General features: G+C 72.2%; 48 protein-coding genes and 1 pseudogene (2 of these 49 cut by a window edge). 30 read left to right on the top strand and 19 right to left on the bottom strand.

What is annotated here, in order from left to right:
- A protein-coding gene (locus ABZX65_RS08900; protein WP_355336385.1) for a MarR family transcriptional regulator crosses the window boundary here: on the top strand, positions 1-568 show its 3' portion. 59 nt of this gene lie to the left of the window's left edge; the window shows 568 of its 627 coding nt (coding positions 60-627); the start codon falls outside the window, past its left edge; its stop codon occupies positions 566-568.
- Between the two features lie 118 nt (positions 569-686).
- On the top strand, positions 687-2348 hold the full coding sequence (locus tag ABZX65_RS08895; protein WP_355336443.1) for an MFS transporter: 1662 nt from the start codon (positions 687-689) through the stop codon (positions 2346-2348).
- 201 nt (positions 2349-2549) lie between these two features.
- On the opposite strand, the gene ABZX65_RS08890 is transcribed toward ABZX65_RS08895, so the two are convergent.
- From ABZX65_RS08890 to ABZX65_RS08880, 3 genes are all read right to left on the bottom strand, one after another.
- A complete protein-coding gene (locus ABZX65_RS08890; RefSeq protein ID WP_355336384.1) occupies positions 2550-3221 on the bottom strand; it encodes a GNAT family N-acetyltransferase in 672 nt (223 codons plus the stop codon).
- A 173-nt stretch (positions 3222-3394) separates the two neighbouring features.
- The gene (locus ABZX65_RS08885) at positions 3395-4003 is read right to left on the bottom strand and encodes an SPW repeat protein (protein WP_355336383.1); all 609 of its coding nucleotides are present in this window, start codon (positions 4001-4003) and stop codon (positions 3395-3397) included.
- Between the two features lie 386 nt (positions 4004-4389).
- Positions 4390-4833 (bottom strand): MarR family transcriptional regulator, encoded by a 444-nt coding sequence (locus tag ABZX65_RS08880; protein ID WP_355336382.1) that lies wholly within the window; start codon positions 4831-4833, stop codon positions 4390-4392.
- Between the two features lie 241 nt (positions 4834-5074).
- Between ABZX65_RS08880 and ABZX65_RS08875 the strand changes: the two genes are divergently transcribed.
- The 5 genes from ABZX65_RS08875 to ABZX65_RS08855 all read left to right on the top strand — a co-directional run bounded on the left by ABZX65_RS08875 (position 5075) and on the right by ABZX65_RS08855 (position 12643).
- Complete coding sequence (locus tag ABZX65_RS08875) at positions 5075-6373, top strand: MFS transporter (protein WP_355336381.1); 1299 nt, start codon at positions 5075-5077, stop codon at positions 6371-6373.
- Positions 6374-6764: 391 nt separating this feature from the next.
- Positions 6765-7070: a hypothetical protein gene (locus ABZX65_RS08870; RefSeq protein WP_355336380.1), complete on the top strand. Its 306-nt coding sequence runs from the start codon at positions 6765-6767 to the stop codon at positions 7068-7070.
- A gap of 5 nt (positions 7071-7075) precedes the next feature.
- Positions 7076-9940 carry a substrate-binding domain-containing protein gene (locus ABZX65_RS08865; protein ID WP_355336379.1) on the top strand — a complete coding sequence of 955 codons (2865 nt, stop codon included), beginning with the start codon at positions 7076-7078 and terminating at the stop codon, positions 9938-9940.
- Positions 9937-11406, top strand: a complete 1470-nt coding sequence (locus ABZX65_RS08860; RefSeq protein ID WP_355336378.1) for an extracellular solute-binding protein — start codon at positions 9937-9939, stop codon at positions 11404-11406. Before ABZX65_RS08865 ends, ABZX65_RS08860 begins: the two co-directional genes overlap by 4 nt.
- A gap of 76 nt (positions 11407-11482) precedes the next feature.
- Positions 11483-12643, top strand: a complete 1161-nt coding sequence (locus ABZX65_RS08855; protein ID WP_355336377.1) for an alpha/beta hydrolase — start codon at positions 11483-11485, stop codon at positions 12641-12643.
- On the opposite strand, the gene ABZX65_RS08850 is transcribed toward ABZX65_RS08855, so the two are convergent.
- Complete coding sequence (locus ABZX65_RS08850) at positions 12640-13221, bottom strand: hypothetical protein (protein WP_355336376.1); 582 nt, start codon at positions 13219-13221, stop codon at positions 12640-12642. The genes ABZX65_RS08855 and ABZX65_RS08850 overlap by 4 nt on opposite strands.
- Before the next feature lie 145 nt (positions 13222-13366).
- Here ABZX65_RS08850 and ABZX65_RS08845 point away from each other — a divergent pair, with 145 nt between their 5' ends.
- Together ABZX65_RS08845 and ABZX65_RS08840 are read left to right on the top strand one after the other, a co-directional pair.
- On the top strand, positions 13367-14761 hold the full coding sequence (locus ABZX65_RS08845) for a putative T7SS-secreted protein (protein WP_355336375.1): 1395 nt from the start codon (positions 13367-13369) through the stop codon (positions 14759-14761).
- Positions 14758-15516: a hypothetical protein gene (locus ABZX65_RS08840; RefSeq protein WP_355336374.1), complete on the top strand. Its 759-nt coding sequence runs from the start codon at positions 14758-14760 to the stop codon at positions 15514-15516. Before ABZX65_RS08845 ends, ABZX65_RS08840 begins: the two co-directional genes overlap by 4 nt.
- Before the next feature lie 45 nt (positions 15517-15561).
- Here the strand turns inward: ABZX65_RS08840 and ABZX65_RS08835 are convergent, their stop codons facing one another.
- Positions 15562-15867, bottom strand: coding sequence for a hypothetical protein (locus ABZX65_RS08835; RefSeq protein WP_355336373.1), 306 nt, complete (start codon positions 15865-15867; stop codon positions 15562-15564).
- Positions 15868-15952: 85 nt separating this feature from the next.
- Entirely contained in the window at positions 15953-16630 is a 678-nt protein-coding gene (locus ABZX65_RS08830) for a TetR/AcrR family transcriptional regulator (protein ID WP_355336372.1), read from the bottom strand.
- Between the two features lie 159 nt (positions 16631-16789).
- Here ABZX65_RS08830 and ABZX65_RS08825 point away from each other — a divergent pair, with 159 nt between their 5' ends.
- The gene (locus tag ABZX65_RS08825) at positions 16790-17824 is read left to right on the top strand and encodes a medium chain dehydrogenase/reductase family protein (RefSeq protein WP_355336371.1); all 1035 of its coding nucleotides are present in this window, start codon (positions 16790-16792) and stop codon (positions 17822-17824) included.
- 142 nt (positions 17825-17966) lie between these two features.
- Here ABZX65_RS08825 and ABZX65_RS08820 read toward each other — a convergent pair whose 3' ends face one another.
- From ABZX65_RS08820 to ABZX65_RS08805, 4 genes are all read right to left on the bottom strand, one after another.
- Positions 17967-19235 (bottom strand): DUF6596 domain-containing protein, encoded by a 1269-nt coding sequence (locus tag ABZX65_RS08820; protein WP_355336442.1) that lies wholly within the window; start codon positions 19233-19235, stop codon positions 17967-17969.
- Positions 19236-19429: 194 nt separating this feature from the next.
- Positions 19430-19849: a YciI family protein gene (locus ABZX65_RS08815; RefSeq protein WP_188285869.1), complete on the bottom strand. Its 420-nt coding sequence runs from the start codon at positions 19847-19849 to the stop codon at positions 19430-19432.
- A 137-nt stretch (positions 19850-19986) separates the two neighbouring features.
- Positions 19987-21414, bottom strand: coding sequence for an MFS transporter (locus ABZX65_RS08810; RefSeq protein WP_355336370.1), 1428 nt, complete (start codon positions 21412-21414; stop codon positions 19987-19989).
- Between the two features lie 85 nt (positions 21415-21499).
- Complete coding sequence (locus ABZX65_RS08805) at positions 21500-21988, bottom strand: MarR family transcriptional regulator (RefSeq protein WP_355336369.1); 489 nt, start codon at positions 21986-21988, stop codon at positions 21500-21502.
- A 160-nt stretch (positions 21989-22148) separates the two neighbouring features.
- On the opposite strand from ABZX65_RS08805, the gene ABZX65_RS08800 reads away from it, so the two are divergent.
- Positions 22149-23600 (top strand): amidase, encoded by a 1452-nt coding sequence (locus tag ABZX65_RS08800; protein ID WP_355336368.1) that lies wholly within the window; start codon positions 22149-22151, stop codon positions 23598-23600.
- Positions 23601-23608: 8 nt separating this feature from the next.
- Here ABZX65_RS08800 and ABZX65_RS08795 read toward each other — a convergent pair whose 3' ends face one another.
- Together ABZX65_RS08795 and ABZX65_RS08790 are read right to left on the bottom strand one after the other, a co-directional pair.
- Complete coding sequence (locus ABZX65_RS08795) at positions 23609-24883, bottom strand: lanthionine synthetase LanC family protein (RefSeq protein ID WP_355336367.1); 1275 nt, start codon at positions 24881-24883, stop codon at positions 23609-23611.
- A gap of 24 nt (positions 24884-24907) precedes the next feature.
- Positions 24908-25372, bottom strand: a complete 465-nt coding sequence (locus tag ABZX65_RS08790) for an ATP-binding protein (RefSeq protein ID WP_355336365.1) — start codon at positions 25370-25372, stop codon at positions 24908-24910.
- 172 nt (positions 25373-25544) lie between these two features.
- Between ABZX65_RS08790 and ABZX65_RS08785 the strand changes: the two genes are divergently transcribed.
- From ABZX65_RS08785 to ABZX65_RS08775, 3 genes are read left to right on the top strand one after another with little or no spacing between them, the layout of a single operon-like run.
- Positions 25545-26411 carry a helix-turn-helix transcriptional regulator gene (locus ABZX65_RS08785; protein WP_355336441.1) on the top strand — a complete coding sequence of 289 codons (867 nt, stop codon included), beginning with the start codon at positions 25545-25547 and terminating at the stop codon, positions 26409-26411.
- Positions 26408-26653: a DUF397 domain-containing protein gene (locus ABZX65_RS08780; RefSeq protein WP_355336363.1), complete on the top strand. Its 246-nt coding sequence runs from the start codon at positions 26408-26410 to the stop codon at positions 26651-26653. Before ABZX65_RS08785 ends, ABZX65_RS08780 begins: the two co-directional genes overlap by 4 nt.
- Before the next feature lie 23 nt (positions 26654-26676).
- On the top strand, positions 26677-27576 hold the full coding sequence (locus ABZX65_RS08775; protein WP_355336361.1) for a TIGR03619 family F420-dependent LLM class oxidoreductase: 900 nt from the start codon (positions 26677-26679) through the stop codon (positions 27574-27576).
- Between the two features lie 107 nt (positions 27577-27683).
- Here ABZX65_RS08775 and ABZX65_RS08770 read toward each other — a convergent pair whose 3' ends face one another.
- Positions 27684-28037: a beta/gamma crystallin domain-containing protein gene (locus ABZX65_RS08770; RefSeq protein WP_355336359.1), complete on the bottom strand. Its 354-nt coding sequence runs from the start codon at positions 28035-28037 to the stop codon at positions 27684-27686.
- Between the two features lie 175 nt (positions 28038-28212).
- A complete protein-coding gene (locus tag ABZX65_RS08765; RefSeq protein WP_355336357.1) occupies positions 28213-31458 on the bottom strand; it encodes an AAA family ATPase in 3246 nt (1081 codons plus the stop codon).
- A 621-nt stretch (positions 31459-32079) separates the two neighbouring features.
- Between ABZX65_RS08765 and ABZX65_RS08760 the strand changes: the two genes are divergently transcribed.
- The 3 genes from ABZX65_RS08760 (at position 32080) to ABZX65_RS08750 (ending at position 36347) form a co-directional block, all read left to right on the top strand.
- The gene (locus tag ABZX65_RS08760) at positions 32080-33360 is read left to right on the top strand and encodes a hypothetical protein (RefSeq protein WP_355336355.1); all 1281 of its coding nucleotides are present in this window, start codon (positions 32080-32082) and stop codon (positions 33358-33360) included.
- A gap of 87 nt (positions 33361-33447) precedes the next feature.
- On the top strand, positions 33448-35817 hold the full coding sequence (locus ABZX65_RS08755) for a tetratricopeptide repeat protein (RefSeq protein ID WP_355336353.1): 2370 nt from the start codon (positions 33448-33450) through the stop codon (positions 35815-35817).
- A gap of 74 nt (positions 35818-35891) precedes the next feature.
- The gene (locus ABZX65_RS08750) at positions 35892-36347 is read left to right on the top strand and encodes a flavin reductase family protein (protein ID WP_355336440.1); all 456 of its coding nucleotides are present in this window, start codon (positions 35892-35894) and stop codon (positions 36345-36347) included.
- A 203-nt stretch (positions 36348-36550) separates the two neighbouring features.
- On the opposite strand, the gene ABZX65_RS08745 is transcribed toward ABZX65_RS08750, so the two are convergent.
- The 3 genes from ABZX65_RS08745 to ABZX65_RS08735 all read right to left on the bottom strand — a co-directional run bounded on the left by ABZX65_RS08745 (position 36551) and on the right by ABZX65_RS08735 (position 41177).
- Complete coding sequence (locus tag ABZX65_RS08745) at positions 36551-38371, bottom strand: ABC transporter permease/substrate binding protein (RefSeq protein ID WP_355336351.1); 1821 nt, start codon at positions 38369-38371, stop codon at positions 36551-36553.
- The gene (locus ABZX65_RS08740) at positions 38364-39659 is read right to left on the bottom strand and encodes a glycine betaine/L-proline ABC transporter ATP-binding protein (RefSeq protein WP_355336349.1); all 1296 of its coding nucleotides are present in this window, start codon (positions 39657-39659) and stop codon (positions 38364-38366) included. The genes ABZX65_RS08745 and ABZX65_RS08740 overlap by 8 nt, the downstream gene beginning before the upstream one ends.
- Before the next feature lie 198 nt (positions 39660-39857).
- Positions 39858-41177 (bottom strand): MFS transporter, encoded by a 1320-nt coding sequence (locus ABZX65_RS08735; RefSeq protein WP_355336347.1) that lies wholly within the window; start codon positions 41175-41177, stop codon positions 39858-39860.
- Positions 41178-41249: 72 nt separating this feature from the next.
- Between ABZX65_RS08735 and ABZX65_RS08730 the strand changes: the two genes are divergently transcribed.
- The 13 genes and pseudogenes from ABZX65_RS08730 to ABZX65_RS08670 form a co-directional block, all read left to right on the top strand.
- The gene (locus tag ABZX65_RS08730) at positions 41250-42056 is read left to right on the top strand and encodes a DeoR/GlpR family DNA-binding transcription regulator (protein ID WP_355336345.1); all 807 of its coding nucleotides are present in this window, start codon (positions 41250-41252) and stop codon (positions 42054-42056) included.
- A 389-nt stretch (positions 42057-42445) separates the two neighbouring features.
- Entirely contained in the window at positions 42446-43870 is a 1425-nt protein-coding gene (locus ABZX65_RS08725; RefSeq protein WP_355336439.1) for a family 2B encapsulin nanocompartment shell protein, read from the top strand.
- 71 nt (positions 43871-43941) lie between these two features.
- Positions 43942-44997, top strand: a complete 1056-nt coding sequence (locus ABZX65_RS08720; protein ID WP_355336438.1) for a family 2 encapsulin nanocompartment cargo protein terpene cyclase — start codon at positions 43942-43944, stop codon at positions 44995-44997.
- 63 nt (positions 44998-45060) lie between these two features.
- Positions 45061-45936 carry a geranyl diphosphate 2-C-methyltransferase gene (locus tag ABZX65_RS08715; RefSeq protein ID WP_355336343.1) on the top strand — a complete coding sequence of 292 codons (876 nt, stop codon included), beginning with the start codon at positions 45061-45063 and terminating at the stop codon, positions 45934-45936.
- A 116-nt stretch (positions 45937-46052) separates the two neighbouring features.
- Positions 46053-46280 (top strand): hypothetical protein, encoded by a 228-nt coding sequence (locus ABZX65_RS08710; protein WP_355336341.1) that lies wholly within the window; start codon positions 46053-46055, stop codon positions 46278-46280.
- A gap of 559 nt (positions 46281-46839) precedes the next feature.
- Positions 46840-48183, top strand: coding sequence for a hypothetical protein (locus tag ABZX65_RS08705; RefSeq protein ID WP_355336339.1), 1344 nt, complete (start codon positions 46840-46842; stop codon positions 48181-48183).
- A 319-nt stretch (positions 48184-48502) separates the two neighbouring features.
- Positions 48503-49420, top strand: a complete 918-nt coding sequence (locus ABZX65_RS08700) for a DUF4397 domain-containing protein (protein WP_355336337.1) — start codon at positions 48503-48505, stop codon at positions 49418-49420.
- Between the two features lie 8 nt (positions 49421-49428).
- On the top strand, positions 49429-50082 hold the full coding sequence (locus ABZX65_RS08695; protein ID WP_355336335.1) for a class F sortase: 654 nt from the start codon (positions 49429-49431) through the stop codon (positions 50080-50082).
- 692 nt (positions 50083-50774) lie between these two features.
- On the top strand, positions 50775-51068 hold the full coding sequence (locus tag ABZX65_RS08690) for a lactococcin 972 family bacteriocin (RefSeq protein WP_355336333.1): 294 nt from the start codon (positions 50775-50777) through the stop codon (positions 51066-51068).
- A 303-nt stretch (positions 51069-51371) separates the two neighbouring features.
- Positions 51372-53474, top strand: coding sequence for a hypothetical protein (locus ABZX65_RS08685; protein ID WP_355336331.1), 2103 nt, complete (start codon positions 51372-51374; stop codon positions 53472-53474).
- Positions 53475-53523: 49 nt separating this feature from the next.
- The gene (locus ABZX65_RS08680; protein ID WP_355336329.1) at positions 53524-54363 is read left to right on the top strand and encodes an ABC transporter ATP-binding protein; all 840 of its coding nucleotides are present in this window, start codon (positions 53524-53526) and stop codon (positions 54361-54363) included.
- A gap of 212 nt (positions 54364-54575) precedes the next feature.
- Positions 54576-56177 (top strand): glycosyltransferase family 39 protein, encoded by a 1602-nt coding sequence (locus ABZX65_RS08675; protein WP_355336327.1) that lies wholly within the window; start codon positions 54576-54578, stop codon positions 56175-56177.
- 27 nt (positions 56178-56204) lie between these two features.
- A pseudogene (locus tag ABZX65_RS08670) lies at positions 56205-56270 on the top strand (hypothetical protein); the annotation flags it as partial.
- 122 nt (positions 56271-56392) lie between these two features.
- On the opposite strand, the gene ABZX65_RS08665 reads toward ABZX65_RS08670, so the two are convergent.
- Both ABZX65_RS08665 and ABZX65_RS08660 read right to left on the bottom strand, forming a co-directional pair.
- On the bottom strand, positions 56393-57136 hold the full coding sequence (locus ABZX65_RS08665) for an N-acetylmannosamine-6-phosphate 2-epimerase (RefSeq protein WP_355336325.1): 744 nt from the start codon (positions 57134-57136) through the stop codon (positions 56393-56395).
- Positions 57133-57671, bottom strand: partial view of an ROK family protein gene (locus ABZX65_RS08660; protein ID WP_355336323.1) — the 3' portion only. The gene runs 388 nt beyond the window's last position; the window shows 539 of its 927 coding nt (coding positions 389-927); its start codon lies off the right edge, out of view — the gene reads right to left on this strand; its stop codon occupies positions 57133-57135. Before ABZX65_RS08660 ends, ABZX65_RS08665 begins: the two co-directional genes overlap by 4 nt.

Genomic DNA, 57671 nt, shown 5'->3' with positions numbered 1-57671 from the left:
CCCGGCCGGTACGGCGGCGAGCCCGGCCGGTACGGCGGCGAGCGCGAGCCCCGGCCCCCGCGCGGCGGGCGGCGCGTCCGCATCGGCGAACAGCCCGGCCGGTCCCGACGGTCCGGGAAGTCCGGCCGGTCCGGGTCGTCCGGCCGAGGCCGGACGCATCGCGGTGGACCTGCGCGTGGCGCTGAGCCCGCTGGTGCGGCGGCTGCGGCAGGTGAAGCCGGACGGGGAGCTGACCTTCTCGCAGATCTCGGCCATGGTCCGGCTGGACCGGGAGGGCCCGGCCACCGCGACGGAGCTGGCCGCGGGCGAGGGCATCAGGCCGCAGTCGATGTGCACGATCATCGGCGTGCTCCAGGAGCGCGGCCTGGTCGTCCGCGACCCCGACCCGTCCGACGGCCGCCGCATCGTCGTCTCCCTCAGCCAGGCCGGTCTCGACGGCCTGCACGGCGCCCGCGCCGAGCGCGCCCGCCGTCTGGCCCGCGCGATCGACGAGGAGCTGACCCCCGAGGAGCAGCGGCTGCTGGCCGACGCGATTCCCCTGCTGGAGAGGATCACCCGCCGTGTCTGACCCCGCGGAGCCCGACCCCTCGGACATACCCGCCCGCGCCGCCCCGCCCGGTCCCGGCCCCGCGGGCCCCCGCCCCGACCGCTACAAGTGGATCGCGCTGTCGAACACCAGCCTCGGGATGTTCATGGCAACCGTGGACTCCTCGATCGTGATCATCTCGATGCCCGCGATCTTCCGCGGCATCCACCTGGACCCGTTCGCGGCCGGGAACATCAGCTACCTGCCGTGGATGATCATGGGGTATCTGCTGGTCACCGCGGTCCTGGTGGTCACCCTCGGGCGGCTCGGCGACATCGTCGGCCGGGTGCGGATCTACAACCTCGGCTTCGTCGTCTTCACCCTCGCCTCGGTCGCGCTCTCCTTCGACCCCGCGCACGGCGGCGCGGGCGCGATGTGGCTGATCTGCTGGCGGATCGTCCAGGCCGTGGGCGGCTCCATGCTGATGGCGAACTCCGCCGCGATCATCACCGACGCCTTCCCCGCCGAGCAGCGCGGCATGGCGCTGGGCATCAACCAGATCTCGGCGCTGTCCGGCCAGTTCGTCGGCCTGGTGCTGGGCGGGCTGCTGTCGGCGTGGGACTGGCGGGCGGTGTTCTGGGTCAATCTGCCGTTCGGCATCCTCGGCACCGTGTGGGCCTACCGCTCGCTGCGCGAGACCTCCACGCGCAGGCAGTCCCGTATCGACTGGTGGGGCAATCTCACCTTCGCCGTCGGCCTCGGTCTGCTGCTGGTCTCCATCACCTACGGCATCCAGCCCTACGGCGGCCACACCATGGGCTGGCTGAGCCCGAAGGTGCTGACCGGGCTGATCTCCGGCGTCGTGCTGCTCATCGTCTTCGTGGTCGTCGAGACGCGCGTGGCGCAGCCGATGTTCCGGCTCGCGCTGTTCCGCAGCCGCGCCTTCGCCGCGGGGAACGCGGCCTCGCTGCTGGCGGCGGTCGCCCGCGGCGGCCTCCAGTTCATGCTGATCATCTGGCTCCAGGGCATCTGGCTGCCGCTGCACGGCTACGCGTTCGACGACGCGCCGCTGTGGGCCGGGATCTTCCTGCTGCCGCTGACCGCCGGGTTCCTGATCGCGGGGCCGCTGTGCGGGTGGCTGTCCGACCGGTACGGCGTACGGGCGTTCACCACCGGCGGTCTGCTGGTCTTCTCGCTCAGCTTCGTCGGCCTGCTCCTGCTGCCGATCACGTTCTCGTACTGGGCGTTCGCGCTGCTGATCATGTGCAACGGGATCGGCTCGGGGATGTTCTCCGCGCCGAACACCTCGGCGATCATGAGCAGCGTGCCCGCCACCGACCGCGGCGCGGCGTCCGGGATGCGCTCGACGTTCCAGAACTCCGGGATGTCGCTGTCGATCGGGGTGTTCTTCTCGCTGCTGATCGTGGGCCTGGCCGACCGGCTGCCGTCGGCGCTGGACAGCGGGCTGCGGGCGCAGGGCGTGCCCCCGGACGTGGCCCACCACGCGGCGTCGCTGCCGCCGGTCTCGACGGTCTTCTCGGCCTTCCTCGGGGTCAACCCGGTGCAGACGCTGCTCGGGCCGACCGGTGTGCTGGACACCCTGCCCGCGCACAACAGGGCGGTGCTGACCGGGAAGGAGTTCTTCCCGCACCTGATCTCGGCGCCCTTCCACCACGGGCTGGTGATCGTCTTCGCGACGGCGGCCGGGATGGGCCTGCTGGCCGCCACCGCGTCGCTGCTGCGCGGTGGACCCGCGACGCGGGCGGTGACGGCCGAGGCCACGCCGCCCCAGGTCAGGGCCGGTTCAAGACGATCGAGTTGACCGGGGTGAGGTTGTAAGACCAGTGGTCGTTCAGCTCCAGGGTGATCCGGCAGTCGCCGCCGTTGTACTGCCAGCAGAGCTGCGAGCGCGGCGGCGCCCCGCGTGATCCTGCGCATGGTGATGTCCCTCCGTCCGCGGCCGGACCCCCGCCGGCCGTCGTGTCGGCGGCCGGGTCGCGCCGGCCGCCGTCACCGCCTGACGCTAGGAGACGCCGGGCCCGGTCCGCTCCTGACGAATGACAGGGACCGGCGCGATGGTGCCGTCGAGGCGGACCTGGAGGGCGGGGTGCGGCGGGGTCGCGAAGCCGAGGCCGGTGTAGAGACCGGCGCCGTCCGCGGTCGCGTTGAGGTTGATCACCCGCGCCTGGGTCTCGTCGGCGAACCAGTCGAGCACCGCCTCCATGCAGGCCCGCGCGTAACCGCGGCGCAGGCGGCGCGGGTCGGTGCAGACGTTGGAGATGTGGCCGTGCAGACCGCTGAGGTTGGTCGGGCCCGGCGCGTGCCGGTCGCAGGCGCCCACCGCGTTGCTCACCACGCCCAGTTCGGGGTCGTCCACGACGAAGGCGGCGAACTCGCCCGTGGCGGCGAGGCGTTCGGTGAACCACGTACGGGCCCGCGCCCGCCACGGCGCGTCGTCCCCGCCGACCCGCGTGCCCATCGCGTCGAGCATCACCGCTCTGAGGCGTACGAGGGCGTCCGCGTCGGCGGCCGTCGCGCGGCGCACGATCACGTCGGGGGCCGGGTCCGGGGCGGCCGGGTCCGAGGCGGCCGGGTCCGGGGCGGCCGGGCCTGAGACAGCCGGGTCCGAGACAGCCGGGTCCGAGCCCAAATCCCGCTCGGGGGCGGGGAGTTCACCGTCGGTGCCGATCTTCATACGGCGCATTGTCACTCATACGGACAGCGCACGGCATCTCAGTTCCCCGAGCCCTTCACAACAGCGCTCAGGAGTGGTAGGTGGGGCGGATGGTACGTGAAGGTGGTACGGGCGGCCTCGCGGTCGTCCGTACCACCGGGTTCCGGAGTCGGTGCTCCGGACTCAGTACCGGATCAGCGCTCGGGATCGATCCTTCGCTCGGGGTCGATCCTCCGCTCGGCGCCCAGCCCACGGTCGGAACGCGCACCGCGGTCCGTGCTCATCGCGCGGTCCGAGCTGAAGCCGCGCTCCGCGCGGTCCGAGCCCATCCGGCCGCCGCCGGCCGGGAGCCCGCGGCTCCTGGACCGGTTACGGCCGAGCATGCCCATGCCCATCGTGGCGAGTCCGACCAGGCAGATCACCGCTCCGGTGATCACGTTGCTGAGGATGGTCTTGTGCACGTGGGGGCTACCGGACACCACCCAGGGTGCGACGATCGTGAACGCGCCGATCACCACGGCGGCCCAGCCCAGTCCGTGCGTACGTTCCAGGACGGAGCCGAAGCCCAGGGCCAGGACGGCCAGGGCGATGCCGAGGATCAGGTTGGTCACGGTGAGAGCGTGGAAGCCGGTGAATCCGGCCACCCACGGCGAGATCGCCAGGTAAAGCCCGGCCAGCAGGGCCAGACCTTCAACGAGACCGGCCCATGGCTTCGCCGCCGCTTCCTCGTACCGGCCCCGAAGGGCCATCAGGTCCGGGTGGGTATCGATTCCCGTCGTCGGGTTGGTCGATTCGGTGGCCATTCCAGCCACCTCCTTTGCTGAGTGCAGTCGCTTCTACCACCGGATGTCCTTCGGGTCTCCGCCCCGAAGCTGCCGCATCCTCACACAGCGTAAATCGCCTGATACCACTCAGGCCACTCGGATGGCGTACATATCTCCTCATATCGCCCTGCCGCCCCCCGCCGGACCCTTGCGACGACCGCCCAAGGGCGTTCCTCGCCGATTTCCTCACCGAATCACGGGGCAGGGGTGCGGGCGGGGGTGCGGGCCGGGGGCGGCACGGCCTCGGACCCGGCGGATCACGGGTGGGGGGTGCGGGCGAGGGGTGGCCGGGGCGCACGGCCTCGGCCCGGCCCGGCTCGGCTGATGGCTCGTCGCCCCGGCCGTACGCGTCAGGCGGTCGGGGCTCAGCGGGCGCCGAGCGCCTCCACCGTACGGACCAGCGGCGCGAGTTCGGGCTCGCGGGCGGCCTCGTCGAGGGCTTCGCGCAGGGCGCGGTCGTTGGTGGGGCGGGCCTCGGCGAGCAGGGCGAGCCCGGTCTCCGTGACGTCGGTGTAGATGCCGCGGCGGTCGGTGTCGCAGAGGTAGCGGACCAGCAGGCCGCGGTCCTCCAGGCGGCTGACCAGCCGGGTCGTGGCGCTCTGGCTGAGCACGACCGCGTCGGCGACCTTCTTCATCTGGAGGTGGCCGCCGGGGCCGCTGTGCTGCTTGCTGAGCACGTCGAGCAGCGAGAACTCGCGCACGCTCAGCTCGTGCCCCGCCTGGAGCGCGCGCTCGATGTGCGCCTCGATCCTGCCGTGCAGCAGGGACAGCGCGCACCAGCCCTGGGCCAGCGCCACGGTCTCGGTCATCCTCGGCTCCTCCACCGGCCTCGCGGCGGCTCGCACCACCCTCGTCCCCGACCGGCCGGTTCGCGCCGGTCGGTCCCGCGGTCGTCGTCGGCCGCGCCTTCAGGATAGCCCGCTTCCGCAATAGGCGGCGTTTGCACTTACCCCGCGTCTGCAATTATTGTGGGCGCTGGTTAACCGCGCACCGGTCCCGTACCCGTCCGTACCGCCGGTTCCGTCCCCTCTCCTCCGGAAGGTGTTTCCCATGCCGCTCGCGCTGCTCGCCCTGGCCCTCGGGGCCTTCGGCATCGGCACGACCGAATTCGTGATCATCGGGCTGCTGCCCGACATCGCCGGGGACTTCGGGGTGTCCATCCCGACCGCGGGCTTCCTGGTGACCGGCTACGCGCTCGGCGTCGTCGTCGGCGCGCCGCTGATGACCGTGCTCGGCACCAAGATCTCCCGCAAGCGGATGCTGATGCTCCTGATGGGGCTCTTCATCGCCGGGAACCTCGTCTCCGCGGTCGCGCCCACCTTCGCCCTCATGCTGGCGGGCCGCATCGTGGCCTCCCTCGCGCACGGCGCCTTCTTCGGCATCGGCTCGGTCGTCGCGGCCGGTCTGGTCGCCGCGGAGAAGAAGGCCGGGGCCATCGCGATGATGTTCACCGGCCTGACCGTGGCCAACGTGGTCGGCGTACCGCTGGGCACCTTCGTCGGGCAGTCCGCCGGGTGGCGCGTCACCTTCTTCGTCGTCGCCGGTTTCGGCGTCCTCGGCCTCGCGGGCATCGCGAAGCTCGTCCCCGAGATCCCCCGGCCCGAGGGCGTACGCCTCGGGCACGAGCTGGCCGCCTTCCGCAACGTCCAGGTGCTGCTCGCCATGGCCATGACCGTGCTCGGCTTCGGCGGCGTCTTCGCCGCGATCACGTATCTCGCGCCGATGATGACGAACGTGACCGGTTACGCGGACTCGTCCGTCACCTGGCTGCTGGTGCTCTTCGGGCTCGGCATGGTCGGCGGGAATCTGCTCGGCGGCCGGTACGCCGACCGGCGGCTCATGCCGATGCTCTACGCCACGCTCGGCGGGCTCTCGCTCGTCCTCGCGCTCTTCACCGTCACCGCGCACAACAAGGTGGCCGCCGCCGTGACCGTCTTCCTGATCGGCGCGCTCGGCTTCGCGACCGTCCCGCCGCTCCAGAAGCGGGTGCTCGACCAGGCGTCCGGCGCCCCGACGCTCGCCTCGGCCGTCAACATCGGCGCCTTCAACCTCGGCAACGCGCTGGCCGCGTGGCTCGGCGGGCTCCTTCTCTCGGCCGGGCTCGGCTACACCGCCCCGAACTGGCTCGGCGCGGCCCTCGCCGCGGCGGCGCTGGCGCTGGCCGTGACCTCGGCCGCCCTCGGCCGCGGCTCCGCTCCCTCCGGCCGACGGCCGGGAAGCGTCACGGCCGCGCGCGCCCCGAAGGAGCGCGGGGAACCGCGCGAGCAGCCCACCACCGGGCCGGTGGCCCGACGACAGCCGGACTACCCCGCTGGGGCCGGTGGTGACCTGCGCGAACACCGTGGCTGAGCGCGCGGTTCCCCGCGCCCCCGAAAGGGCCGGCTCGCCGTCGCGCCCAGGGCACCGGCCCCGCGGGGGCCGGCGGGCGACCCGTGGAGGCCGGCGGATCGCCCGTGGGGGCCGGCGGATCACCCGTGGGGGCGCGTCGGCGCAAGGTAGTGACGGAGTGTCAGCGTCCGTGCAAGAGTAGTGAGTTATGACTCATGGGGACGGGGAGCCGGGCCGCAGGATCCGGATTCGGGTCACTGGCGACGACGCGCAGGATCTGGAAGCGCTGTACCGCTGGCTGAGCCTGGAGGACTGGTTCGCGTAGGCCGAGGCCGCGCATCAGCTCACGGCGGAGGTCCGCGAGTACGACGGCGGGCGGCACGACCCGGAGGAGCGGCGGGACGGCCCGCCGATGAGCGGCGGCCTCGTCGAACTGGTGCTGGTGATCGCGGGCGCGGCCATCACCCCGGTCTTCGAGGACCTCTACAACCGCGCGAAGGTCGCCGCCCACGCGTGGGCGGCCAACAGCAGCAGCGACGACCACCCCATGGTGACCGACGTCCAGGCGGACGGCGCGGGCGACGGGGTCGACGGCGGCGACGGGGCCGGGGACGGAGCCGGGGCCGGGGCCGGGGCAGCCAACGGGGGCAACGGGGCGGACGACACGGACGACGCCGACGAGGAGCCGGAGGACGACGAAGGCGGAAGGAACACCTAGCCATCGTGTCCTCGCATGCTTACGACCCACGCGGCAAGGCCAATCGCGCACTGCTCTTCGGGGTGTACCGGTACGACCACTTGGACGACCTGCCGGGCGTGCGGCACAACCTCGGCCAGTTGGTCGAAACCCTGATGGCCGGAGGGGTGTTCGGGGCCAACGAGGTCCGGCAGGTGCTCCCCAGGACCCAGCTCGAATTCCTCTCGCACCTGGAGAACGAGGCCAAGGCCGCCGAGGGCCTGTTCCTGCTCTACTTCGCCGGACACGGCGGAGTGGACCGGAACGGCGACAACTTCCACCTGCTGGTCGGCGAGTCCCGCAGGATCGGCCGCGACGACTACGCGGAGGCGGTGTCCTGGAGCAGCCATGTGCTGCCCAGGCTCAGGGACATCGCCGAACGCCGGCTGGTCGACCGGATCGTGGTGATCCTGGACTGCTGCTACGCGGGCAACGCGCTGCTCGAATTCAAGCCGGGCACGCTGCACCGCGGCAGGGACCGTATCTCGGTGCTGACCGCCGTCCAGATCAACCGCCGGATACCGGGGGGCAACGGGCACGAGCCGACGCCGTACACCAAACAGCTCATCCGGCTGCTGCACGACGGGCTGCCGAGGACCGATGAGGACGTCGGGCCGGAAGAGGCCGCGCGGATCGAGCTGATCCCGCTGTCGGCCGCGCTGTACGAGGCGATGCGGCACAAGTTCACGGAAGGCGGCGACGACCCGTGGGTGCCGCGTCACCACGCCGCCGAGTCCCGGCAGGACGTGCTGCTCGGGCTCTCGCCGCGGCTGCTGGAGGAGATCGACCGGCGGAACGCCGCGGGCCGGGCGGCCTGGTGGCGGGCGGCGCTCGCGGCGGCCGGGATCGGCGCGGGCGAGGGGCGTACGGGGCGGGGCCGTCGCGGAGAGCGCGGAAGCCGCGGAGAACGGGGCCGTCGCGGAGAGCGCGGAAGCCGTGGAGAACGGGGTGGTCGCGGGGAGCGGGGAAGCCGTGGGGAGCGCGGCCGTCCTGGGGAGCGCGAGCAGCGCAAGGGCCGTCCCCGTAAGGAGAGTTCGGGCACAGCCGGTCCCGGCAAGGGCCACAACCTCAAGGTCCTGATCCCGCTGTTCACCGCCTTCGCGGTGCTCCTCGCCGGAGGCGGCTACGGCGTCTACACCTGGGTCGGCGGGAGTACGGCCTGCGCGCCGCCGGTCGAACTGCGGCTGCTCACCGACCCGGACGCGGCGCCGACCGTGAAGAAGGCCGTGGCCGCGTATCTGACCTCGGGCGCCAACCATACGGGGAGCGGCTGCCGCCGCTCCGGGATCAGCCTGGTCGACCCCAAGTCCGCCGACGCGGTGACCGGTTTCCAGCACGCGGCCGACTGGCGTACGCCGCGCTCGACCGGTGAACTGCGCCCGCAGCGCGACATCGGCGCGCAGCCGGACATCTGGATACCGGGCTCCGACGTCACCCTGGCCCGCGCCAAGTCCCTTGTCGGCAAAGGCGACGACGTGGAGCTCGGCTCGCTCGGCCCGGTCGCGTACACCCCGGTCGTGCTGGCCATCCCGACGACCCTGGCCAGTACCCCGGCCTCGGTCACGGGCACCCCGCTCGGTCAGCTCCTCGACCAGCTCAAGCGCAACAACCCCAAGTCGGTGCCGGTGCTCCGCGCCGATCCCGAGTCCACGGATTCGGCGCAGCTCGCGACGGTCGGGGTGTACGGGCAGAACGGCGTCGCGCCCGTGAGCGACGCGGTCGTGGGGCAGTTCGAGCGGCAGGCGGCCCAACTGCGGCCCGCGCAGCCCGACTCGTACGCGCTGATGTGCGCGCTGGCCGGGGCGGACCCCGAACTGAAGGACAACGCGGCGGTGTTGGTGCCCGAGCAGGTGATGACGCAGTTCAACACGCACGCGGACGCCAAGGCGCGGGTGGGCTGCGACAACAACAGGCTCCATCCCCGCGCGCCGCAGTATCCGGCCGATGTCGCGCCGCTCGACCTGCCGTTCGTGCACGTCACGTGGAAGGGCGCGGAGCGCGACGCGACGGCCAGGAAGGACGCCGTCGACCGTTTCCACACCTGGCTGACCGGCGCGGCCGGGCAGAAGGTCTTCACCGACGACGGCTACCGGACGGCCGGGGGCGCGACCGGCACCACCAGCGGTTCCGCGAGCGGCACGGCGACGGACACGGGCTCCGGGGCCGTCGTTCCCGGCAGTACGGTCATGCCCGGCACCTACCCGCCCGACGCCCAGTGGCTGGCGAGGTACGCCGCCGCCGTGGGCAGTGCGCTGGACCGCTACCGGCACGCGCTCGGCCCCGGCCGGGTGCTGTATCTGCTGGACAAGTCCAGCTCGATGGACACCTACTGGAGCAATTCCGCGGGCGCCCTCGACCTGCTGTCGCAGTCGCTCGACACCTTCGGGCCGGACGACGCGTACGGCGTGTGGACGGTGGTCGACAAACCGCCGACGCAGCAACTGGTGCCGCTGGGCAGGCATTCCGACCTGGCCGGTATCCGCCGCGAGGTCAAGGCGACGAAGCTGGTGGACGAGGAGTCCTACCCGGGACCCGCGCTGGACGCCGCGCTCACCGAGATGACGGAGCGCCAGAAGGCCACGGGCGGGGCGCAGTTGATCGTCTACATCACCGACGACGAGGACGACGAGCACTTCAAGGGCCGGGATCTCCCCGACCTGCTGGCGCGGATCGCCGCCCGTCCCGTACCGGTGGAGTGGGTGTCCCTGGCGCCGGGCGGCGGCTGCGCTGCCGGTTCGGTCGGCGCGCAGATCGCCAGGACCAGCGGCGGGCGCTGTCTGAACGCGTCGAGCAGCCAGGTCTCGGAGCTGCGCGACGACGTCGCCCGCGCGGGAACGGGGAACGCCCGGTGAGGCGGCGTCGCGCGGCGACCGCCGCCGCCCTGTGCCTGCTCGCGCTCGCCGCCGCCGCGTGCACCGGCGGGGGCGGCGGGGGCCGTGCCGCGCAGCCCACGACGACCGGCGGCGGCGAGATCATCGTGGCCAGCGGTCTGGACGTGACCGGCAGCGACGGGGTGCGCCAGCAGCTCATCGAGCAGTGGAACGGGACGCCGGAGGGCAGGCGGCACCCGGCGCGGCTCGTCGAGCTGCCCGGCGAGGCCGACCAGCAGCGCAGCCAGTTGCTCGGCGCGCTCCAGTCCGGCAGTTCCGCGTACGACGTGGTGAATCTGGACGTCACCTGGGTGCCGGAGTTCGCGCAGGCCGGGCTGATCAGCCCGCTCGACCACCAGATGAATCTCGACGACGGGGACGTCATCCCGTCCGTCGCGGGCACCGCACGGTGGGACGGCCACACCTACGCGGCGCCCTTCAACAGCGATGTGGGGCTGCTCTATTACCGCGCCGACACCATCAAGGCCATCGGCATCGATCCGGCGAGCTTCCCGAAGGCCGACACCACCTGGCAGGAGCTCCAGACGCTCATCAGCGATGTCGACGCCGACAAGGACCACCAGCCCAAGGGCTACATGGCGGGGTGGACGAGCCAACTCGGCGCGTACGAGGGGCTGACGGTCAACGCCATCGAGGCGTTCGCCTCGGTGGGGGTCCAACTCGCGGACGCCGAAGGTCATTACACGGCCGACCCGGCGAAACTGCGGGCAGCTTTGAGCGAGTTGAAGTCCCGCGCGGGCCATGACGAGACGCTGCCCGAGGCGCTTACCTCCGACGAGTCGACATCGCTCGGCGACTTCGCGGCCGGGCACACCGTCTTCCTGCGGCATTGGCCGTACGCGTACGGCGCGCTGTCGCGGACCTTCGGCCCGTCGCAGATGCAGGTGGCGCGGCTGCCGGGGAAGGCCGTGCTCGGCGGGCAGAATCTGGCCGTGGCGGCGGGGTCGCCGCGCGCGAAGTACGCGCTGGACCTGGTCAAGTACCTGACGGACGCGCAGTCGGAGCGGTGCCTGCTGGACGCCGGATTCGCGGCGACGCGGGAGTCGGCGTACAAGGACGCGAAGGTGCGGTGCACGCTCGCGCCGGGCACGAAGGGGTCCGGGGGTTCCGGGGGTTCCGGGGGTTCCGGCGGTTCCGGCGGCTCTCCGAGTCCGGGGGCCTCGGCGTCGTCGGAGTCGCTCGACATGCCGCGCGACGCCGACGGCCGCCCCGCGTACGCCGCTTCCACGCTGCTGCCCGCGCTGACCCAGGCGGTGCAGCGCCCCCGCACCCCGTACTACGGCGCTCTCACGCAGCTTCTCCAGGCGCAGTTGCACGACTGGATCTCCGACACCGGTCCGTTCAGCGGGGGCGGCTCGTCCATCGACCCGGGGCCGCTCGCCGATTCCCTCGACCGGTCGCTGGCGAAGATCCTGAAGGGCAAGTAGGGCGCTGGGGGTCGTCTTTGACACGCCTGGGGCCGGTGAGGCAACTCGGGCGGTGCTCCAGCGTGTTGACCGGAGTATGAGATCTCCTCTTCGATCCACCGTCCGCACGGCGGCGGCCTCGCTGCTGCTGGCCGCCGGGCTCCTGGCGGCGGGCACGCAGACACCGGCCGTCGCCGCCGTACCGCATGCGACCGCCGAGACCGCCGCCACGACCGCAGCCACGACCGCCGCCACGACCGCCGCCGGCGTCGGGACCGCCGAATACGACCTCGGGGACACGGCGTTCACCGATCCGGAGTCCGGCACGGTCAGCGAGGTGCGGGCCGTGGTGCACTACCCGCGTCATCTGACCGGGCGGCTGCCGCTGGTCGTCATGTCGCACGGCTCCTGGTACGCCTGCGACGACGCGGACGCGCAGACCTGGCCGTGCCCGGCGGGCTCGCACCCGTACCCGAGCTACCGGGGCTACGACTACCTCGGCCGGGCGCTGGCCGAGCGCGGCTTCGTCGTGGTCTCGCTCAGCGCCGACGCCATCAACATGACGTCCTTCGACTACGGCGACCGCGCCCGCCTGATCAATGAACACCTGCGGCTGTGGCGGGACTTGGCCAACGGCGGCGGCGCCCTGAAGGGCCGCTTCACCGACCCGGCGACCGGCCGCGAGGTCGCGCCCGCGTTCACCGGCCACGTCGACATGACGCGCGTCGGCACCCTGGGGCACTCGCGCGGCGGCAAGGGCGCCATGTGGCAGGCGTCCGACAAGCACCGCGCCGAGTGGCCGACGGGCGTACGGGTGAAGGCCGTTCTCGCGCTGGCGCCGGTCAAGTTCGACTACCCGGAGGGCGAGAACAGCGACACCCTCGATACGAAGGTGCCGTTCGCGGTCGTCACCAGTACCTGTGACGGAGCCGTCCACGAGCAGGGCCAGGAGTATCTGGACGACATCGCGGGCCTGAACACCGTGACGGACTTCTCCGTCTCTCTCCAGCACGCCAACCACAACTACTACAACCGGTCCTGGACCCCGCCGGCCTCGCTCGGCGAGGACGACAGCACCTGCCCCGCGCAGGAGTTGACCCCCGCCCACCAGCAGGACGCCCTCACCGCGTACGCCGTCGCCTTCTACCGCTACGAGCTGTACGCCGACCCCACGGGCCTCCCCGTCCTCACCGGCCGCCACCCCCTCCCCCACACCCCCGCCACCACCCGCATAGCCCTCCCCGCCCCCACCCCCTAGGCCCGGTCAGCGGCCCGCAACACGGCGCCGTACTTCACCAACCGCCGCCGGGACAGCAGCACCCCCAGCCCCCACAACCCGACGAAGAACGCCCAGACACCGCCGCAGACGAGCAACGGCCCCGCCGTGAACCCGAACTGGGACAGCGGGATCAGCAACGCCAGCGGCAGCACCACTACTTGGATCAGGCCGCGCCTGCGATGACCTCGCGCGTAGTCCACCTGAATACGCGCGTGCAGCAGCTCGACCTCTTCTCGCACCTCCGGCGACGGCCGCAGCCGCCGCCGTCCCGGCCGCATTCCCGGCAACTGGCCGCCGCGCAGTCCCTCGGGATACCGCGCGGCGGCCAGGGTCGCCCGTTCCGCCGCGTCCGCCTCCCGCCGGAACCCGAAATACGGATTCGGACTCCCCTTCGGCGACGTCGCCGCCATCCCCTCGTACCGGTAGCCGTACTGCTCGGCGACAAAGGCGAACGCCGCGAATCTCCGCCACGACCCCACCAGATTCCGCGCCTCATGCCGCGCCGCCCCCCGCGCCCCGTCCCGCATCAGCGCCTTGAGCTGAGCCTCCACGAACATCACGACCTCCGGCCTCCGTGGTCTGGCATGACCTTCTGTCCGGTCCCCGCCGCCGGGCCCGCATCCGGGACTCGGCGGAACCATCCATACCGCAAGGATCTTCTTATAGCTTGGTCAAGAAAAAGTCATCTCTGAACGAAGCGGCATGAGTTCGTCATGCGGATGGGGGGCGAGCGTGGGCTCGTTGAAGTATCCGAACCTTGGCTTCGATCCGGCTCCGGGGGATCTGGAAACCGTCCGTCTGATGGTCTCCGCGGTGGGGCAAGTGGCCCACAATAGCGGCAGCGCCCAGAGCCAACTGAGCAAGATCGGCACCTCGGACGGTGTATGGGTGGGGAAGTCCGCCGATGCCTTCACGGAGTCCGTGGAAAAGATTCCGCCATATCTCAAGAAGGCCCTTGACGCGGTGAATTCGGCGCACCGGGCCCTGGCGGGCTGGGAGACCAGTCTGGACGGCTTCCAGTCGCGGGCCCGCGGGCTGGAGGAAGAGGCGGCTGCCGCGGCGCGGAAGGTCGACTCGACCAAGAGTTCCTTGACCGGTCTTCCCGCGGACACCTCCACGATGTCCGACACGGAGAAGGAAGCGCACGAGCGGGACAAGAAGGGCAAGCAGCAGGCGTACGACACGGCGCACGGCGAACTGGAGTCGGTCCGGGGGCGCGCCCGTACTCTGCACGTCGAGTACACCACCGCGGCCGACTCGACGGCGCGCGCGCTGAAGGACGCCACCGACGACGCCCCGCCGAAGCCGGGTTGGTTCGACAATCTGGTCGACAGCGTCACCGACTTCCTCGCCGACGCGTGGAACGTCCTGTCCGATCCGAACTTCTGGAAACTGGTCGGCGACATACTCGCCGACGTCGCGATGGTCATCGGCGTGATCTGCCTGGTCGCCCTCGCTCTCGGCACCGGAGTGGGGGCGCTCGGCCTGATCGGCTTCATCGTCGGCGTGGGCGCGCTCGCCGCGCACAGCGCCGCGATGATCGGCGGCGCCGAAGGTGTGACCTGGCAGACTCTGGCCTGGGACGCCGCGGGTGTGATCGCGGGCGGTATCGGTCTGGCGGGCGGCAGCATGATGAAGGCCGGGCGCGCGATGGTACAGGCGGGGCGTGAACTGCGGGTCGCGGAAGGCATCGTGGCGACGCTCGGCAAGATCCGGCCCGGCGCTCTGGGCAACATCGCCAAGATACCCAGCGGTGTCGCCAACACCCTGCGCGGTTTCAGCATGGCAGGGCAGGGCTGGACGTATGTGGCCACGGGCAAGGTGTTCGACTTCGTGGGCACCGTCACCGGCGCGGGCTTCGCGCTCGGGTCCAACGCGAACGACGGCCGGTGGACCGACGGCGACTGGAACATCTCCGACATCCCCGTAGTCGGGCCGATCGCCGGATTCGTCAACTACAAGGCGCCCGACAACAGTCCCACGGTCATGGCGCCCGGCCCGCTCGGCCCGACGTTCGACGTCCCCACGACCTTGACGTCAGCGGGCAACAGCTTCGCCAAGGGGCTGGAGCAGGGGCAGTACGGGACAGCGGCGTGAGCGGCCCGACTGCCCAAGGCACGGCAAAGGGCGCGGGGCGGGAGATCCCGTACGCGTTCGGATACCAGGTACCCGACGAGTTCATCCGGCTGCCGGAACCCACTGAGTCCGAAGGCTGGCACGAGGCGCTGGCCACGTTGATGCCCGACGCCGACGAGGAGCAACTGGCCTCTGCGGGAGCGCAGATGCGTGCCAGTCTGCCGGGTCTGGCCGCGGGCAGCGGGGACACCGTCGTCCTTACCGCGATGTGCCTGGGTACGGAGGACGTGGAGGGCGACGAACGCCTGTCGATGGGCCTGCTGGCCGTGACGGTACGGCCCAGCACGCACCGGGACCGGTTGCTCGCCGCCGAGGCGATCTTCCAGGCGGAGCAGCGCAAGCTCTTCGCACGCGAGGGCCGGCTTCAAGAGCTGAACTTCCCTCTGGGCAAGGGTGTGCAGGGCAGGCAGGACATCCTGATCGCCGCGAAGCTGCCCGCGGGGCCCGGCGTGATGTCGACCTCGCTGCGGCTGCTGACGCTCCCCGCGGGCATGGCCGCCGCGGCCGGAGTCGAGGATCCTACCGGCGCCGCGGCGACAATACGGCCGACGCTGCCCGTGGCGGCGCTGCAACTGATCGTCCCGGCGCCCCGCGACTACTGCGTCTACGTGACGATCTCGACGCCGTCGCTCTTCCTGCTGGACTCCTACAGCGGGCGGCTCGCACACATCGGGCGGACGTTCACCTTCAATCCGTCCCAGGAGCACGACGGTTGAGGCCGAGGCGCGGGGAGTGAGCCCGCGGGGCGAGCGGCGGACGGATTACTCGCCGCCGCCCTCGCCCGCCTTCTTGAGTTCGTCGAGGAGCTTCTGATCGATCTTGGCGAACTCCTCGGCGGCCTGATTCGCGAACTCCGAGACGCCCTGGGTGAGTTTGGAGAGCTGGCCGAATCCGTAGTCCCAGGAGTCGGCAAAGTCGTCACACGCCGATTCCAGGCCGGAGTGGCCGATCTCCTTGGTGTTGGCGTGCTTCATCTCCTTCGAAGCGCTCTTCATCTGGTCGCCGCTGGTCTCCAGCTTGCGTGCCATGTCCTTGACCTCGTCGCCCGCGAACCGCAGAAAAGACATCCGGCCCCCCGTCCGTATCGCGTCTTCGTGTCGCGCCTCTGCCGATTCCCAGAATAGGTCCAACTGCCCTGGCGCGGCGGTGAGCTCAGGGTTTGAGGAGGGCGTGGAGTTCGGCTTCGTAGAGCTGGGCGGGGTCGAGGGACATGCCGGTGAAGTGGCCGGCGGCTTCGAGGGAGAGGACGCCGTGGAGGCGGGTCCAGCAGGTGAGGGCGCGGTGGAGGGCGGTGGTGGGGGCGGGGTGGGGGTCGGCCCATGCGCGGTGGGTGGCGAGGTGGGTGTCGAAGGGGGTGACCGGGGCGGTGGCGTCGGGGTCGAGGGCGACGCAGGCGTCCAGGAGGACGGCCATGATCTCGGACGCGATGCCGGTGATGTCGTCGGGGGCGTGGTAGCCGGGGACGGGCGTGCCGTAGAGGAGGAAGTAGCGGTGCGGGTCCTCCAGGGCCCAGCCGCGCAGGGCGTGGGCGAGGGCGACCAGCTCGGGCCGGGAGTCGTAGGCCGAGGCTGCGGCGTGGACGCTGAGGAAGGTGTCGGCGAGGCTGCGGTAGCCGTCCCTGACCAGCTCGGTGATGAGTTCGTCGCGCCCGGCGAAGTAGCGGTAGAGCGCGGGGCCGCTCATGCCCATCTGTTTGGCGATGGCGTTGAGGGAGAGCGCTGAGGCGCCCGCCGTCGCGATCTGCTCCCACGCGTGCTTCTTGACCTCCTCGCGGACCTGGGCCCGGTACCGCTCGCGCGGGGTGCTGGTGGTCGTACCCGGTTCAGCCACTGGCCTTGCCTCCTTCCCGTACGTCGTGCCCGAGCGTCGTGCCCGCGTTCCCGTTAGTTAGAGGCTATCACGAACGCTATTGACACTCCCGATCGTGAGGTGTTAGAACTTCTAACGAACGCAAACGTCAGTAACGAGCAGCTCGCAGCGGAGGCCGCCATGAACACCACCGAAGAACTCACCGAGGTCGTCCTGCCCGGCAAGGTCGAGCCGGAGGGCCTCCAGGTCAGGCACGGCGCCGTCCCCACGCCGGGCCCCGGCCAGGTCGTGGTGCGGATGGAGGCCACCGGCGTCTCCTTCGCCGAGCAGCAGATGCGCAGGGGCCGCTACTACGACCAGCCCCCGTTCCCCTTCGTGCCGGGTTACGACCTGGTCGGCACCGTGCAGGCGGCGGGCGAGGGCGTCGGCACGGACCTGGTCGGCACGCGGGTCGCCGCGCTCACCAAGACCGGCGGCTGGGCCAGCCACGTGGTGGTCGACGCCGCCGACACCGTCCCGGTGCCCGAGGGGGTCGGCGCGGCCGAGGCCGAGGCGATGGTGGTCAACGGCGCCACCGCCTGGCAGATGCTGCACCGCAAGGCGCGCGTCCGCGCAGGACAGACCGTCCTCGTGCTCGGCGCGAACGGCGGCGTCGGCTCCGTCCTGGTCGAACTGGCGCGGGTCGCGGGCGTCAAGGTGATCGGCACGGCGTCCGTACGGCACCACGACGCGCTCAGGGAGCGCGGCGTCACACCGGTCGACTACCGCGCGGGTGACGTCGCCGCCCAGGTCCGCGCCCTCGCGCCCGGCGGGGTGGACGCCGTCTTCGACCACGTCGGCGGCCGGGGCGTCGTCGACTCGTGGCGGCTGCTCGCGCCCGGCGGCACGCTCGTCTCCTACGGCACCGCGTCCACGCTCAACGACGAGGGCTCCAAGCAGTGGCCCGTGCTCAAGATCATCGCCCGCGTCTGGGTCTGGAACACGCTGCCCAACGGCCGCCGCGCCTACTTCTACAACCTCTGGGCCGGAAAGGCCCTGGCCAAGGACCGCTTCCGGGCCCGGCTGCGCGCCGACCTCACCGAGGTCTTCGCCGCGCTCCAGCGCGGCGACGTCACCGCCCGGGTCGCGGCCCAACTGCCGCTGGCACGCGTGGCGGAGGCGGTCCGGCTGGCCGAGTCGGGGACGGTCGCCGGGAAGGTCGTCCTCACGGCGTGACGCGCCCGCCGCCCCGGTCGAGCACGGGCCCGGCCGGTCCGGCACCGGCACCCACCCCGACCCCGCCACCGCCACCGACGCACCGCTGACGCCACCGACGCACCGCCACCGCCACCGACGCACCGTTGACGCCCGGACGGGGTCACGGCATCGGCAGGGCATCGGCCTTGCGGAGCAGCAAGGCGCGTTCGCGGGTGTTGGGGCAGTGGCGGGCGGCGAGGTGGAGTGCGGCGCGGGCTTCGGCGGTGCGGCCGAGGCGGGCGAGGAGTTCACCGCGCACGGTGGGGAGGAGATGGGAGTGGGAGAGGTGACCGGCGGCGGCGAGTTCGTCGACGAGGTCGAGGGCGGGCTGCGGCCCGTGGGCCATCGCGACGGCGACCGCGCGGTTGAGGTCCACGACCGGCGAGGGGGCGATACGGCCGAGGGCTTCGTAGAGCACGACGATCCGTTCCCAGTCGGTCGCGGCGACGGAGGGCGCGGAGGCGTGGCAGGCCGCGATGGCCGCCTGGAGGCCGTACGGGCCGAGGCCGCGCCCGACGGTGGAGGCGCGTTCGAGAGCCGCCCGGCCACGGCGGATCGCCGAGCGGTCCCACAGGCGCCGGTTCTGGTCTTCCAGGAGTACGGCCTCGCCGTCGGGGCCGGTGCGGGCGGGGAAGCGGGCGGCGGTCAGTTCGCAGAGGGCGAGCAGACCGTGCACCTCGGGCTCGCGCGGCAGCAGGGCGGCCAGTACGCGGGTGAGCCGGATCGCCTCGTAGGCCAGGTCGGGGCGGAGGAGGTCGTCGCCGGACGTCGCGGTCGACCCCTCGGTGAAGATGACGTAGAGCACGCTGAGGACGCCGCCGAGCCGTTCCCGCCGTTCCTCGGCCGGGGGCAGGGCGAACGGGACCTCGGCGGCGGCGATCGTACGTTTCGCACGGGTGATCCGCGCCTGGACGGTCGGCACCGGCACCAGGAAGGCGCGCGCGATCTCCTCGCTGGCCAGGCCGCCCACCGCGCGCAGGGTCAGGGCCACGCGGGCCTCGGGCGAGAGGACCGGATGGCAGGAGATGAACATCAGGGCCAGGATGTCGTCGTCGATACGGTCCGGGTCCCAGGGCAGGTCGGCGTCGGCCGCCGAGCCCACACCCGTATCCGGGCCCGCGGCCCTTCCCGTGGCCGCGCCCGTACCCGCGTCCTCGGCCGCCTCCCCCGCGAGCAGCGCGTACCGCTGGTCCAGCGCCGAGCGGCGGCGGAAGGCGTCGATCGCCCGCCGCCGCCCGGTCGCGAGCAGCCAGCCCACCGGGTTCGCCGGTGTGCCGTCGCGTGACCAGCCGACCAGCGCCTCGGCCAGGGCCTCCTGCGCCACGTCCTCGGCCAGCTCGAAGTCCCCGGTGTAACGGGCCAGGGCCGCGACGACGCGGGCCGACTCGATCCGCCAGACGGCCTCGACGGCGCGGCGCGCGGCCTCCGTACTGCGGAGAGCCGGTCCGTCGGGAGCCGACCCGCTGGGGGCCGACCCGCCGGGAGCCGGTCCGCCGGGAGCCGACCCGCCCGGAACCGACCCGCCCGGAACCGACCCGTCCCGAGCCACCCCGTCAGGAACCGGTCCGCTCAGATCCGACCCGCTCAGATCTGGCCCGTCCGCTCGCGCCACGCCCGCTCCTTGGTGATCCACTCGTTGTCCTGCGGGAACTCCTCGATGCTCGGCACCCGGCGCACCTCGCACTTCGAACCGGCGACGGCGGGCAGCCGCTTCGCCCACTCGACCGCTTCCTCCTTCGAGGCCACGTCGATCAGGTAGAAGCCGCCGAACAGCTCCTTCGTCTCGCCGTACGGGCCGTCGGTGACCACCGGCGCCTCACCGCTGAAGTCGACCACGACCCCCTGGCCCGGGTCGTCGAGCCCCTCCGCCGCCACCAGGACCCCGGCCCGGATCAGCTCTTCGTTGAACCGGCCGACCGTCTCCAGCATCTCGTCGAACGGGGTCTCCATCATCTTCGCGACGGACTCGTCCGTACCACGCATGATCAGCATGTACTTCGCCATGACGGCTGTCTCCACTCTGTTCTGTTCCGTGCGTTCAGCGCTGACGCGCTCCGGGGGCCGTTTTCCGACCCTCTCACCCCCAAGGTCGAACGGCGCGGGAGCGGATCGACACGGCGGCCGGATCGAATTCGGAGAATTCACGGGACCTGGCCGGAGGCCACCGCCAGGTCGGCGTCCGGGACCGGCCCGGCGTCGGTGTCCGCACCGCCGTGGGACGGCGTGCGGTACGCCCGGAGCGGCGCGTTCGTCGCGGCCACGGCCAGCACCGCCAGGACGGCGGACACCCCGCCGAGGACCAGGGAGAACGGGGCGGAGGTGGCCGAGGCCAGCAGACCGCCCCGGAAATTGCCGAGTTCGGGCCCCGCGACACCGATCACGTGCTCCACGGAGGAGACCCGCCCCCGGTACGCGTCCGGCGTCTCCCACTGGACCAGGGCGCTGCGCGTGACGACGGACACGGTGTCGGCGGCCCCCGCCGCGGCCAGGCAGCCGAGCGCCAGCCACAAAGGCCCCGCCAGCCCGAACCCGGCCAGCGCCAGGCCCCAGACCACGGCGGCGGAGAGCTGTACGAGGCCGCCGCGCCGCCAGCGGGTCACCGTGCCGGAGAGCAGACCGGCCGTGATGCCCCCGACCGCGACGGCCGAGAGGAACAGGCCGAGGGTCCGCGGGTTGCCGCCGAAGCGGATCTCGTTGACGAGGGGGAAGAGCGCCACGGGCATGGCGAGGAGCGTCGCGGCCAGGTCGGTGGCCATCGAGCCCCAGAGGGTGGGTCGGCGCAGGACGATCCGCCACCCGCCGCGCTCGGCACGCCGCCGCCCGCCCCGCGAAGGCCCCGGCCCACCGCCCTTCGCGCGCCCAAGCCCACCGCCCTTCGCGGGCCCAAGCCCAAACACGCCGCCCTTCGCGCGCCGACGCCAGCCACCGCCCCTCTCGGACGCCGTCCCCTCACCCCCCTCCGGCCGCATCGCCGGCAGGCGAATCACCGCGAGCATCGAGACCGCCATGGCCACGGCCTGAATCCCGTACGCGGCGGGGAAATCCCAACGGGCGATGATCAGTCCGGCCGCGGCAGGCCCGGCCAGCATCGCGGCCTGGAAGGAGACGTTGGTGAGGGCGAGACCGGCCGCCACCTGGTCGCCGGGCAGCAGCCGGACGGGAAAGGTGCGCCGGGCGGGAGCGCCGAGCGCGCTGAAGACGGTGGCCAGAGCGACGAGGGCGAGCAGGAGCAGGACGTTCCTGTTGTGGGCCAGGGCCTGGGCGCACAGGGCGGCGGCGACCAGGAGTTGGCCCGTGGTGGTGGCGCGTACGAGCGCGCGGCGGTCGACGGTGTCGGCCAACGCGCCGCCGAGCAGCCCGAAGAGCAGCATCGGCAGGCCGGTGGCGAGCCCGATCGCGCCGGTGCCGACCGGGCTGCCGGTGAGGTCCCAGACCTGGGCGAGGACGGCCACATTGGCTATCTGGCCGCCGAGTTGGGAGACGGACGTCCCGATCCACAGGTCGCGGAAGGGCTGACTGCCGCGCAGCGGACGGGTGTCGAGGAACCGGACGCGTATCCGTCCGCTCACGTCGTCCCGCTCACTTCGACCCGCTCACTTCGACCCGCTCACTTCGACCCGCTCACTCACGTTCGGTCCGCTCACTTCGACCCGCTCACTTCGGCGGCTCGACAAGGCGGTTGAGGATGCGCTGGCGCATCGACCGGTGTTCCAGCGCGCGCCGCACCTCCTCGACGACGGCGGTCATGGCGTACGGCACCTCGGCGTCCAGTTCGGCGACGGTCTCGTGGGTGGCGCGCCACTCCGCCTCCAGGAACGGTACGAGCGACCGGCCGCGTTCGGTCAGGTCGATCCGCCGGGTGCGGGCGTCGGGGCCGGGCTCCGAGGTGACCAGGTCCTCCTTGCGCATGGCGGCGACGGTCTGGCTGATCGCGGAGTGCGAGCGGTTCAGGGACTTCGCCAGCTCGCGGATGGTCAGCGGCCCGGTGTGCGCGAGCCGGATCAGCGGATACGCGAACCGGGGCCGTACGCCCGTGATGCCGCGCTCGACGTAGAGCTGCTCGATCTCGGCGTCCATGGCCGCCAGCAGCTCGTGCAGGGTGTGCCAGGGGTCGGGGAGCGCGGTGGGATCAGAAGTTGTCACAGTGCTAATATAACAGCGCTGCGACAATTGCGGAGGCTACGGCTCCGGGCGCGCCGGGGCCAGCCGCGAAGTGGCCCCCGGACCCCGGAGATCGGGGCGGCTTTCCCTTGCCCGAATCGACATTTCGTGGCTCCAGCCGACCGCCCGTACGGTCCCTGGCATGGACAGAAGCTTTCAGACGGCGGAAGAACTCAGTACCGCCCTGCGCGCCGGTGACGTGACCTCGGCGGAACTGACCGACGAGGCGATAGCCCGTATCGAGCGGGACGACGAGACGGTCAACGCGATCTGCGTGCCGGACTTCGACCGCGCTCGGGCCGCCGCGCGGGAGGCCGACGCGGCGCGGGCCCGCGGCGAGGACCGGCCGCTGCTCGGCATTCCCGTGACGGTCAAGGAGTCGTACGACGTGGCCGGGCTCCCCACGACCTGGGGCATGCCGCAGCACCGGAACCACCTTCCGGCCAAGGACGCGGTGCAGGTGTCGCGGCTCAGGGCCGCGGGCGCGGTGGTGCTCGGCAAGACCAATGTGCCGGTCGGGCTCCAGGACATCCAGAGCTTCAACGAGATCTACGGCACCACCAACAACCCGTGGGACCACGGCCGCACGTCGGGTGGCTCCTCCGGCGGATCGGCCGCGGCCCTCGCGTCCGGCTTCGGCGCGCTGTCCATCGGCTCGGACATCGCCGGTTCGCTGCGCACCCCCGCGCATTTCTGCGGGATCTACGCGCACAAGCCGACGCTCGGGCTGGCGGCGAACCGCGGCATGGCCCAGCCGCCCGCACCGGCGCTGCCGGTCGACCTCGACCTCGCCGTCGTCGGCCCGATGGCGCGCTCCGCGCGCGACCTCACGCTCCTGCTCGACGTCATGGCAGGACCCGACCCGCTGACGTCCGGTGTGGCGTACGAGGTGAGGCTGCCGCCCGCGCGCCACGAGCGGCTCGGCGACTTCCGGGTCCTGGTCCTCGACCAGCACCCGCACATTCCGACCGGGGCCGCGGTACGGGCGGCCGTGGGCCGGGTGGCCGACGCCCTGGCCGACGGCGGCGCCCGCGTCGAACGGCACAGCCCGCTGCTGCCCGATCTGGCCGAAGCCGCGGTGGTCTACACGCAGCTCCTGATGTCGAGTTCCACCGCGCACTTCCCGGTCGAGGCCCAGGAGCAACTACGGGCCCTCGCCGCCGACTTGAGCCCGGACGACCAGAGTCTGGAGGCGACGCGGCTGCGCGCCATGGTGTTGAGCCACCGCGACTGGCTCGGCGCGAACGGCCGCCGCGAGCTCCACCGGCACGGCTGGCGGCGGTTCTTCGCCGAGTTCGACGCCGTGGTCTGCCCGATCACGCCCACCCCCGCCTTCCCGCACGACCACGGCCCCGATCCGAGGCGACGCCGGATCGACATCGACGGCACCGGGTACCCGTACTTCGACCAGCTCGTCTGGGCCGGTCTGCCCACCATGCCCGGCCTGCCCGCCACCGCGATTCCGGCGGGCCGGTCCCCCGAGGGCCTGCCGGTGGGCGTCCAGCTCGTCGGCCCGATGTTCGAGGACCGCACCCCGCTGCGCCTGGCCGAACTGCTCGAACCACTGACCGGCGGCTTCCACCCCCCGACATAACCCCCGCCTCAGCGGGCCGGGGTGGTGGGGTGGTGGTCGGGCCAGGGGAGGGCGTAGGCGGAGGTGGCGGCGGGGCGGGGGCGGGTGAGGCGGGTGAAGCGGAGGAGTTCGCGGACGATGCCGGCGGTGCCCATGGCCCAGCCGGGGTGGGGTTCGAGGGTGCTGGGGGTGGCGCGGTGCTCGATGTTGGACCAGCGGGCGCCGTCGCGGTCGCGGGTGGCGCGGGAGGAGAGGTCGGCGGCGAGGAGTCGGGCGAAGTCCGGGGGGTCGCCCTGTTCCGCCAGCCGGTCGCAGGCGAGGGCGAGGACGCCCGCGGTGCCGCAGCAGCGGCCGTTGTTGTCCCAGAAGCGGGGCCGCAGGCGGCGGGGCAGGCCGGAGTGGGTCACGGTGTGCCAGCAGCGGTCGGCGAGCGCCTGCCAGGCGGCGGGCTCGTCGAGGACGTCCCGGAGCAGCCGGAAGACCTGGGCGTCACCGGCCGGTCCGTGACACCAGCCGTAGCTGTAGCGCTCGATGAGTTCGGGCCGGTCCTGCGGGTCGGAGTGGGGTACGAGGAAACCGTCCGGCCCGTCCTCGTCGCGCGCCACGACGTCGGCGGCGCCCGCCCGCGCCAGCTCGACCAGGTCGGTGCGGCCGGTCGCCGAGCCGACGCGGGCCAGCGCGTACACGATGCCGAGCGTGCCGTGCGAGATGTGGTGCAGGCGCGGGGCCGCGTCGGTGCGCACCTCCCAGTGGACGCCCGCCGGGGTCTCCTCGGCCGTCCGCAGATACGGCTCCACGGCGAGCACGGCCAGGTCGGCGTCGCCCATCGCCAACGCGCCCAGGCCGATACCGGCGTTGCCGCCGAGGAGTTCGAACAGCACGCCCCAGCGCGTCCCGTCGAAACGGGAGCGCACCAGGTCCAGGGCCCGCGCGGCGCCTGCCGCGGCCTCCGGAGCGCCCAGTTCGTCGTGGACGGCCCGCAGCGCGAACGCCATGCCGGTCAGGCCGAAGTACAGCGAGCTGCCGTCCCAGCCGTCGACGGCGGCGGCCACACTGCGGGCGGCGCGCACGGCCGCGTCGCCGTACCGGTCGTCCCCGAAGTGCCGCCGCGCTTCGAGGAGTAGGGGGATCACACCGGCCGTACCGCTGTAGAGCGAGGCGTTCGGCTCGTCGTCCGAGGGCGTGGTGGTCCAGGCGAGCCCGCCGTCCTCGCCCTCCCGCGCGTTCCCGAGCAGCCAGCGCAGCGCGTCCGCCGACAACTCCTCGACCTCATCCGCTGTTACGTCTGTTGCGTCAGCCGTCATAACGCCCACTTTGGCACGCTCTCGCTACGGGGCCGCTTCCAGGGGAAGGGGGAGGTCGAGTTCGGCGCGGAGCGTCTTGCCGACGGGGTCGCGGGGGAGGACCGACCAGCGGGTGGCGAGGGCTTCGACCAGGAGGAGCCCCCGGCCGGAGTCGGAGAGCGGGGAGGCGGGACGGAGCTGGCCGGGGTCCGGGGGACGGCGTTCCCCGCGGGCGTCGGAGACGTCGATACGGAGCAGGGTCGCCGTGAGGCGGATACGGAGTTCGAAGTCGCGCCCGGCCACGCGGCCGTGGGTGGCGGCGTTGGTCGCCAGCTCGGCCACCAACAGGGCGGCCGTCTCGGCCAGTTCGGTGCCGTGCGCGACACCCCACAGGTGGAGCTCGTTCGACGCCGCGTGCCGCGCCAGCCGGGCCCCGCGCCGCGTGGCGCTGAACCGCTGGCTGAACTCACGTTCGGTCACGGGGAGTTCGTGCATCGTTGGTGCTGTCATACCGCCCAATGTGACCCCGGCCCCGCCCCTCCCACCAGGGTCCCGCCGCGTACGCTGCGCCAGCGTACGCGCACAAAACGTAGACAGTACCCGTCACCCCCTGTGAGCATTGTCCGACTCGATGTGGTCAAACGAGCGGGCGCGCGGGAGGTGGCCAAGGATGGCCGATGGCATGGACGGTGCGGGAGAGGCGGAAACTTCCGCCGGTACGGGTGCCGGCACTCCCGGCAGCGAGCCCGAGACCTCGGACAGCTTGCGCACCTTCGGTGCGTTTGTCCAGGCGCTCCGGGAACACGCGCGCCTCAGCCGCGAGGAGTTCGGCAACCAGGTGCGCTTCTCCAAACACACGATCGCCTCGATCGAGCAGGGGCGACGCATGCCCGACGCCGACTTCGTGGACCGCGCCGAACCGGTTCTCGGCAACACCGGCGCCTTACGCAAGGCCCACCAACATCTCGGGCGGCAGCGCGGATTGGCCAGTTGGTTCCGCCAGTGGGCGCGGCTGGAGAAGAGCGCGATCACCCTGTACACGTACGAGAGCCGCATGCTTCCGGGCCTGTTGCAGACCGAGGCATACGCCCGAACGTTGTTCAACGGCCTCCTGCCTCCGCTGACGGACGGCCAGATCGAAGCACAGTGGACGGCTCGTGCAGAACGTCAACGCCTGCTCGCGAATCGGCCGAGCACCGCCTTCAGCTTCATCCTCGATGAGCACCTGTTTCTCCGGCAGACAGGCGGCCCCGACCTCACGCGAGAGTTGATCGACCACATCCTGGAGCTGTCCGAGAGGCGGAACATCGAGGTGCAAGTGCTGCCGTTGACCACGGGGGTCCACGCAGGACTGAACGGGCCCCTCGTGCTTCTGGAGACGCCGGACAACCGATGGCTCGCCTACGTCGAGGGGCAGGAGACAGGACACCTGGTCTCCGACCCGAAAGGGGTCAGCATCCTCCAGATGCGGTATGCAAAACTGCGCTCGCAGGCCCTCACCCCAGAGGACTCCAGGGGCCTGCTGGAGCGATTTCGAGGAGAACTATGAGCACCCCCGAACTGGCCTGGTTCAAGAGCAGTTACAGCAGCGGTTCTGGCGACAACTGCATCGAGGTAGCGGCTACTTGGCACAAGTCCAGCCACAGCAGCGGCAGCGAAGGTGACTGCGTAGAGGTCTCGGCCTGCCCGAGCACCGTCCACGTGCGGGACTCGAAGGACAAGGAAGGGCCCCAACTCGCCTTCTCCCCCGCCCAGTGGGCGGACTTCCTGAGCTTTGCGAGCCAACTCTGAGGCTGGCGGGGTAGGAGGAGGCCATGAAGGTCGGATTCGCACTGCCGCAGTTCAACAAACAGGCTTTCGAGGTCGCGCGGGCCGCCGAGTTCGCGCGCGGGATCGAGTCGGCGGGCGGAGCCAGCCTGTGGGTGGGCGACCGGAATCTGGCCGCCATCGATCCGAGCGTCGGGTACGGCGGCGGGAGCACGATTCCGCCGGAGTTGAACGCGGCGGCCGATCCGTTCGTCCTGCTCGGCGTGGCCGCGAGCGCCACCGAGCGCGTCCTGCTCGGCAGCCACGTACTCGTGGCGCCGCTGTATCCGCCGGTCCAACTGGCCAGGTCGCTCACGACCGTTGACCTGATCAGCGGGGGACGCCTGCTCGCGGGGTTCGGCGTGGGCTGGTCGCCGGAGGAGTACGAGGCCGCGGACGTGGACTTCGCCACGCGGGGCGCCAGGATGGACGAGACCCTGGACGTACTCGAAGAGATCTGGACGAAGGACCCGGCCGGGTACAGCGGGGCGCGGTTGTCGGTGCCGCTGCACCACGCGCCGCTGAAGCCCGCGCGGCGGCCCCGGCCGCCCGTGTACCTGGGCGCGCGCTCGGGGCGGGCGCTGCGCCGGATCGGGGAACGCGCCGACGGCTGGCTGCCGGTGTGCGTGGTGCCGGGCTTCGTGGACTTCGACGGCATCGTCCGGCAGCGGGGGCGGGTGGACGAGGCGGCGCGGACGGCGGGCCGCGATCCGCGCGTCATCGACGCGGTCTTGCGCGTCAACATCGAGGCGGGCACGTCCACGGAGCAGGTGGTGACGGTGATCAAGGCCGCGGGCGAACGTACCGGCATCGACCATGTGATGGTCGACACGATGTACAGCGACGCGGGCGTCGACCAGTCCGTGGAGCGGGCCTTGGCGATCCTCGACGGCGTCCGCGCGGGCTGATCCGAGGAGCCGGTACCCCGGCCGGGCGCCGTACGTCGCCCGGCCGCCGGTTCGTACCCTCGCGGGACTGCGGACTCGCGGACTCGCGGGCCCGCGGACTCGCGGGCTCAGAGGATCTGGATGCTCTTGACCCGCGGGGGGCGGTTCGGGAACGTGATGTCGGTCCAGCGGTTGATCCGCACCGAGTCGCCGTTGACGTCGTAGTAGATCAGGTCGTTGTTGCCCGTGACGATCCGGTCGACCCACCAGCCGCCGAAGTCGGTCCGGCCCGAATTCGCGTAACAGTCCACGCTGTCACGGCCGTTGAGGTGCGAGTAGATCTTCAGGTAGTCCGCGCCGCCGACGCACTCGACGTGGTCGATGGCGAAGGCGGGGCCGCTCGGCACGGCGACGGTCAGCGCGGCGGCGGCGGCCAGCGCCATGGTCATCGAGCCGATGACCTTCTTGGCTTTCGAGATCACGTAAATCCCCTTCACACGGAGCCCGGCACCCGGCCCGGCTCGCTCGCTTCTTCGGGCCGGACAGCGGCCCGCCGCCGATCTTGGTGTGATGCCTCTGGCAAATGCGGCAAGCGGAGCGATGTCGTCGGTTTTTGACTCGATCGAGCGAAGGTGTGTTTGTTCCGGGCGCGATTGGTTACGGGGCGGGCTCGGGGCGGGGGCGGTCCGTACGCGCGTAGACCAGGGCGGCTTCGGTGCGGTTGCGGACGCCGAGCTTCTCCAGGATGTGGGAGACGTGGACGGCGACGGTGCGGTCGCTGATGTAGAGGGAGCGGGCGATCTGGCGGTTGCTCTCGCCGCGGGAGAGCAGGGCGAGGACCTGGGCCTCGCGTTCGGTGAGGTCGAGGCGGGCCTGGGCGGCGACGGACCGGGTCGTGGGGTCGGGCGGCCGGGTGAGACGGCCGCGGGTGGCCAGTTCGTGGGCGAGGCGCAACAGCGGTGCTGCGGACAGGGGTTCGGCCAGGCCGAGGCAGGCGGCCAGGGCGCGGGCCGCCTGTTCGCGGCGGCCCGCGCGGATCGCGGTCCCGGCCTCGCGCAGGCGTGCGTACGCCTCGCGGTAGGGCTGGTCGGCGGCGCGCCAGGCGTCGGCGACCTGCCGCCAGGTCGCCCGGTCGTCGGAGCCGTCGGCGCGGGAGTGTTCGGCCGCGGCGAGGGCGCCGAAGGCGGCGACGACGGGTTCGCCGCAGTGGCGGGCGGCGATGGCGGCGGCGCGTTCGGCGAAGGTCACGGCGGAGCCGTCCCAGGCGGCGGGCAGGCCGTGGGGGCGTACCGGGCCCGGCAGCAGGGCGAGTTCGGCGGCGAGGCGGGCGCCGTCGGCGAGCAGCCGGATCTCCTCCTCGGCGAGGGCGCCGCCGCCGACGGCCCGCAGGCCGTGCAGGACGTGGTCGGCGGCTGTCGCCAACTCCCCCGCGTCCAGCGCCTGTTCGGCCTGGCAGGCGTGGCAGGGGCCGAGCAGGCGGGGGTCGTCGGGGGCTTCGGCGAGTACGGCGGTGAATTCCGCGGTGCGGCGGCGGTCGCCGCGGGCGACGGCCAACTCCAGTTGGAGCAGGTGCAGATAGCGGGTGATGTGGGCGGTGGACTGGCCGACGAGTTCGGCCAGGAGCTGGTCGGCCTCCGGCCAGCGGCCGGTGGCGACGAGGACCGCGGCCGTGTTGAAGTCCAGGACGGCGGTGAGCGGGGGCGGCGCGCCGAGTTCGCTGGCCGCGCGGCGTCCGGTCAGGGCCACTTCGCGCGCCTCCGCGAAGCGGCCCCCCGTACAGAGCAGGTACATGTGGTTGCTGGCCGCGCGCAGGACGTCCTCGACGGAGTCCGTACGGCGGGCCAAGTCGCGTGCGGCGCACAGGGCTTCGAGGCCCGCCTCCAGGTCGCCGCGCTGGGCGCGGACGATGCCGAGGGTGGTGAGGGCGTGGGCGTGCTCGGCGAGGGCGCCGATGCGCTCGGCCATCCGTAAGGCCCGTTGCGCCAGCGGCAGCGCGCCGTCCGGGTCGCCGACCTGGACGCGCATGTCGGCCGCCGCCGCCAGGACTCTGGCTTCGAGGGCGCCGGTCGCCTCGGGCGCCGTGGCCAGGAGCCCTTGCGCCTCTTCCAGTGCGGCGATGGCGCCCCAGGGGTCTCCGGCCTCGCGGCGGTAGGCGCCGAGGCGTTCGAGCAGGCGGGCGCGGTCTTGTGCGTGTGCCTGTGCCTGCGCTTCTGCGTGTGCTTGTGCGTGTGCCTGCCCTTGTACGGCGGCTGCCGCGTGGCTTCCGTCGGCGCGGTACGCCTCGGCCGAACGCGGGCCGTGACGTGGTGTGTTGAGGGTGGCCGGGCCGCCGCCCGCCGACAGGGCCAGCGCGCGGGTGACGTACTCCGTGGCGCTCTGGGGCTCGCCCGCGTAGCTGGCCGCGCGGGCGGCCTCCGGCCAGAGAGAGGTGGCGGCGGCCTCGGAGAGGTGGTCGGAGAGGGTGACGGCGAGGGCGTAGAGGCGGTGGGCCTCGGGGTACGCGCGGGCGTTGACGGCGAGGCGGGCGGCCGTCAGGGCCGAAGTGGCCGCGCGGGCGGGGCAGTCGGCGAGGTGCCAGTGCCGGGCCAGGAGGGCGGGGTCCGAGGCGGTACGGGCGGCGAGGGCGTGCGCGTAACGGCGGTGCAGGCGGCGGCGCTCGCCCGGGAGCAGATCGGCGTACAGGATCTGGCGGATCAGGCCGTGCGGGAGGGCGTAACCGTCCTCGGTGGAGGTGAGCAGGCGCTGCTCGACGGCCCGGCGCACGGCGGCCAGCAGCGTTCGCTCGGGTAAGGGGACGGTGGCGGCGAGGAGTTCGTGCGTCATGCCGTCGTCGGTCACGGATATCTGGTCGATGACCTCGCGGACGTCGGCGTCCACGCAGCTCACGCGGGCGAGGACCACTTCCGCGATGGACGCGGGCGGCCAGGGGCGGGCGGCCCGCGCCAACTCCTGTGCGTACAGCGGGTTTCCCTCCGCCGCCGATACGGCCGCCGCCACGTCGGCGGCGTCCGCGTCGGCCGGGAGCAGCGCGGTCACCAGCTCGGCGACCTCCGCGTCCGCCAAGCCGCTCAGCCGCAGCCGCGTCACCCTCGGACATCGGCCCAGCTCCGCGAACCAGCGCCGCGCGTCCGCCGTCAGCTCCTCCTCCCTCACCGTGGCCACGATCAACACCGGCTGTCGTCTCAGCCGCACCGCCAGAAACGCCAGCAGATCGCGCGTCGACGCGTCCGCCCAATGCAGGTCCTCCAGCACCAGCACCAGCGTCGTACGCGCCGACATCTCCCCCAGCACCCCCAGCACCCGCTCGAACACCCGCTGCCGCGTAGCCGGCCGCCCCCCACCGAACGCGTACGCCGCGCCCCGTCCACCAGCCGGCCCGGTCTCAGCCCACCCGTCAAAGCCCCCGCGCCCGCGCGCAGCACCCCCGGCTACGGGCGCGGGGCCACCCCCCGCATCGCCGAACCCCCTCCCCGCGCCGGAACGGCCGCGCCCACCGCCCACACCGTCCGCCACCGGGCCGCCGTCCGACGGACCGGCCGCACCCCCGAAGCTCCCCGGCGAACGCGCGCCGCCGTCCGGCGAGGGTTCGCGCTCGTGTGGAGCGGCACCGGGGGCGGGGTGGGGGGCCGCGCCGGAGGCGAAGAGGTCGCGGAGGGCGGCGATGAAGGGGCCGTAGGCGAGGGTGGGGCCGGTGAGGGGGACGGAGTCGCCGGTGCGGAGGTGGGCGTGGCGGGGGGCGGTGGTGACGAGGGTGGCGAGCTCTTGGACGAGGCGGGTCTTGCCGAGACCCGCCTCGCCGGTGACGAGGAGGAGTTGGGCCTGGCCGGCCGCCGCGCGGTCGAAGGCGGCGACGGCGGCGCGCTTCTCGGGGTACCGCCCGACGAAGGGCGCTGACTTGGTCATGTGCGCAGTGTGAGCACGCGGCAGCGGTGTGTCGACGGCGAAGCGAAGAAGCTGCCATCGGGGGCGGAGCGAAACCGGCCCATTTTCATCGTGGCCGGTACGGGCGTTCCGCAAAGGCCGCGTGAAGGTTTGGTGCCTGGTGGCGGACGGTGTTCGCTCACCGGACGCGGCGGGAATCCGGCGTAATTCCCCGCGCCGCGCCCCGGCGGCGGTCTCGTATCTGTCGCAAACAGAAATCCGTGAAGTCCCCCGCCGTACACGGGTATACGCCGAAAAGGGGTCACCCGGCGGTCGTGGACGAGTACATCTAGTCAATTCCCACATACGCGCCTACGTCATGTTGCAGACGTGCGCGAGCGCTTTACCACCGCATAGTTGGCCCGGTTCGGCCCGGCGGCCAGCCGCGGCCGAAGACCGCTCGACGGAACCGGGAGGAGGAAACCCCATGAAGAAGATGTCGATCCGCAAGGCCGGCACCATCCGCCTGACCAGCTCCGCGTACTACTGCTGCTCGGCCCTCTAGCAACACCGCCGGAGCCGGGCCCTGTTGACCACTTCGCGCAGGCCCCGGCTCCGGTGACCGGCTCCGGTCACCGACTTCCCCGTAGAGAGGCACCCCGCATGACCGTGACCTCGTCGGACGGCACCACGACCGCGCCGGACGGCGGCGGCGGCGCGGTCCTGCTGCACAAGCTCACGATGATCCCCGAGGACGACGGCGTGATGGTCGGCCGTCCGGACACCGCCTCGTACGCCGTCTTCCCCGAGGAGGGCGCTGAGGCGCTGCGGATGCTGGAGGCCGGGGTGCCGGTGGCCGAGGTGGCCGCCTGGTACGAACGGACCTGCGGCGAGCCGCTGGACGTGGACGACTTCCTCGACGTCCTGGCCGATCTGGGGTTCCTGCGCGGGGACGGCGAGGACGAGCCGGCCGGCCCGGTGCGCTGGCAGCGGCTCGGCGCCTGGACGTTCTCCTGGCCCGCCTGGCTGGTCTACCTCGCGCTGATGGTGACCGCCGCCGCCTGGATGATCAGGGACTCGTCGCTGCGGCCCTCGTACCACGACGTGTTCTTCACGGACCATCTCGCGCTGATCCCCATCGCCCTGACGGTCGTTCAGATCCCCTGCATCCTCGTGCACGAGGGCTATCACGCCCTGTCCGGGCGGCGGTTGGGGCTGCCGTCCACGCTCACGATCAGCCGCCGGCTGTACTACCTGGTCGCCGAGACCCGGCTGGACTCGCTGTTCAGCGTGGAGCGCAAGCGGCGCTATCTGCCGTTCGTGGCCGGGATGCTGGCCGACGCCGTGCTGATCTCGGGCCTGACGCTGCTGGCCGTGGCGCTGCGCGGACACGGCCCCGCGTGGCTCTCCGCCCTGATGCTGGCGATCTCCTTCACGTGTGTGATGCGGCTGCTGTGGCAGTTCATGTTCTACCTGGAGACCGACCTCTACTACGTCCTCACCAACGCCCTGCGCTGCTCCGACCTCCAGAACGCCGCCCGCTTCCAGGTGCGTACGCTCTTCCGCCGCTGGACGCGCAGGCCGCCCCCGGTGGCCGACCCCGACGCCGAATGGTCCGACCGCGACCGGCGGATGGCGCGCTGGTACGCGCCGATGCTGGTGGTCGGTTACGGATTCTCGCTCGGCAGCCTGCTGTGGGCGGGGATTCCGACCACCGTGCACTTCTGGTCGCAGATCAACAACCGCTTCAGCGATTCCGGGACGGCCACCAGCGGGATTCTCGACGCGATCAGCTTCGTCGGCCTCACCGCACTCCAGTTCGGGCTGCTGCTTTACGTGACAGTACGGGACCGGCGCGCCGCGAAGGAATCCCGTGGGGATTCGGAACGGGAAGAGGAGCAGGGCCCGAACGGCCAGGAGCCGGAAATCGCAGGCGTCGCTTAAAGCACGCCTTTCCTCTTGGAGCGCTCGGCTCGCTTCCCCCGCCTTGTTCGCTCACCACGCTTTGTTCGCTCGCCCCGCTCGGCTCGCATGAACCCCACGAACCTCAGGAACTCCCAGGAACTCCAGGACCACAAGGAGCACTTCATGACCTCGTCCCCGCCTCGGCACTGCTGGGTCGCCGCCACCGGCACCGCCGCCGACCCCGCCGACCCGGCCGGTTCCGTCACGTACGGCGACCTCCCGCCCGCGCCCGAGCCCGACATCGACGTGCGCTGTCACCGCCGGCTGCGGGGCCCGTACACCGGGGGCGGGGCCTTGCTGCGCGCGGTGATCCCCGAACTGGCGGGCGAGCACGACGAGTTCATTGCCGCGCGGGCCACCGAGGTGATCTCGCTGGCACCCGACCTGGCACCCCGGGTGCCGATCGCGCCGCAGACGCTGACCGCGCTCGCCAGCCGCGCCGAGCGCACCCGCTTCTACTCCGTCGCCCGTACGCTGCGCGTCTCGCACGGCGTCGCCGAGCTGCTGACGGACTGGGCGCGTACCGTCCGCCCCGGCGGTACGGTGATCCGCTTCCGTGAGCTGGACGACGCCGACCCCACCGACCGTGAGCTGGTCTCCGTCCTGCTGCGGCGCTGCGACCCGACCGTCCTGCGGCTGGTCGTGGAGACGGACGGTCTCGCCGACGACGAGTTGGGGCAGGCGCTGCGCACGTACGCCGACCGGGCCGCGCCGGAAGCGGCCGGGACCCCGGACGAGCGGCCTGCCGAGCGGCCGGACGAGCACCTGGACGAGCACCTGGAGGGCGCCGATCTCGCGCAGCTCTTCATCGACGCGGACGGCACCAGCAAGGACCCGCGACTGATCGCCGCCTACGAGGCGTTGGACCCGGCCGAGCGGGCCGCCCGGCACAGCGCCCGCGCGGAGCTGCTGGCCGAACGCGCCGAGCCGGGTGTGTCGTTGGGCGCGCACCTGTACCACCTGGAGCACGGCACCGACCCGGCGGCCGGGGCGGGCACCGCCTTCGTGGACGCCTGCGAGTCCTGCTTCGACAGCGGCTTCTACGAGGCGGCGCTGGAGATCTCGCAGCGCGGGCGGGCGCTGTTCGGCGACGCGCGGCCCAAGCCGTACTGGAACCTCACCAACAAGATCGGCGCGTGCCTGTCGTATCTGCGGCGCGGCGAGAAGGGCTTCTCGTACTTCGCCGAGCTGCGGTCGGGCAGCACCGAGCCCGAGATCCACATGAATAGCTGCTACATGATGGCGATGCTCTACACCCGCCACCTGCCCAAGGGCATGCACGACGAGATGCGGGCGCTGGAGTGGGTCAACACCGCGATCGCCATCGCGGACTGGAACCCGGACCCGCACCGCCGGGTCTTCGTGGGCGCTTTCATGCGGAACGCGAAGGCGCTGGTCGAGCTGCACCGCGCCGACCTGGACGCGGCGCTGGCGCTGGTCAACGACGCCATCGCGATGACGGACGAGGATCTCGGCCCGGACGAGCAGCTTCTGCACCGCTCGGTGCTGCGCTACAACCGCGCGCAGATCCTGGCCGCGCGCGGCGACCACGAGGGCTCGCTCGCCGACTACGACCTGGTGATCAGCCGCGACCCCGACTACGGCGACTACTACTTCGAGCGGGCCGGAGGGCGGCGCGCCAACGGGCAGTTCGACGCGGCGCTCGCCGACTACGCCGAGGCGATCCGGCTCAGCCCGCCGTTCCACGAGGCGCACTTCAACCGGGCCGATCTGCTGCGGGAGTTGGGCGACGAGGAAGCCGCGCTGCGCGATCTGGACTACGCGGCGATCCTCGACCCCGGCCACGTCGACACCCTCGTCAACCGGGCCGACCTGCTCATGGCGCTCGGGGAGATCGAGCAGGCGACGGCGGACGTCGAGGCGGGCCTCGCGCTGGACTCCAAGAACGCCAACCTGCTGTGCGCGCAGGGGACTCTGCTCGCCGAGTCCGAGCAGGTCGACGCGGCCTTCACCAGTTTCACCGCCGCCCTGGAGTCCGACCCGTCGTTCGTGGCCGCCTGGGTCAACCGGGCCGTGCTGTCGTACTCCGCCGGGCGGCTGCCGGAGGCCGTGGACGATCTGGACCACGCGATCGAGCTGGCCGACGACCCGGTGCTGCGCGGCAACCGGGCGCTGGCGCTGTACGACCTGGGCGCGTACGAACGGGCCCTGGCCGACCTGGACATCGCGATCCCGGCGCTGGCCGACGAGGACCCCGACCTGCTCTACCGGCGCGGCGCCGTACGCCTCGCGCTCGGCGAGACGGACGGCGCCTTCGCCGACTGGCGCGACCACCTGGCGGCCTACGGGGAGGGCGAGGCGTCGCCCTTCGTGGAGGAGATCGCCGAGCGGATGCGGGAGTTCGTGCCGGGCGACGGGGAGTCCGCGACGGTCGGCCGGGAGTCGGTACCGAGCGGCCGGGAGGGCGCGGCGTGACCGCGTCCGCCGAGGCGCCCGCCTCCGTACCGGAGTTGGAGGCGGGTGTGGGGCCCGGGCTCTACCGGGCGGTGATGCGGCAGCACGCGAAGGGCGTCGCCGTCATCACCGCGGGCGAGGACGCCGGGCCGCCGGTCGGCTTCTGCGCCACCTCGCTGACGTCGGTCTCCCTCGACCCGCCGCTGGTCTCCTTCACCGTCGGCCTGCACGCGGCGTCCTTCACCGCCGTGGAGAGCGCCCGCCATGTCGCCGTCCACCTGCTCGCCGAGGGCCAGGAGGACACCGCCCGGCGCTTCGCCCACGGCGGGGCCGCGAAATTCGGGGCGGCCACCGCCTGGCACCGGGGGCCGCGCGGCCTGCCCGTGCTGGACGACGTCCTCGCCGCGCTGATCGTCTCCCTCGTCCAGCTCGTGCCGGTCGGCGACCACGCCCTGGCCATCGGCCGGGTCGTCGAGGCCACCCACGCCCCCTCCCCCGCCCGGCCGTTGATCCACCACGACGGCGCGTTCGTCCATCTGGCGCTTCCCTAGGGTGTGTTGACGGCCCGGCGGGACGACCCCGCGGGCTCCCCGTCCACCGTTCGGTGGACAGCGGAGTACCCGTACGGTCGTCCCGCCGGGCCGTCCGCCCGGTCGACCGGCTCGGCGCCCGGCTGGAGCGCCCCCGGCTGTCCGAGCGCGATGCGGTACGGATTCTGCGAACCCCTCTTCCGCGTCGTCGGCTTGACGGGGGGTCAGCCGGTGGCGGTCACCGGCGCCATCTTGTCGGCGATCCCCGGATTCTTCGCGAGCCACTTCTTGACGCCCGCCGCCGTGTTGTCCTGGCCGGCGGACTGGATGTCGGCCTCCAGGGAGCTGAGCTGCTCCTCGGTGAGGTGGAAGTCCTTCATCCAGGCGGTGACCTGCGGCAGCTTGTCCGCCCGGCCCTTGTTGGCCAGATTGTGGATGGAGTCGGCCTTGCCCCACAGGCCCTTGGGGTCGGCGAGCTTGGTCAGCTCGTACGTGCTGTAGGCCCAGTGCGGGGACCACAGGACGACGGCGACCGGCTTGTGCTGCGCGTAGTCCCGCTTCAGCTCGGCGAGCATGGCGGAGGTGGAGCTGCTGACGACCTTGTACTCGCTGTCGAGGCCGTAGCCCTTGAGCACCGTGGAGTTGAGCAGCTTCATCTCGCCCGCGCCCGGCTCGATGCCGATGATCCTGCCGCCGAACTCCTTGCCCCGGCCCTTGAGATCGGCCATGGACGAGACGCCCTTGACGTAGGACGGGACGGAGACCTCCAGGGACGTCTGGTCGTACCACTTGCCGAGGTCGGCGTAGTCCTTGCCGTACTGCTGGAGGTAGGACGCGTGCGTGGTGGGCAGCCAGGCGTCGGTGAGGTAGTCGAAGTTGCCGGTGGACAGGCCGGTGAAGGCGGCGCCGGGGTCGTAGGTGTTGACCTGGGCCTTGTAGCCGCGCGAGTCCAGGACTTCCTTCCACAGGTTGGCCGACGCGATGGACTCGTCCCAGTTGAAGGAGCCGATCTTGACCGTCCGGCCCTTGCCGACGTCCGCCGAACCGGCCGTCGCGGGGCCGTCGTCGGAGTCGCCGCCGAAGATGCCGGTGCCGCAGGCGATCAGGGCGAGCGCGACGACGGCGGACAGGCCGACGGCGGGGCGCGGGCGGTAGCGCAGCACGCTCAGGCCGCGCGTCGGGAGCTTCGCGCGGGCCAGCGCGAGGGCGCGGCGGCCCAGCGGCGAGACCTGGTCGCCGAGCGCGCCGGTGATCCGGTCGAGGTAGATGGCCAGGATGACCACCGCGATGCCGCCCTCGAAGCCGAGGCCGATGTTGACCTGGCTGATCGCGCCGAAGACGGTCGAGCCGAGCCCTTCCGCGCCGACCATGCCGCCGATGACGACCATCGACAGCGTCAGCATGATGACCTGGTTGACGCCCGCCATGATGGTCGGCAGCGCCAGCGGCAACTGCACGCGCATCAGCGTGCGGCCCGGCGACGTACCGAACGCGTCGGCGGCCTCGACCAGTTCCTCGTCCACCTGTCGGATGCCCAGCTCGGTCATCCGGACGCCGACCGGCATCGCGAAGACGATGCAGGCGATGACGGCCGGGACCGTGCCGAGGCTGAAGAAGATGATCGCCGGGATCAGGTACACGAAGGCGGGCAGCGTCTGCATGACGTCGAGCACCGGCCGGACGACCATGCTCGCGGTCCGGCTGCGCGCCGCCCAGATGCCCAGCGGCACCGCGAGCAGCAGGGCCACGACACCGGAGACGACGACCAGGGACAGCGACTGCATCGCCTCGTCCCACTGGGCGATGGAGTCGATCAACGCGAAGCCGAGGAAGGCGAGTACGCCCGCCGGGAGGCCGCGCATCCACAGCGCGATCACCGCGAGGATGGCCGCCATGAGCAGCGGCGGCGGGCCGCCGAGCACCCATTCCACGCCGTCGTACATGTGGTTGACGACGCTGCTGATCGCGTCGAAGAGCCAGGAGAGGTGGTCCGTCAGCCAATTGACGGCGTCCTCCGCCCAGTTGCCGAGGTGGATCCTAGGCACGGGCGGCCTCCTTCCCTTCGAAGGACCCGGATTCGACGGAGCCGGAATCGACGGACCCGGATTCGGCCCCGGCTTCTACGGTCCCGGCTTCGGGCGCGGTCTCGTCCTCGTGGTCGCCGAGCGCCGCGAGCAGCGCGACGCGCGGGATCACTCCGGTGAGCCGCCCGTCGTCGTCCACGACGGCCAGCGGCAGCTTCGTCCGCGAGGCGGGCGTGAGCAGGCCGGACAGCGGGGTGTCGGCCTGGGTCGTCACGCAGTCGGTGTCCATGAGGTCGCGCACCGTGCCATCGTTGTCAGCCTGCGTGCAGCTGACCTCGGTGACGGTGCCGACCAGCTTGCGACCGCCCTCGGCCCCGCCCTCGACGACGAAGGCGGCGGACGCGTGGTCGTCGCGCAGGACGCTCATCGCGGCGCGCGGCCCGTCGTCCGGGCTGACCATCACGCGCGGTTCCTCCATGATCGAGGCGGCGGTGAGCACACGGGAGCGGTCGACGTCCTGCACGAAGCTGGCCACGTAGTCGTCGGCCGGTTCGGTGAGGATGTCCTGCGCGGTGCCGATCTGGACGATCCGGCCGTCGCGCATGACGGCGATACGGTCGCCGAGCCGCATGGCCTCGTTCAGGTCGTGGGTGATGAAGACGATGGTCTTGCGCAGCCGCTGCTGGAGTTCGAGGAGCTGGTCCTGCATGTCGCGGCGGATCAGCGGGTCCAGCGCGGAGAACGACTCGTCCATCAGCAGCAGTTCGGCGTCGGTGGCCAGCGCGCGGGCCAGGCCGACGCGCTGCTGCATACCGCCGGACAGCTCGTCGGGCCAGGACTTCTCCCAGCCGCTGAGGCCGGTCATCGCCAGCGCCTCGGCGGCCTTGGCCTCGCGCTCCTCGCGCGGGCGGCCCTGGACTTCGAGGCCGTAGGCGGCGTTCTCCAGCACGCTGCGGTGCGGGAAGAGCGCGAAGTGCTGGAAGACCATGCTGATCCTGCGGGAGCGCAGGTCGCGCAGGGCCTTCGCGGACAGGGCCGTGAGGTCCCGCCCGTCGAACATCACCCTGCCCGAGGTGGGCTCCAGCAGACCGTTCAGCATGCGCAGCAGGGTGGACTTGCCCGATCCCGACAGGCCCATCACGACGAATATCTCGCCGGGTTCCACGGTGAAGGAGGCGTCGACGACCGCCGCGGTCGTCCCTTCCTCCCTCAGTTTCTCGCGGTCGGCGCCTTCCTGAAGCCGACGTACTCCTTCCTTCGGCCTTCTGCCGAAGATCTTGCTTACGTGCTCGACGACGAGCTGTGTCACGGTGGCCTTTCGGGGCAGGGGACAGAGCGGAGCCGAACCTTCCGACTCCGCGTCGCCGCCTACCCGAGGTCACACGCAGCGCAAACAAGACGGCTTAAATCGGTCCCCTATGCCCGATTTGATGTCGCTTTGCGGGGCAGCTCATTGTGACCGGATCGTGTCCAAGAACACAGGGGGCTCGTCAGCCCCGCCTGACACTCAGGCCCCGTGCGGCGCACTGGCGGCGTCCGTCTCCGTCATCGTGTCCGTCTCGACCGCCGCGCCTGTCCCGGCCGCTGCGTCCGGCTCGACCGCCGCGTCAGGCTCCGCGTCCGGCTTCAGGGTGCCCGCCGCGACGCTCGCGATGACACAGAAGGCGACCGGCAGGGCGAAGGTGGCGTTCAGCGGCATGAAGTGGGTGAGCGGGCCGATGACGGCCGGGCCCGCGAGCATGCCGAGGTAGCCGAGGCCCGCCACGCGGGAGACGTTGGCGCCCGCCGCGTCCTTGTCCGCGTGGCCGGCGGCGCTGAAGAGCTGCGGGATGCAGCCGGACAGGCCGATACCGAAGACCGTCCAGCCGATGAGGGCCAGCGGGACGCTGTTGGACAGCGCGGCCGTGGCGAGACCGACGGCGCCGAGGGCGGAGCCGTACCGCAGGACCGCGACCGTGCCGACGCGGGCGGCGACCGAGTCGGTCAGGAAGCGGCCGACGGTCATCGCGGTGGCGAACGCGCCGTACGCGAGGGCGGCGGTGGCCTGCGGGGCGTCGAGGACGTCGCGCAGGTGGAGCACGCTCCAGTCGTTGGCGACGCCTTCGCTGAGCATGAGCATCAGGGCGAGGGCGGCGAGGATCCAGATACGGGAGGGGGTCTTGCGCGCGGACTTGGCCGCCGCCTTGGGCGTATCCGTGGCCGTATCCGTATCCGTCGCCGCGCCCGTGGCCGTATCCGTGGCCGCGCTCGCGTCCGCCCGCTCGGCCACTTCCTTGGGGAGCAGCGCCGGGGCGGCCAGGGCCATGACGGCGAGGCCGACCAGGGCCGCGGCGCCGAGGGTGACCGCCGGGCTCCAGCCGAGCTTCAAGGTGAGCGCGCCGAGCAGGGAGGCGATGACGCCGCCGACCGAGAAGACGGCGTGGAAGGCGGACATGATGGGCCGGGCGTATCCGTGCTCGACCTGGACGGCGTGGGTGTTCATGCTGACGTCGAGGGAGCCGTTGCCGAAGCCGAAGACGAACAGGGCGGCGGCCAGCGCCCACGGGTTGGTGGCCAGGCCCGGCAGGACGACGGCCGCGGCGCACAGCGTGGCGCTCGCGGGTACGACCTTGCGGGAGCCGATCCGGTCGGTGAGGGGCCCGGCGAGCTGCATGCCGATGAAGGCGCCCCCGCCGAGCAGCAGAAGGAGCCAGCCGAGCACGGCGTGGCTGATGCCCACGCGGTGTTCGATGGCGGGAATGTGCACGATCCACATGCCCAGGACGAAGCCGTTGAGAGCGAAGAAGGCGAAGGTGGCCAGCCGTCCGGCCCGCAGGGATCTCTCCATGGTTCGAACGTAACGAACAGATTCTCTGTTTGTAAAGTTGCAATCCGAACATCTCGGGTGTTCGATTGCGTCATGGCGAGTACGGCGGGCGGTACTGAGGGAACGGGCGGCGCGGCGCACGCCGGGGCGGCGGAACGGCTGCGGCGGATCGCGGAGGCCGTGCGCGAGGCGGGCCGGATGAGCGTCGCGGACCTGGCGGAACTCACCGACACCTCCGAGATGACGATCCGCCGCGACCTGGAGGCGCTGGCCGAGCAGGGCGTCATCGAGCGCTACCGGGGCGGCGCCCGGAGCCTGCTGCTGCGCGGCGAGGAGCCGCCGTTCGCGCTGCGCGCGCAGGACGGGAGCGACGCGAAGCGGCGGATCGCCGCCGCCGTCGCGCAGATGCTCACCGACGGCGAGTCCGTCGTGCTCGACAGCGGCACCACATGTCTTGAGGTCGCGCGCGCCCTGGAACACCGGCGCCTGACCGTCATGCCGCTGTCCCTCCACGCGGCCAACGCCCTCACCGGCGCCGCCCACGTCAAGCTGCTGCTGCCGGGAGGCGAGCCCCGCCCCGGCGAACTCGCCCTCACCGGACCGCTCACCGAGGCGTCGCTCGCCTCCCTGCGCTTCGACACCGCCGTCATCGGCTGCTGCGGCCTCACCGCGGCCGACGGCCTCACCGCCTACGACCTCGCCGACGCCGCCGTCAAGCGCGCCGCGATCTCCGCCGCCCGCAGGGTCATCGCCGTCGCCGACGCGGCCAAGTTCTCCCGTACGGCGCTGGCGTTCGTCGCCGCGCCGACCGCCCTCGACGCCGTCGTCACGGACGGCGCGGCCCCCGCCGAGGAGACCGAAGCCCTCGCGGCGGCCGGAGTCACCGTCCACACCGTCTGAGACGTGCCCCTCAGGGGCCCTTCCCGCGTCCCGCGAACGGCGCGCGGGCAGGGGGCGCGCCGGGGTGAAACCTTGCGACGGGGGGATCACCCGAACCCGTGAAGGGTGGGGAAAACGCCTGGCGGCGGCGTTGTGGCGGCGGGCTGAGGTGATCGCGGGGGCGCGCGCCCCTTCCCGCCTCGGCCGGCAGGTTTGCACCACTCGCGGCGCGAAGTCGCCCCCCGCGCGCCGTACCGGGACGGCGCCCCGGGCTGTTTCGCTGGTTCCCGTGCGGTGGGCCGTCCGGTCCCGGGGCCGTTCGGTCCCGCGGGCCGTCCGGTCCGCGACCGGCCTGTGCGCACAGCTCTGTTCCCCGTCCCGGAGGCAAAGTGCCCGCTTCGGAAAGCACCATCAGCCCCACGACCGACGAGCCGCCGCCCGCCGCACCCGGCGACGGCGCGCGGCTCACCAGCCTCAGCACCCTGGGGGCGCGGCAACTCGCCACCACCACCAAGTCAGAACCGCAGATGCGCGGGATCAGCTCGCGCTGGCTGCTCAGGATGCTGCCCTGGGTGGACGTCCCGAGCGGCACCTACCGCGTCAACCGCAGGCTCCAACTCCACGTCGGCCAGGGCAGGGTGAGCTTCGACCAGAACGGCGCCGACGACGTCCGGGTGATCCCGGAGACGCTGACCGAACTCCCGGCGCTGCGCGGCTACCAGGACACCGACGTGCTGCGGGAACTGGCCGGCCGCTACGAGGTCCGCCAAGTGCGCGCCGGAGAAGCGCTGTTCACGGCAGGGCAGCCGATCACCGACACCTACCTCGTCGTCCACGGACGGCTGACCCGGTACACCGAGGGCAGGTACGGGGAGGAGGCGGTCACCGGAGTCGTCACCGACGGGGGCCAGTTGGGGGACGAGGCCATCGGCCAGGACGAGCCGCGGTGGACGTCCTCGGCGCGGGCCGACACCGCGGCCGTCCTGCTCACCGTCCCCTGGACCGTCGTGGCCGAAGTCGCCGACCGCGTCCCCTCCTTCGCCGCGCACCTGGCCGCGTACGCCGAGCGGCAGCGGCGGCCGACGAACCGGCGCGGCGAGGCGGACGTCCCGACGCAGGCGGGGCACCGCGGCGAGCCGTCGATCCCCAGCGGCTACGTGGACTACGAACTGGCCCCGCGCGAGTACGAGTTGTCGCTGACCCAGACCACGCTGCGCGTGCACAGCAGGGTCGGGGACCTCTACAACGACCCGATGGACCAGACCCAGCAGCAGCTCAAGCTGACCATCGAGGAGATCCGCGAGCGCCAGGAGTGGGAGCTGGTCAACAACCGCGACTTCGGGCTGCTGCACAACACCGAGTACGACCAGCGGATCAGCACCTTCAGCGGGCCGCCGACACCGGACGACCTGGACGAGCTGCTGTCCATGCGGCGCGGCACCCGCTTCCTCATCGCCCACCCGAAGGCGATCACCGCCTTCTTCCGGCAGGTGAGCAAGCGCGGTCTGATGCCGGGCCTCGCCGACGTCAACGGGCACGCGGTGCCCGCCTGGCGCGGTGTGCCGCTGCTGCCCTGCGGCAAGATCCCGGTCACCGGGCACCACACCAGCAGCATCATCGCGCTGCGTACCGGTGAGGACGACCAGGGCGTGGTCGGCCTGCTCCCGACCGCGCTGCCGGATCAGCTCCAACCGGGCCTGAACATGCGCCACATGGGGGTGAGCACGACGGCGGTCATCAGCTATCTGGTCACCGCCTACTACTCGATGGCGATCCTCGTGCCCGACGCGGTCGGCATCCTGGAGAACGTCCAGCTCGGCAGGACCGTCGAGTGACCGGGCCGAGCGTGGACCACGCGACGGGCGCGCCCCCGGACACGGACGTGTCGCGGGCGGCGGCCACCACGGTGGCCGCCGTCACCCCCACCGTCCCCCGGCAACTGCCCGGTCCGCAGAATCTCACCCGGACGCTCAAGGCCCGGCGCACCGGGGCCGTTCCCGGTCTCAGGTACCAGCCCGCGCCGCCCGTGGACCAGGCGAAGGTCGACGAGGTGGACCGGCGGCTCGAGGAGTGGGCGCGCGGCCTCGACCTGTTCCCGCCCGCGTGGAACGGGGACTTCGCGGGATTCCAGTTCGGCCGGGCCGTGGTGCTCCAGCATCCGGGCGCCGCCGACCTCGAACGGCTCACCGTCGCGGGCGAGTTGCTGCTCGCCGAGAACCTGGTGGACTCCTGCTACTGCGAGGAGGAGGAAGGAAGAGGCGGTTCCCACCAGGGCCTCGGCGGGCCGCTGCTCATGGCCCAGTCGGCGATCGACCCGCACCACGGCACGCCCGAGTCCGAGGCCCAGTGGCGGCTCGGCATGCAGGCGGACGGGCCCCTGCGCTCGTACCACTGGGCGATGAGGGACTACGCGGAGTTCGCCACCCCGAGCCAGACCACCCGCTTCATGCACGACATCGCCCGGCTGCACCTGGGCTATCTCGCCGAAGCGGCCTGGGCGGAGAAGCGTTTCGTCCCGCAGGTGTGGGAATACCTGGTGATGCGGCAGTTCAACAACTTCCGCCCCTGCCTGTCGATCATCGACGCGGTCGACGGGTACGAGCTGCCCGAGGCCGTCTACGCGCGGCCGGAGATCCAGCGGATCACGGCGCTGGCCTGCAACGCGACGACCATCGTCAACGACCTCTACTCCTTCACCAAGGAGCTGGAAGGCGACCCGACGCACCTCAATCTGCCGCAGGTCGTGGCCGCCAACGAGGGATGCGGCCTCAAGGCGGCGTATCTGGAGAGCGTCGAGATCCACAACCGGATCATGGGCTCCTTCGAGGAGGAGGCCGCCGCCGCGTCGGCGACGTCACCGCTGGTCGCGCGGTACGCACGCGGGCTGTCGGACTGGGTGGCCGGCAACCACGAATGGCACGCGACCAACACCCACCGATACCGCCTGCCCAACTACTGGTAGGCGCAGGCCGCTTCACCCGCTCCACGGCACGATGACCGATCCCAGTACCAAGAGGAGTCAGCGTTGACCATTTCGCACCCCGGCGTCGCCAAGGCACCGGTTCCGGCCCAGTCCACGTACCAGACCCGCGTCGCGGACTACTGGAACGCCGAACAGAATCCGGTCAACCTCGAACTCGGCAGGATCGACGACCTGTACCACCACCACTACGGTGTCGGCGACGTGGACTGGTCCGTACTCGACGAGACGGACCCCGCCAGGCGCCGGGATCTGATCACCACGGAACTGCACCGGCTCGAACACGCCCAGGCCGAACTCCTCGCCAAGCACCTGGGCCCGCTGAGCCCCGAGGACCGGGTCTTCGACGCCGGTTGCGGGCGCGGCGGCGGCAGCGTCACCGCGAATCTGCGCTACCAGTGCCACGCCGACGGCGTCACGCTCTCCACCAAGCAGGCCGACTTCGCCAATGAGCAGGCGCGGGCGCGCGGTATCGACGGCAAGGTCCGCTACCACCACCGCAACATGCTCGACACCGGCTTCCAGACCGGCGGTTACGCCGCGTCGTGGAACAACGAGTCGACGATGTACGTGGAGTTGGACCTGCTCTTCGCCGAGCACGCCCGGCTGCTGCGCCGCGGCGGTCGCTACGTCGTCATCACCGGCTGCTACAACGACACGTACGGGCGTGCGTCCCGCGAGGTGTCCCTGATCAACGCCCACTACATCTGCGACATCCACCCGCGCTCGGCGTACTTCCAGGCGATGGCCAAGCACCGGCTGGTGCCCACCCACGTCGAGGACCTGACGGCCGCGACCATCCCGTACTGGGAACTGCGCAAATCCGCCGACCACTTGGTCACCGGAGTCGAGGACGCCTTCCTGACCGCGTACAAGAACGGCAGCTTCCAGTACCTGATGATCGTCGCCGACCGCGTCTGACCTTCGGCGCGCGAGACCTCCGGGGGGACCCCGGCTCGGACCAACACGAGCCGGGGTTCCGGGGGTCAGTGGCGGCGCGGCGGAAGGGGGGCGGACAGGCCCGTACCGAACAGGCGGTGGTCGACCTCGTCCAGGGCCAGGCGCAGGGCGCCCAGGGCCACGCCCTCGTCGGCGAGCGTGGAGGCCCGGATCTCGGGGAGACGCAGGCACAGGCGGCGGACACGGTGTTCCTGGCCGTACACGGCGTCCAGACCGGCGGGCTCACCGCCGCGAGCGAGCCGGAGGCCGACATCGGGCGGGCCCTGATCGCCGCCGCACGGCGAACCGTCGTGCTCCCCGACTGATCCTGGCCGGCGACCCATCCGCGGCCGGAGCGGCTCCGAATACGGGGCAGGAGAGCGTCTCCGTGTGGTCGTCGTACGGGAAGGACCGGGCCTGCCGCTTACCTCCACTGAGCTGTGGAGGTGTCGTTTCCGGACCGCGGGATCTGCTGAATTTCTGCCCATTCAGCCCGCGTCCGGAATTTGTCGTGCCCGAATACCGGGACGCTCCCGATGAGCTTTGTGGTGCGTGAGTGAATTACTCGCGAGTAAAAGGATCACCGTAATGATCATCACCACTCTCGCCGCGCTGACCAGCATGTTTGATCGCATCGGCATATTCGGGATTCACTCCGTGTCCGAGATTGAACGGAAAGTGAGAGGGCTTGTCAGTTTCGTTCAAGTGTGCTGATATTCGGGCTGGATTCCTTTCGCTCCGAGGCGCTGCGGAGTCGGCTTCCTCAGGGGGGAGGCCGATTTCGCGGAAGCGGGCACCAGCCCGTGACGCCCCGGTCCCGGTCGTCCGGGCGGCGGTCGTCACCGCCGCGCGGGCGCCGTTCCCCTTCCAACCCGTGAGCGGTCCATGTCGCAGAACTTCTTCGAGCCCCGCACACCGGTACGGCGGCCACGGCCGCCGGGACCGGCGCTCGGCCTGCCGCCCGGCCTGGTGCCGGGGCTCGAACCCGCGGCCCGGGAGGGGAAGGCCGCGGGACCGTCCGGGGGCGGGGGGCCGTCGGGGCCTGGTGAACCTCCCAGACCCGGCGGCCCCGACGAGCCGTCCTGGCTCCGGATCTACTGGAACACCCTGCGGTCCTTCGTCCGGCGCCACCTCGGGCTGAGGCCGAAGGCGCCGGCCGCGCCCGGCGAACAGGCCGCCCGGCGGCACCGGGGCCGGGCGCTCGCGGTCACCGTGCTCGTCCTGGCGGTGGTGTCCGCGGCGGCCGTGGTCGTCCTGCGCGACCGCGGCGGCTCCGGGACCGGGTCCGGGACCGAGGGCTCCGACCGGCCGACGGCGGCCGTCGATCCGAACGCGTCCGCGTCCGGGTCGTCGTCCGCGTCGTCGTCCGCGTCGTCGTCCGCGTCGGTCTCCCCGTCCACGCCGCCGCCGATCCGCGACGCCGTCGCGACCTGGGTGGCCGGGCACATCGGCCCCACCCACGTCGTCGCCTGCGACGTCGCCGTCTGCGCCGCGCTCGTGTCGCACGGCTTCCCCGCGGGCTCCACGCTCACCGTCACCTCCTCTCCGCAGCAGCTGCTCGGCGCCGATGTCGCCGTCGTCACCGGCCCTTTGCGCGCGATGGCGGGGGACGCGCTACGGGATCTGACCGGCCCGCAGCCGCTCGCCGTGTTCGGCGGGGATGAGGGTGACGGGGCCGGGGCGGGTGACGAGGCGGGTGACGGGCCCGGCAGCGCCAGCGGGACGGACGCGGCGGCCGGTGCGCAGCGCGCCGAGGTGCTGCCGATCGCCCACGCCGGGCGTACGGCGTACGAGCGCGTGGCCGCCGCGGACCGCGCGGAGCGGCGCTTCTCGGGGGCGGCGCTCGCCGCCAACCAGCGGATCACCTTCCAGGGCGGCACGCGCGCGTTTCTGACGAGTGGTCATGTCGACCTGCGCGTCTGCGCGTTGCTCGCCGTCCTCAGCAGCGGTCACACCCTCACCGTCGCGTCCTTCGACGCGCCCGCGCCCGGCGCCGGTGCCGACGTCCCGCGCGGCGGTGTGGCGATCTCGCGCGTGGACGGCTCCCCGGCCACGGGGAGCGGACCGCAGGCCGCCGCGCTGCGCGCCCTCGTCGACGCCCAGCAGCCGCCCTACCGCCCGCTGCGGACCGCGGCGCGTACCGGTGGCGCCGGAACCCCCGCCGTCCTGACCGTGCTGTACGACCAGCCCGCGCCCGACGGCCTCGTCAGCGCCAACTCGCCGTCGTGAACGCCGCATCGCCCCCGCCCGGCCCGCCCTCCGGGCCCGGCCCGAACCCGGACCTCGACCGTGAACGCCGAAGCCGACCCGGTACCGGCCCCCGGCCCGACCGTGAACGCCGGACCGACCGGCCCACCCCGTTGGCGGCCCGGCCCCGAGCCGACCCGACACAGGCCCCGCCCCCGAACACCGAGCCGACCGGCACACCCGCCCGTCAGACGGCCCGGCCCCGCCCCGCACCGACACACGCCCAGACCGCGCCCCCGACCCCGCCCCCGCCCCTGAACGCCGGACCAATCGGCGCATCCGCCCGTCAGAAGGACTTCGCATGAGGCTTTTCCCGCGGGCGACCGCGCGCACCGGATCGTCGTCCAGACCGTCGTCCAGATCCTCGGCGCGGGCCGCCGCGCTCGGCGCCGCCGCCGTTCTCACGCTCAGCGCCGCTGTGCTGGCGGGCCCGGCCGCGGCCGGTGCGTCGGCGGCGCCCGCCTGGTCCGGCGGCTGGCTGCGGCTGGCGCACTTCTCGCCCGGTACGCCGCCGGTGGACGTCTACCTCTACCCCTTCGGCGGATCGACGGCCGCGATGGTGCTCAAGAGCGTGTCGTACGGGCACGCTTCGCCGTACGAGTCGGTCGCCACCGGCCAGTACACGGTCGCGATGCGCAAGGCGGGCGACCCGGCGTCGGTGTCGCCGGTCATCTCCTCGACCGTGCGGGTCGTGCAGGGCCGCGCGTACACCGTCGCCGGGCTCGGCCCGAACTCGGCGCTGCAACTGCGCACGCTCTCCGACCAGTTGTCGGCCCCGCAGGGCCAGGCGGCGGTACGGGTCATCCAGGCGTCGCTGAGCCAGCCCGCCGTCGCGGTCCATGTGGCCGCGCTGAACCAGGGTTCGCTGCGCTTCCCCGCCTCGACCCCGTACCGCACGGTGTCCGCGGGCAGCACGACCGTACGGGTCTCGGCCGGGGCCGCGACGACCTCCCGTACCGTCCAACTGACCGGCCGCAGCACGCACACGCTGGTCGTCCTGTCCTCCACCGGCTCCGCGCCCGGCCTGCTCGACCTCACCGACTCCGCGGGGCCGAGCCGTCAGCCCCACGGCGGCGTGGACGCGGGCTTCGGCGGTCTCGACCAGCGGAAGGCGGCGGCCGAGGGCTCCCGTACGCCCCAACTGGTCGGCTGGGGAGCCGCCTTGGTCATCGGTTCCGGCCTGCTGGTGCTGTCGGTACGCCGACTGCGGCGCGGCTGAGCGGCGTCATGGCGCCGCGACACGCACGGCCCCGGCCGCGTCATCGGGGAGCGGCCGGGGCGCTCGCCGTCCTCGGAGTGGTGACGGTCGCGGGCGGCGCCGTCGGCCTCGCCGCGAATCTGGGGACGCGGCCGGGCTCCGGCCACGCGCGCGCCGCCGTCGGGGCGGTCGCCCCGGAGCCGGGCCGGGTCGTCAGCCGGCCCGTGGCCCCGACAGAGGCGACCGACGCCCGGCCCCGCGCGCTCGCCATCCCGGCCATCGACGTCGACACCCCGCTCGAACCCCTCGGCCTGACCCCTTCCGGCGCCCTGGACACCCCCTCGCGGCCGAGCCGGGCGGGCTGGTTCGACGCGGGTCCGGTCCCCGGTGCCCCCGGCCCCGCCGTGCTCGTCGGCCACGTCGACTCCCCCGGCGGCCCCGCCGTCTTCTCCCGTCTCTCACTCCTGCGGGTCAACGACGTCATCCGCGTCACCCTCGACGACAACCGGACCGTCCGCTTCCAGGTGACGTCCGTCCGGAGCTACGCCAAGGACGCGTTCCCCACCGAGGCCGTCTACGCCCCGCGCCCCGACCCCCAACTCCGCCTGATCACCTGCGGCGGCCGTTTCACCGGCCACACCTACCTCGACAACATCGTCGTCTTCGCCCGCCTCCTGCCCTGAGGCCGCCCGCCTCGTCCCCCGCGACACAGCGCGCCGTGAGGATTCCGAATGCGTTTCGCGGGAGCGGTCTCACATTCCCGCAACGCCGTTCCGGATAGCCGTACTTCGCGGAAAACGGAATGCCACGCCTTACTTGCAGCGTGAATCAAGTTGAATCCGGAATTCCGCGCCGGAGGGCCGTTTCCCGGATCTGATTCAAGCCGCATACCGCCGAGAACGCGCCAAGCCTCGGTACGGGATTCGAGGTCGGCCGGATCCGCGCCTATCGTCGGCCGGGTTGCCGCGGACCACCCGGCACCGGCACGGGGGAGCACACATGCGTGGGATCAGAAGACCGCCCATCGGCGCAGCGCAGCACGTGAGACGGTACGGGCCCGCAGCGGCGACCGCCTGACGCGTCGCCGTCCGCACCGGCGCCCGGCCGCCCGCGCCGGGCGTCCACGTACCCCGTACCGCCCGAAATCCGGCCCGCGGCCGGACATCGCGCGGTGCGGAATTCCCGCTTCCCATTCGCCTGCCGACCACCGCCGTCGCCGCCCGCTGACGCCGGTGGATTCAGGCATGGGCGGACCGTTCCGACCCGCCCGCGACAGGCAATTCCCGGAGCGCAATTTCATGGTTGCCAGTGCAACTGAATGTGTGCCAGGGTTCTGCCTCGTCCGATCAAGCCCACGAGAAAGCGGAGTTCATTCATGAACAAGAAAACCGGAATTAAGGTCGCCGTCGCCGCTGTCGCCCTCAGCTTCGCCGCCGCCACGCCGGCCCTGGCCACCTCGGTCGACGTCGGCGGCGGCAAGTGGAGCTACGACCACGGCGCCAACACCGCGTGGTCGAACTACAAGCACCCGACGAACAAGCACGCGTCGTCGGTGAAGATCGGCACCGTCGTGTTCGGCAGCGGCTGCACGGCCAAGGGCGTATGGTCCCTGGCCTCCGCGGGGCTGAACGGCAACTCGGTCAGCTACTACTACAACCCGTCCTGCTGACCCTCCGTCAGCGAGGGGGCCGGTCATGGCTGACCGGCCGGGCGGTACCGGTCGGGCGGTAGCGGTCGGGCGGTAGCCGCCGGGTGGTAACGGCCGGGTGATCCGGCGCGGTTGTGGAGGCGGGGACGTCACCGCCTCCACGGCCGCTCGGCGCTCCCGCGCCCGCGCCCGCCCTGAGCCGTGAGCCGTAGCCGCAAGCCGCAAGCCGCAAGCCGCAAGCCGTGAACAGCCGGTACGCCGTACGTCGCCGTCACGCCGTCACGCCCGTCTGAATTCCCGAGCGCCCTCAACCGAGGAATCACCATGCTGCATCGCGGTATTCGAGTCGTCCACGCCGCCCTTCTGGCCTTCTCCGCCGTCCTGGCCTTCCTCTTCGTGCGCGGACTCGACGAGGACGGGGTGCTGGGCAACTCCGCCATGGTCGACGTGCTCGACTCCGACGGATCGACGAGCGCGCCCCACGTCGTCCAGGCCGTCGAGTCGTTCGCGGCGCGGCACGGGGTCGGGGTCGCGCGCGAGGTGCCCGACCTCAAGAACCCCGACACGGTCCGCCACCTGTACCTCGCGCCCGGCGGCACCGGTACGCGGACCGCGAAGTGGCTGGACCACGGCTACCCGGCGTTCAGCGAGAACTTCACCACCCGCGTGCACCCGCTCGCCGATGTCGGCCAACTCGACCCGCGCGGCACGTACTACGTCTTCGGGCCGGCGGGCGCCGCCGACGCCCTGCGGCTGGAGTTCACGCACCTCGGCATGACGGTCGAGGTCAGCCACCCGCTGTCCGTACGGGGGTTGATCGACCGGTACAAGAACGACTCGCTCTTCCGTTCCTTCTACGTCGTCGCCCTCGCGGCGCTGACGATGACCGGCGCGAGCGTGCTGCTCAACGCGCGGGCGTACGGCGTACTGCGCATGCAGGGCATGTCCTTCACCGGCATCCTGCTGCGCGACCTGCGGCGGCTCGCAGTCTTCTGGCCGCTGTCGGCCGCCGTCGTCGCGGCCGCGGTCCTCACCTTCCTCGGCCTCTACAACGGCCTCGCGTGGCTCGGCCTGTTCGCCGCCGTGGCCGCGGTCCTCGCCGTCCTGCTGGCCGCCGTCGTCCTGGCCGCGCACGCGGCGGCGCTCGCGCTGACGTTCAAGGTCGGCGTCCTGCCCGCGCTCAAGGGCGAACTCCCGTCCCGCGCCGCGTCCTTGAGCGTCTACCTGGTCCGTGTCCCGGCGCTGCTGCTCGCGCTCAGCATCGCCACCAACGCCACGCTCGCGAGCCGCGACGTTCTCACCCGTGAGGACAACCGGGACGCGTACCACGCGGTCGGCGACGCCGTGTCGATCCGGCTCAGCGGCGCATTCGCCATGCACATGGACCAGTTGGACCAGCACGTCGGGCCGTGGCTGCGCAGAGCCGACGCGCGGGGCGAGGTGATCGTGGCCGGGCGGCGGGACCTCCAGATGTCCGCGCCCGGTGAGCACCTGCCCTCCGGCGAGATCCTCGTCGTCAACGACACCTATCTGGCACGGCAGCCGATGGTCGACCCGGCGGGGCGGCGCTACGCGTCGCAGGCCGGGAGCGCGACGGCCGCGGACGCCCGCGCGGTACGGCTGCTGATCCCCGACACGCTCGCGTCGGACACCCCCGCGATCACCAAGGCCGCCGAGGCGATCATCGACCCCGACCTCACCGGGCGCGTCCCCATGAAGGTCTCGGCGACCCGCGGCGGCCAGCGCGTCTTCGGCTACAACACCGGTGAGTACTCCTACCGTTCGGGCCACGACGCGGCCGAGGACCGATCCATGGTGCGCGACCCGGTCGTCATCGTCGTCCCCAACGGATCGCGCTTCCTCACCGACGACGCCTACACCGCCATCGCGACACAGGCCGGAGTCGTCTTCCCCGACCCCGCCGACGTGACCGCGGGCATCCGCGCGGAACACCTCCAGGACTACGTGAACTCCATGAGTCCGGTGGGCGAGAAGACCGCCCTCGACCTCAGGAAGGCGCTCACCGAACTCCGGGTCCAGATCTTCAACCTGGTCATCGCCGCGATGGTGCTCCTCATCGCCGCGGTCGGCGTCTGCCTCATCTACGCCCGCAAGAACGCGCAGAGCATCTTCGCCCAGCACGTCAGCGGCTGGCGGTACGTCGCCTCGCACCGCTTCCTCCTGGCCGTCGAGGTGGCCATCGCGGTGATCTTCGCGACCCGGGTGCCGTTCCAGGCGTGGCAACAGCGCCAGCACCTGCGGCAGTTGGCCGCCGCCGGTGAGCCCGCGACCTTCGAGCCGACCCGGCTGACCGCGCTCGACCTCGGTGTCATCAGCGGTCTGGTCGTCTTCGAACTGGCCGCCGTGCTGCTCGCCCTCGCCTACTTCCACCGCCGCATCGTGAAGGAGGGCGCGACCGGGACCTGAGCCCGGCCGCGCCCACGGAATTCCTCCACCGAGCAGGAGTGTGCCTGTCATGACGAAGCTGATCGAGATCGAGAGTCTTTCGAAGTCCTATGGTTCCCGCACGTTGTGGGACAACGTCAACCTCGCCGTGGAGCGCGGCGAGATGCTGGCTCTCGTCGGACCCAGCGGATCGGGAAAGTCGACCCTCCTCAACTGCCTAGGTCTGCTCGACCGCCCGACGTCCGGTGCCATCCGGTACGAGGGGAAGGACATCACGCGTTTCGGCCGCCGCGACATCCGGCAATTCCGCCGTGACACCCTCGGATATCTCTTCCAGCACTACGCGCTCATCGAGAGCGAGACCGTCGAGCAGAATCTCGAAGTCGCGGCCAGGCCGAGGCCGTTGCTGCGCGGCAAGGCAGGGCCCGCGATCGCCGAGGCCCTGGAGCGGGTCGGCCTCGCGGGGCGCGGCAAGGAGACGGTCCATCACCTCAGCGGCGGTGAGCAGCAGCGGGTCGCGCTGGCGCGCGTGCTCGTCCAGCGCTCGGCGCTGGTGCTGGCGGACGAGCCGACGGGCGCGCTCGACGACGCCAACTCGGCTGTGGTGGTGGACATTCTGCGGGAGCTGAGCCGGTCGGGGTGCGCGGTGGTGATCGCCACGCACGACGCGGGCGTGCGGGACCGCTGCGACAACGTGTTCGCGGTGGGTAGGGGCGCGGGGGCCGCACCGGGGGCAGGGGCCGCACCAGGGGCAGGGGCCGCACCGGCATCCCCCCGGCAGGCCGTACCCGCGCCCGCATCGACCGCCGCATCGGCCGCCGCGCCGAACAACGTACCGAACAACGCGCCGAACAACGTTCCGACCACTGTGCCGACGGCCATTTCGAGCGGTGCGCGCGCGGAGAAATGACGTTCCGAAAGTCCGCCGCGCGCGCCGGAGTAGGATGCGTGTCACCGCCATCAGTGGGTGTCGATCACGCTTCCTCCAGGCGGTTCACAATTCAACAAACTGCCTCGGGTGCCTCTTTGACGTCCACCGACAGCAAATCCCGTTCGATACAAAGCCGTTCGGGATTCAAAGCAACCATCACGGCCTCTCGGGCATCTTTACCGAGTCGGGCGATGCTGATCTGGCTGATTCCGCCGCTGTGGACTCTCGCCCTCGGCCTCTGGGGACTCTCCCGGCAGCACACCGTCTGGCGTGACGAGGCGGCCACCTGGCAGGTGGCCGGGCGGTCGACCCCCGAGATCCTGCGCATGCTGCACCACGTGGACGTCGTGCACGGCCTCTACTACCTGCTGATGCACGCCCTGTTCAGCGTGTTCGGACCCCACACGACCACGCTGCGGCTGCCTTCGGTGCTGGCCGGCGCGGTGGCGGCCACCTGCGTCGCGCTCATCGGGCGGCGGCTCGCCGGTCCCGCCGCGGGCCTCGCGGGCGGGCTGGCGTTCGGGCTGCTGCCCGCCGTGCAGTTCTACCTCCAGGAGGGGCGGCCGTACGCGCTGGTCGCCGCAGGGGCCGGGGTGTCGACCCTGCTGCTGGTCGCCGCGCTCCAGGAGGACACCGGACCGCGCCGCCGCGCGTGGCGCTGGGCGGGATACGGCGGCGCCGTCCTCGTCTGCGGGCTGCTGAACTGGTTCTCGCTCCTGATCCTCCCCGCGCACCTGGCCACACTGCTCTGGTCCCGGGCCGCCGACCGCCGTACGTGGGCCGCCTGGACGGCCGCCTCCGCCGTCGCCGTCCTGGCCGTCACTCCGCTGGCCCTCTTCAGCCGGGGCCAGTCGGCGCAGGTGTCCTGGATTCCGCCGCTGACCTGGCACATGCTGATCGGGCCCGGGGTGCTGGTGCTGATCGGCGGCGTCTGCGCGGCGGTGTCCGACCGCCGTATCGCGGGCCGCGCCCGTACGGACGTCTTACGAATCGCCCCACCTCGTACCGGCACGCCTCGTACCGCCCCACCCCGGTCCGACGCGCCTCGTACGGACGGGCCCCGTACGAACGGGCCTCATGCGCGCGCGCCTCGTACGGACGGGCCCCGTACGAACCGGCTGTCCGCCGCCGCCGTGGGGCTGCCGTTGCTCGCGGTGCCGCAACTCGGCCTGGTCTGCCTGTCGTTGTTCCAGCCGCTGTTCCTCGACCGCTATGTGCTCTTCAGCATGCTGGGCCTCGCGCTGCTCATCGGCGCGGCGATCGGCGCCGCGGTGCGCGCCGCCCGGCCCCGTTTCCCGCGCGCGTCCGCGTGGATCGTCCCCGTGGCGGTCGCGCTCGCGACGGTGGCGCTGATCCCGCAGTCGCTCGCCGAGCGCTCGCCGAAGAGCCGGGTCGACGACGTCATGGCCGTGGCCTCCGACGTCCAGCGGCTCAAGCGCCCCGGCAACGCCGTCCTCTTCATCCCCTCCGCCCGCCGCGACACGGAATCCGTCTCCCCCGGCGCCTTCTCCGGCCTGCACGACATAGCGCTGACCGAGACCCCGGAGCGCTCCGGAACGCTGAAGGGCCTGGAGGCGGCCCCGGCCCGCATCCGTACGGCGATGCTCGCGCGGGACCGCATCCTGCTGGTCACCGACGTCCCCTGGATCGCCCGCCCCCTGACCGCGGCGCAGGACCGGATGAAGATGCGGGTCCTGCTGACGTACTTCACCCCGGTGGCCGATGTCCGCGTCCACGGACGGCGGTTGACGGTGTACGAACGCCTTCCCCGCCCCGCGCGCGCCGCCCGCTGAACCGTCCGGCCGCACCGTCCCGCTCACATCGACTCCCCGTCCGTCGCGGCCGGCCCGGCGGCGAACATCACCGATGTCTCCGCGTTCACCAGCCCCGACAAGCCGGACACGGCGACGCTGGTGCTGAACTCGTACCTGTTCCAGGCACCCGGCTCGGCCGACGCGGCGACGGCGCCCTCCGAGTGTTCGGGGGGCGCCGTCGCGGCAGAGGGCATTCACCCCAACTGCCGCTGTGCTCCGAGCCCTTCGGCGAACCACCGGGTCAGCGTCGTCGGGTGGGTGATCGCGGTGCCGACCACGACCGTGAAGGCTCCCGCGGCGAGGGCCGACCGGGCCTGGGCGGGGGTGTGGACACGGCCCTCGGCGACGACGGGGACCGACAGATCCGCGCTGAGGCGGGCGACCAGGGCGAGGTCGGGACCGTCCGGGTGCGGGCCGCTGCCCGTATAGCCGGACAGCGTGGTGCCGACGAGGTCCGCGCCGAGGTCCGCCGCCGCGACGCCCTCCTCGTAGCTGGAGACGTCGGCCATGAGCAGGCGGCCCGCGCGGTGCACGGCCGTGACGGTACGTTCCAGGGTCTCGCCGCCGGGGCGCGGGCGGAAGGTGGCGTCGACCGCGACGATGTCCGCGCCGGTCGCGGCGACGGCGAGGGCGTGCCGCTCGGTCGGGGTGATGTAGACGCCCGAAGTGCCGTGCTTCCAGAGGCCGATGAGGGGGACGTCGGTGACCGCGCGGATCGCGCGCAGGTCGTCGAGGCCCTGCGCCCGGATACCGGCCGCGCCGCCTTCCCGGACGGCGAGCGCCATCTGACGCATGATCAGCGGATCGCGCAGCGGCTCCCCCGGATACGCCTGGCACGAGACGACGAGCCGGCCGCGCAGCCGTTCCAGGACGGCGCCGGGGTCTGCGGCCGACGTGGGCCGACCGCCCGAAGTCGGTTGACCTTCACGGCCGTTCACGCCAGTGCCTCCCGTCCCAGGAGCGCGGCCCCGTACAGCGCGGCGTCGTCGCCGAGCGAGCCCGCCCGCAGCGGGGTACCGGCGACGGCCGGGACCAGGTGGGAGGCGACGGTCGTCCGCAGGGTGTCCCACCAGACGGGTCCGCACCGGCTCACCCCGCCGCCGAGGAGGACGAGGTCGGGGGCCAGGACGTTGACGAGGCCGCCGACGGCTTCGCCGAGCGCGGTGGCGCCTGCGCGCAGGACGGTGAGCGCCGTCGGATCGCCGTCCTGCGCGCGGGAGTTGACGAGGCGGAGGGTCGCGGGTGCGGCGCCCGTCCCGTATCCGGGCCGCGCGCCCGCCAGTTCGCGGTAGGCCGCCGTCATCGCCGGTCCGGACGCCGCGGCCTCCACGTGTCCGACGCCCCCGCAGGGGCAGGGCAGCCCGGCCGCGGCGGGCACCGGCAGGTGACCGGCCTCGCCCGCCGCGCCACCGGCGCCGTGGTGGACGCGTCCGTCGATCAGGACGCAGCCGCCGACGCCGGTGCCGACCGTGA

It is taken from the genome of Streptomyces sp. NPDC003300, assembly GCF_040610915.1.
Taxonomy (GTDB): Bacteria; Actinomycetota; Actinomycetes; order Streptomycetales; family Streptomycetaceae; genus Actinacidiphila.
Note: the sequence above shows the minus strand (reverse complement) of the source record. Positions and strands in the feature narration are given on the sequence as shown.

Coding starts and splice junctions, on each gene's coding strand:
- ABZX65_RS08895 (WP_355336443.1), top strand. CDS start 687: ATGTTCATGGCAACCGTGGACTCCTCGATCGTGATCATCTCGATGCCC.
- ABZX65_RS08890 (WP_355336384.1), bottom strand. CDS start 3,221: ATGAAGATCGGCACCGACGGTGAACTCCCCGCCCCCGAGCGGGATTTG.
- ABZX65_RS08885 (WP_355336383.1), bottom strand. CDS start 4,003: ATGGCCACCGAATCGACCAACCCGACGACGGGAATCGATACCCACCCG.
- ABZX65_RS08880 (WP_355336382.1), bottom strand. CDS start 4,833: ATGACCGAGACCGTGGCGCTGGCCCAGGGCTGGTGCGCGCTGTCCCTG.
- ABZX65_RS08875 (WP_355336381.1), top strand. CDS start 5,075: ATGCCGCTCGCGCTGCTCGCCCTGGCCCTCGGGGCCTTCGGCATCGGC.
- ABZX65_RS08870 (WP_355336380.1), top strand. CDS start 6,765: ATGAGCGGCGGCCTCGTCGAACTGGTGCTGGTGATCGCGGGCGCGGCC.
- ABZX65_RS08855 (WP_355336377.1), top strand. CDS start 11,483: ATGAGATCTCCTCTTCGATCCACCGTCCGCACGGCGGCGGCCTCGCTG.
- ABZX65_RS08850 (WP_355336376.1), bottom strand. CDS start 13,221: ATGTTCGTGGAGGCTCAGCTCAAGGCGCTGATGCGGGACGGGGCGCGG.
- ABZX65_RS08845 (WP_355336375.1), top strand. CDS start 13,367: ATGAGTTCGTCATGCGGATGGGGGGCGAGCGTGGGCTCGTTGAAGTAT.
- ABZX65_RS08835 (WP_355336373.1), bottom strand. CDS start 15,867: ATGTCTTTTCTGCGGTTCGCGGGCGACGAGGTCAAGGACATGGCACGC.
- ABZX65_RS08825 (WP_355336371.1), top strand. CDS start 16,790: ATGAACACCACCGAAGAACTCACCGAGGTCGTCCTGCCCGGCAAGGTC.
- ABZX65_RS08815 (WP_188285869.1), bottom strand. CDS start 19,849: ATGGCGAAGTACATGCTGATCATGCGTGGTACGGACGAGTCCGTCGCG.
- ABZX65_RS08800 (WP_355336368.1), top strand. CDS start 22,149: ATGGACAGAAGCTTTCAGACGGCGGAAGAACTCAGTACCGCCCTGCGC.
- ABZX65_RS08795 (WP_355336367.1), bottom strand. CDS start 24,883: ATGACGGCTGACGCAACAGACGTAACAGCGGATGAGGTCGAGGAGTTG.
- ABZX65_RS08790 (WP_355336365.1), bottom strand. CDS start 25,372: ATGACAGCACCAACGATGCACGAACTCCCCGTGACCGAACGTGAGTTC.
- ABZX65_RS08785 (WP_355336441.1), top strand. CDS start 25,545: ATGGACGGTGCGGGAGAGGCGGAAACTTCCGCCGGTACGGGTGCCGGC.
- ABZX65_RS08780 (WP_355336363.1), top strand. CDS start 26,408: ATGAGCACCCCCGAACTGGCCTGGTTCAAGAGCAGTTACAGCAGCGGT.
- ABZX65_RS08775 (WP_355336361.1), top strand. CDS start 26,677: ATGAAGGTCGGATTCGCACTGCCGCAGTTCAACAAACAGGCTTTCGAG.
- ABZX65_RS08765 (WP_355336357.1), bottom strand. CDS start 31,458: ATGACCAAGTCAGCGCCCTTCGTCGGGCGGTACCCCGAGAAGCGCGCC.
- ABZX65_RS08760 (WP_355336355.1), top strand. CDS start 32,080: ATGACCGTGACCTCGTCGGACGGCACCACGACCGCGCCGGACGGCGGC.
- ABZX65_RS08755 (WP_355336353.1), top strand. CDS start 33,448: ATGAACCCCACGAACCTCAGGAACTCCCAGGAACTCCAGGACCACAAG.
- ABZX65_RS08750 (WP_355336440.1), top strand. CDS start 35,892: ATGCGGCAGCACGCGAAGGGCGTCGCCGTCATCACCGCGGGCGAGGAC.
- ABZX65_RS08735 (WP_355336347.1), bottom strand. CDS start 41,177: ATGGAGAGATCCCTGCGGGCCGGACGGCTGGCCACCTTCGCCTTCTTC.
- ABZX65_RS08730 (WP_355336345.1), top strand. CDS start 41,250: ATGGCGAGTACGGCGGGCGGTACTGAGGGAACGGGCGGCGCGGCGCAC.
- ABZX65_RS08705 (WP_355336339.1), top strand. CDS start 46,840: ATGTCGCAGAACTTCTTCGAGCCCCGCACACCGGTACGGCGGCCACGG.
- ABZX65_RS08700 (WP_355336337.1), top strand. CDS start 48,503: ATGAGGCTTTTCCCGCGGGCGACCGCGCGCACCGGATCGTCGTCCAGA.
- ABZX65_RS08695 (WP_355336335.1), top strand. CDS start 49,429: ATGGCGCCGCGACACGCACGGCCCCGGCCGCGTCATCGGGGAGCGGCC.
- ABZX65_RS08690 (WP_355336333.1), top strand. CDS start 50,775: ATGAACAAGAAAACCGGAATTAAGGTCGCCGTCGCCGCTGTCGCCCTC.
- ABZX65_RS08685 (WP_355336331.1), top strand. CDS start 51,372: ATGCTGCATCGCGGTATTCGAGTCGTCCACGCCGCCCTTCTGGCCTTC.
- ABZX65_RS08680 (WP_355336329.1), top strand. CDS start 53,524: ATGACGAAGCTGATCGAGATCGAGAGTCTTTCGAAGTCCTATGGTTCC.
- ABZX65_RS08675 (WP_355336327.1), top strand. CDS start 54,576: ATGCTGATCTGGCTGATTCCGCCGCTGTGGACTCTCGCCCTCGGCCTC.